This is a genomic window from Cellulomonas sp. NPDC057328 (assembly GCF_042667215.1).
Lineage (GTDB): Bacteria > Actinomycetota > Actinomycetes > Actinomycetales > Cellulomonadaceae > Cellulomonas.
Window position 1 is genome coordinate 1 of record NZ_JBHUZW010000011.1, and the last position, 57671, is coordinate 57671.

Genomic DNA, 57671 nt, shown 5'->3' on the forward strand with positions numbered 1-57671 from the left:
GACGGTGCGCGTCGGGCCGGGGCCGCTCGGGTCAGCCGACCCGGACGAGCTGCCACTGCTGGTTGGCGCCGCCCCAGCTCGTGTACTGGACGACGGCGCCGCCGTCCGCGGTGGAGGCGCCCTGGACCTCCAGCGCCTTGCCGGAGTTGCGGTTGACGATCGTCAGGTACCCGCCGGACGACGTCACGCGAAACTGCTGGTTCGTCTGGTTGCGGTCGGCCCACTGGACGACGGCACCGCCGTCGGCGGTCGAGAAGTTCGACACGTCGAGGACCTTGCCCGAGTGGCGCGCGCGGATCCGGTAGTAGCCGCCGCCCGAGTCGACGAACTGCCACTGCTGGTTCGCCCCGTCGTTGCGCGACCACTGCGTGATGCGGGCGCCGTCGGCGGTGGACCGGGCGTACACGTCGAGCGCCTTGCCGCTGCCGCGATTGACCAGCACGTACGTCGCGTTCACGTCGATCGTGCCGTTGCCCGGGTCGGGCGGCGCGACGGAGTTGAGCGCGGCGAGCGTCGAGGTGTACGCCGGCTTGCGGTTGCCGCTCGCGTCGAACAACAGCGGGTTCGCGCCCGTGCGCCACGAGTCGCTGTCCCGCACGCCCCAGACGGTGATGCCCGTGCAGCGGCTGACCGCGAGGCACGCGCGCGTCACGGCGGCGTAGGCGTTCGCCTGGTTCGGGCCCTGCTCGATGTCGAGCTCGGTGATCTGCACGTCGACGCCGAGGTCCGCGAAACGCTGGAGGTTCGCCTGGTAGTCGGACGGGACGCCGGTGCCGAGGTGGCTCTGGAACCCGACGCAGTCGATCGGGACGCCACGGGCCTTGAAGTCGCGGACCATGTTGTAGATGCCCGTGGACTTCGGGTTGATGCTGTCGGTGTTGTAGTCGTTGTAGCAGAGCTTGGCGCCCGGGTCGGCGGCGCGGGCGGCGCGGAACGCGGCCTCGATCCAGTCGTTGCCGGTGCGCTGCAGGTTCGAGTCGCGCCGGCCGCCGCTGCCGCCGTCGGCGAACGCCTCGTTGACGACGTCCCACGTGTGGATCTGGCCGCGGTAGTGCGTGGCGACCTGCGTGACGTGGTTGATCAGCGCGTTGCGGAGCTGGCTGCCGGACATGTTCTGCATCCAGCCCGGCTGCTGGGCGTGCCACGCGAGCGTGTGGCCGCGCACCTGCTTGCCGTTGGACCGCGCCCACGACACGATCCGGTCGCCGTTGGTGAAGGTGAACCGGCCCTGGCTGGGCTCGGTCGCGTCCATCTTCATCTCGTTCTCGGCGGTGATCATGGTGAACTCGCGGTTCGCGATGCCGAGGTAGGTCGAGTCGTTCATCCGGCCCGCGGCGATCGCGGTCCCGTAGTACCGGCCGCTCTGCGCGGCGGCGGCCCCGAGGGTGCTCTCCGCCGCCTGCGCGGGGGCGGTCACCACGAGTCCCGCGACCGCCGTGGCGGCCGCCAGTCCGGCGGCGACCAGCGCGCGTCCGACACGTCGTGAGGTCATGTGCGTTCCTTGCCTCTCACTCGGTGCCCGCGTCGTCGTCGACGGCGGGCACGGTCTGGAGGGGACCCCTCCACACCGGTGCGGAGAGGGCGTCTCGGATCGACCGAGGCGTGGATGTTAACGATCACAATCGTGCGGATCCGAGGGCCGGGATGTGCGATATCGATATCCGAATGGATTTGCCGACGTCGGGATCGCATGCAGCCTTCCCGGCGTCGAGCGCCCGCTCGTCGACCGACCGCACGTAGGACGACGGCCCGCCCCATAGAGAAGGGGTCGGGCCGTCGTCCGCCTCGGTGCGCCCGCCGCGGTCTCTCGTCGTGCGGGCTACGAGGGTCCGTGCTCGACGGCGCGACGCCGCGCCGTCCGAGGAGCTGCCCGACGCATGCACGCACCGCACTGCTCAGGGGCACTGACGTGCGTCACCGGGCCGCGCGTCACATCTGCATGTCGACGAAGCGCGAGTAGTGCCCCTGGAAGGCGACCGTGATGGTGTCCGTGGGGCCGTTACGGTGCTTGGCGACGATCAGGTCGGCCTCACCTGCGCGCGGAGATTCCTTCTCATAGGCATCTTCACGGTGCAGAAGAATGACCATGTCCGCGTCCTGCTCGATGGAGCCGGATTCACGTAGGTCGCTCATCGCCGGTCGCTTGTCGGTGCGCTGCTCGGGGCCACGGTTCAGCTGCGAGATCGCGATGACGGGGACCTCGAGCTCCTTGGCGAGCAGCTTCAGCGCACGCGAGAACTCCGAGACCTCCTGCTGGCGCGACTCGACGCGCTTGCCGGACGTCATCAGCTGGAGGTAGTCGATGACGACGAGCTTGAGGTCGTGCCTCTGCTTCAGGCGCCGGCACTTGGCGCGGATCTCCATCAGCGACATGTTCGGCGAGTCGTCGATGAACAGCGGGGCCTCGGAGACGCGGCCCATGGTCGCCGCGATCTTCGCCCAGTCCTCCTCGCCCATCGCGCCCGTGCGCAGCTTCTGCAGGTGCACGCGCGCCTCGGCCGAGAGCAGACGCATCGTGATCTCGTTGCGGCTCATCTCGAGCGAGAAGACGACGGCCGCCATGTTGTGCTTGATGGCCGCCGACCGGACGATGTCGATGCCGACCGTCGAGTTGTGCGTCGGGATCATCGCCTCGCCGGCCAGGTACAGGTGCGACGGGTGCGAGATCTGGACGCAGCGCACCGGCACGGACTCGATCGGCTCGACCGAGACGACGTACCGCTGGTGCAGCCGCGGCGTCGAGCGGCGGCGGCGCTCCTTGTGGACGAGCTTCTTGCGCTCCAGCGCGAACACGTCGTCGTCCGTCGTGAACGTGATCGTGAAGCACGTCGACGACGCCGCCGACCGGCCCCGGACCGGCTTCTCCGACCAGCCCGTGCGGTACCCCAGCGAGTGCACGAGCTCGCGGACGTCGCGCGCCAGCCGCTCGTCGGTGACGGCGAACTGCACCGAGCCGGTCGGGTTCACCGTCCCGTCGGTGTCGAGCAGACCCGCGAGCAGGTCGCGCCGCTGCGACTCGCTCGCCCGCAGGTACTCCGCGGGGATGTGCTTGCGCCCCAGCACCCCGATGGTCCGCAGCCGCGCCTGCACCGTGCCGAGCCGGTCGTGGCAGTCCTGGCACCGCACCAGGCCCGTGGTCTCGACCCCGCAGTCCGGGCAGGTAGGGACCGGCACCGGACCGGACAGCGTCTTGACCCTGCCACCGCACGACCGCCCGCACGTCCGCACCTGCGAGCGGGCGGGCACGAACTCGATGCCGCAGACCTCGCACGCGCGAGGCGCGATCTCCTGCTGCGGGAGCCTGACGGTGTAGAGGTCGGCCAGGCCCTCGCGGCCGTTGGCACGGACCTCGTACCCGCGCCCCTCGATCCGCATCGCGATCTCCGGGTCGGCGCTGGTGAACCGCGCCGCCGCGGAGTGCCCGTCGCCGAGCCACACGCCCAGCAGGTACGGGTCGACGAGCAGGTCCCGCTCGGGCAGGCGGAGCGCGTCGGCGGTCGGGACGGAGTGGTTGGCTCGCGCTTCCGCCGTCGCGCAGCGGACCGTCGCCGCCAGCTCCTCGGTGGTGCGCACCTGTCCGTCGGCGCCCACCCGCCGCTCCGCCCGCGTCCGCGTGAACCACTGGTGCTGCGCGTCGGCGACGATCGTCGATCCGTCGTCGAAGGTCAGGCGGTAGCAGGGCCGGTCGACCATGACCTCGGTGGCGGCGACGACGCGCGTGACGGTGCCGTCGGCAGCCACGAGCGCGTCGCCGACCTGGACCTCCCCCATTGTCGTCCACCCCGTGGGCGTCGGCAGGGGCGTGTCCAGCGCGAGGGCCTTGCCGATGGCCGGACGCGCCGCGATGACGATCATCTGCCCCGGGTGCAGGCCGTTCGTCAGCCGGTCGAGGTCCGCGAACCCCGTCGGCACGCCGATCATGCCCTCGCCGCGGTGGCCGGCCGCCTCGATCTCGTCGACCGTGCCGCCGATGATCTCCGACAGCGGGAGGTAGTCCTCCGACGCGCGCCGCTCGGTGACCGCGTAGACCTCGGCCTGCGCGTTGTTGACGAGCTCGTCGACGTCGCCGCCGTCGGTCGCGTAGCCGAGCTGGACGATGCGCGTGCCCGCCTCGACGAGCTTGCGCAGGATCGAGCGCTCGCGCACGATCCGCGCGTAGTAGCCGGCGTTCGCGGCCGTGGGGACGCCGGCGATGAGGGTGTGCAGGTACGGCGCGCCGCCGATGCGGGCGATCTCGCCGCGCTTGGTCAGCTCGTCGGAGACGGTGATGGCGTCGGCAGGCTCGCCGCGGCCGTACAGGTCGATGATCGCGTCGTAGATGACCTCGTGCGCCGGCCGGTAGAAGTCGGTGCCGCGGACCTGCTCGATGACGTCGGCGATCGCGTCCTTGCTGATCATCATGCCGCCGAGCACCGACCGCTCCGCGTCGAGGTCCTGCGGCGGGGTGCGGTCGAAGCCGCCGCCCCTGCTGCCGCTCTCCGCCGGCGGCGCGCCGAACTCGAGGTCCTCGATGGTCACCTGTCACCCACTCTTCGCTCGTCCCACCCGGTCGAACGCCTGTTCTACACGGAGCCGCTGACAGTGACCGCCGCCGGGGGCCGTACCCCGCGGGCGCGACGGTCCGCACCTGTCCTGCGGAGACTAGGCGCCGCCGTCGGCAGCCCCAAACGAGTGTGTGCACACACCGGTGGACAGCCTGTGGACGACGTGAGGACGCCTGTGTGCACAGGATGGGGACGAAGCTGTGGACAACGCAGAGCACAGTGTCCCGACCACCCGTTCACCGGCACTTACGCTGTGCACGTGCTGTGGAACCACATCCGTTCGCCTCAGGTCCACCTGGCGGACGCATGACCCGGCAGCCGGACGCCTCACGGCCTTCCTCGGCACCCGACGACCCGCCCGTGTCACCCGGTCGCGCGCCGCGCTCCCCCGGCGTCGACCGGCAGATCGTCGCCCTCGCCGTCCCCGCCCTCGGCGCGCTCGTCGCCGAGCCGCTGTTCGTCCTCGTCGACTCCGCGATCGTCGGCCACCTCGGCACGGACGCCCTCGCGGGCCTCGCCCTCGCGTCCACGGTCCTCGTCACGCTCGTCGGCCTGTGCGTCTTCCTCGCCTACGCCACGACGGCGGCCGTCGCCCGCCGGCTCGGCGCCGGCGACGCGCGCGGGGCCCTGCAGACGGGCGTCGACGGCCTGTGGCTCGGCGCGGGCATCGGCGTCGTCATGGCTGCCGCCGCGTGGCTCCTCGCGCCGTGGCTCGTCGCGGCGCTGGGCGCGGACGGCGGCGTCGCCGAGCAGGCGGTGGCGTACCTGCGGTGGTCCACCCCGGGCCTGCCGGGCATGCTGCTCGTGCTCGCCGCGACCGGCGCGCTGCGCGGCCTCCAGGACACCCGCACGCCGCTCGTCGTCGCCGCCTCGGGCGCCGTCGCCAACGCCGTCCTCAACGTCGTGCTCGTGTACGGCGCCGGCATGGGCATCGCCGGCTCGGGGCTCGGCACCGCCGTCGCGCAGCTGGGCATGGCCGTCGCGCTGGTGGTCGTCGTCGTCCGCGGCGCCCGGCGGGTCGGCGCGGAGCTGCGTCCTGCGGCCGGCGGCATCCTCGCCAACGCGCGCGCCGGCGTCCCGCTGCTCGTGCGCACCGCGACGCTGCGCCTCGCGATCCTGCTCAACGTCTGGGTCGCCACCGGCCTGGGCGCCACCGCCCTCGCGGGCCACCAGGTCGTCAACGCCGTCTGGGGGCTCACCGCGTTCGCCCTCGACGCCCTCGCGATCGCCGCGCAGGCGCTCGTCGGTCACGCGCTCGGCGCCGCCGACGTGGCCGGCACGCGCGCCCTGCTGCGCCGGACGCTGCAGTGGGGCGTCGCCGCGGGTGTGGTCCTCGGCATCCTCGTCGGCGCGCTCGCGCCCGCGTACGTCCGCCTGTTCACCGCCGACCCGGACGTGCGCCGGGCGGCCGTCGCCGGCCTCGTGGTCGCCGCCGTGGCGCTGCCGCTGGCCGGGTGGGTCTTCGTCCTCGACGGCGTCCTCATCGGCGCCGGTGACGGGCCCTTCCTGGCGTGGGCGGGCGTCGCCACCCTCGTCGCGTACGTGCCCGCCGCACTCGCCGTGCACGCGTGGGCGCCGCCCGGCGCCGCCGCGCTCGCCTGGCTGTGGGCGGCGTTCGCCGTCCTCTTCATGGCGGCTCGGGCGCTGACCACCGGGCTGCGCGCCCGCGGCACGGCCTGGATGGTCACGGGCGCCTGACACCTCGGCGACCACGGGCCGCGAGCCGGTCCGTCGTCGCTCAGGGACGGTCGACGAGGCGGTACGACGGCAGCCCGCGTCGCCGGACCATCGCCTCGGCGACCACGAGGTTCGGCACCCACGCCAGGATCGTCACCGCCGCGTAGGCGTTGGTGAACGCGGTCTCGCCGTCGAACGCGTCGCCCGCCGCCCATGCCTGCGCCGCGACCAGCAGCGGGACCCAGACGCGGAGCATGACGGCGCCGTAGGTGAGCGCGAAGTTCCGGATCATCCAGGCCTGGTGGGCGCGCACGTCACCGGCGCGGATCGCCCGGTACCCGCGCCACCCGGTCCAGAGCCACAGCACGGCGAGGGTGCCGAAGCCGAGGAAGCCCACCATGCCCGCGGTGTTGAACGGCGCCATGAGGAGCGACGCCATCCCGCCGAGCGCCACGCCTCCGAGGTACACGCGCCCGCCCCACCGGTGCGCGCGGGGTAACCGCCGCCGCGCGGCGGCCGAGAACTGGAACGGACCGACCAGCAGCGCGGTCGCCGCACCGGCGACGTGCACGACGAGCGCGACCCCGACCACCGTCGGCATGGCGGCGTACGCGGGCGCCAGCGGCGCTCGCTCCGGGTCGAGTGCCTCGAGCGCGCCCGTCAGGTACGGCACCCCGGAGTAGGCGACCACCGCGAGGGCCGTCAGCAGCACGGCCGTCCAGCCGACGCGGCGTGGTCCGTGGCGGGGACCGGTGCGAGGCGCCGTGCGGGCGTGGGGCCGCTCCAGGCGGTGCGACGCGAGGGCGGCAGGGCGCGAGGTCGTCATGCCCCCTCACGGTAGGCAGGTGCCCCGGCGGCGTCGGTGGGGCACACCCACGGGTCCGCGGCCGACGTCCCCGTTCACCGACCTCGCGCGGTCACGGCCTCAGTCGCCGCCACCACCGCCATCGCCCCCACCGGAGTCGGAGCCGCCGTGCCCGTGGTCGCCCGGGCCGTCTCCGCCGCCACGACCGTGTCCCCCGCTCCCGCCGTCGCCGGCGGACGTCCCGCCGCCGTCGCCCTGGTGGCCGCGGCGCTCGGGGGTGGCGGCGTCGCGTCGACCGCCGCCCGACTGCGCGCGCGCCATCCACCCGAAGCTCATGACGAGGAACGCGAGGCCGATGATGAGGAACGGCGAGCCCGACCCCTCGTCGACCCGCGTGAGCCCGATGACGAAGAACACCAGGCCGATGGGAAGGAACGCCGCACCCTGTGCCACGTGCTTCTGCTTGTCGTCGCCGTCCTCGGTCGGCCGGTCCTGCTCGGTCATCGCCGCACCCCTCTCGTCCGCGAGGAGGCTACCGGTGCACCGCCCCGCGACGGCAGGCGTCGAGCCCTCCCCGGCGCCCGGGGTCCGAGAACCCCGTCCCGTCCCGACCGCCGGAGCATCCCGGCCCGGACGCAGGACGGCCTCACCCCGGGTTGCCGGGGCGGGGCCGTCCGTGGACGAGCTGGCGTCAGGCGCCGACGACCTCCACGGTCACCGTGGCCGACACCTCGGGGTGCAGGCGGACCTGCACCTTGTACTCGCCGAGCGACGTGATCGCCTGCGAGACCTCGCTCTTGCGCTTGTCGACGGCCGGGCACCGGCGGCCTCGACCGCGCCCGCGATCTCGGCCGTGGTGACCGCACCGAACAGGCGACCCGCTCGCCGGACCTCGCCGTGACGGAGCCGGTCGCACCGAGGTCACGGCGACGTCGTCGCCACCACCAGTGCGCCCGCGACGAGCGTCGGTACGAGGGCCAACGACACCCGATGTGCGAGCTTCCGGCGTGCCGTCCGCTGGAGGACGGCCGGCGTCACGACAGCAGCCGCGCCGGGTGCACCGGTCGCCGCATACGGCAGCAGGGTCGCCAGGTCCGACGCGTCCCACGGGTGCACGATCGGCACGAGCCACGCCAGGAGGACGAACGTGCCCGCGATCGCGACCCAGCCGACCCCGGCGACGAACGGGACGGGAGGTACCGGCACGACGCCCTGATGGTGCGCCGACCGCACGCACGCCGCGACGACAGCGGCGGTCGTCGCCACCAGGACGAGGAACACCGTCCCCTCCCCCGGCCGCTGCGTGGCGGCGGGCAGCAGCCACGCGAGCCAGGTCTGGCCGACGACCCCGGTCGCCCACAGCACCACGAGTACCGGAGGCACGGTCCTCCTCGCGGACGCGGGCGGCGCGCCCCGCTCGGAGGTCATCCGGCGAGCTCGAGAAGCCGGTCCGCCAACGCTCGTGCGCGATCGTCCAGCTCGCTGGCGGGCTCCGCATCGCCGCGGATCCGGCCACCTCCGGCAGCACCGGCGTGGCGTTCCCCGTCCATCAGCGTCGCCCGGTCGCGGGAGGGGGCGGCGTGCTTGCGACCGACCCCGTCCCCCGCGTAGCCCATGCCGAGCGCGAGGTACGGCGTGCGCCGTTCCAGAGTCAGCCCGAGCACGATGAACATCAGCCCGACCGGGATGAACGCCGCACCGATCCCCAGCTGGTTGCGGCCCGGTCCGGCCTCGTCGACACCCGTCCGGTCCCTGTCGTCGTGCACGTGCGCCTCCTCGGTCGTCCTGTCCGCTCGACGCTAGCCGCGCCGGAGGTGCGCCGGCACCCGCCCGCAGACGGACCCCCACTCGTGCTTCGGACCGAGCAGCGCCTCCCCGACGCGACGACGCCCCGCCCCGGACGGACCGGGGCGGGGCGTCGTACGACCTCGAGGAGGTCAGGTGCAGCTGCTCAGGCGCCGACGACCCGGACGGTCACCGTGGCGGCGACCTCCGGGTGCAGGCGGACCTGCACCTTGTACTCGCCGAGCGACTTGATCGCCTGCGAGACCTCGATCTTGCGCTTGTCGACGGCGGGGGCGCCGGCGGCCTTGATGGCCTCGGCGATCTCCGCGGTCGTGACCGCACCGAACAGACGGCCGGACTCGCCGGACTTCGCCGTCACCGTGACGGGGTTCGCCTGGAGCGAGTCCCGGACGGCCTTGGCGTCGTCGAGCGACGCGATCTCGCGGGCCTTGCGGGCCTTGCGGATCGCGGCGACGTCCTTCTCGGCACCCTTGGTCCACGGCGTGGCCAGGTTGCGCGGGACGAGGTAGTTACGGGCGTACCCGTCCTTCACCTCGACGACGTCGCCGGGGGCACCGAGACCGGTGACCTCGTGGGTCAGGATGATCTTCGCCATGAGTCTCCCCTTCCTCAGCGCGCCGACGACGAGTACGGCAGCAGGGCCATCTCGCGGGCGTTCTTGACGGCACGCGCGATCGCGCGCTGCTCCTGGACCGACACGCCGGTGACGCGACGGGCGCGGATCTTGCCGCGGTCGGAGATGAACTTGCGGAGCAGAGCCGTGTCCTTGTAGTCGACCGTGTCGATCTTGGCGGCCTTCAGGGGGTTCTGCTTCTTCTTGGGCTTGCGGACGACGGGCTTGGCCATCGTGGTGCTCCTTGTCTGTGGAGCCCCGAGCGTTGCCGTGCTCGGGGATGTGAGTCTTCAGGGGGTGCGAGTGCCGATCAGAACGGGGGCTCGTCCGAGTAGCCGCCGCCGGACGACCCACCCGCGGGCGTCGCCCACGGGTCGTCGGCCTGGCCGGCGGAGGACGACTGGCCGCCCCCGTAACCGCCGCCGCCACCGCCGCCGCCGAACCCACCGCCGCCACCGCCACCGAAGCCGCCGCCACCACCGGACCGCTGGGTCCGGGTGACCTTGGCCGTGGCGTAGCGCAGCGACGGGCCGACCTCGTCGACCTGCAGCTCGTAGACGGTGCGCTTCTCGCCCTCGCGGGTCTCGTAGGACCGCTGGGTGAGGCGCCCCGTCACGATGACGCGGGTGCCCTTGGTGAGGGACTCGGCGACGGACTCGGCCGCCTCCCGCCAGATCGAGCAGCGGAGGAACAGCGTCTCGCCGTCCTTCCACTCGTTGCTCTGGCGATCGAACGTGCGGGGGGTGGACGCGACGGTGAAGTTCGCGACCGCGGCCCCGGACGGGGTGAAGCGCAGCTCCGGGTCCCCGGTCAGGTTCCCGATCACCGTGATGGTGGTCTCACCGGCCATGGCGGCCTCCTCGCTCGTTCCGACGGATCGACTGCGGCTGTGCCGCACGGGTGGGGTGCTGCCCGGACGTTAGCGCCGGGCACCCACACGCGGGGCTCAGACCTCGCGGCGCAGGACCTTGGTGCGCAGGACGACCTCGTTGAGGCCGAGCTGGCGGTCGAGCTCCTTGGCGGTCGCGGGCGACGCGGTGAAGTCGACGACGGCGTAGATGCCCTCGGCCTTCTTCTTGATGTCGTACGCGAGGCGACGACGGCCCCACACGTCCACCTTGTCGACGGTGCCACCCTCGGTCTTGACGACCGTCAGGTACTTGTCGAGCGACGGGGCGACGGTGCGCTCCTCGATCTCGGGGTCGAGGATGATCATGATCTCGTACTGACGCAGGCTCATACCCACCTCCTCTGGTCTTCGCGGTCACGGTCGGTCCGTGACAGGAGGGTCTCGTGCGTCTGCGCGTCCACGCCCCGATGGTCGGGGTGCGGGCACGCGGAACCGTCCGCGAGGGACGGCAGCGGCCCAGCCTACCGGGTCGTGGACGCAGGACCTACCACGTCTGCGTCACGCCCGGCGGGCCGGGATCAGCCGCCCTGGTTGCCCGGGCCCTGCTGCCCCGCGCCGGCGGTCTCCGTCGGCTGGGGCTGGGGCTGCTGCGGCTGCTGCGTCTGGGTCGGCTGGGGCGTCGGCTGCGGCGGCGGGCCGCTCGACACGACGATCGTCACGGTGGACCCCACCCCGACGGTCGCGCCCTCGCCCGGCTCCGCGCGGATGACACGCCCCGCCGGGACGCTCGTCGAGCGCTCGGAGGTGACGCTGGGCACCAGGTTCGCCGCGAGCACGGCGCCGCTGGCGTCCGCCTCGGTCCGCCCCACGAGCCCGCCGGGCACCTGCACCTCGGTCGGCGCCTCCTCGGTCGGCTCCGGCGCGGCGGTCTCCGTCGGCGTCGCCGTGGCCGTCGCCGTGGGCTTGCGGCCCACGTTCGCGCGCGCCGGGAACTCCTGGACCTCGGCGTACTCGGGCTGCGCGAACACCTTCTCCATGTAGGACGCCCACAGGGCCGACGGGTACGACCCGCCGGTGACCTCGCGGACGCCGCCCCACGGCGTGATGGTGACGAGCGACCTGTCGTCGTCGGCGAGCTGCGACAGCGACACCGCGGTCGCGAGCTGCGGCACGTAGCCGACGAACCACGCCGACTTGTTCTCGGACGACGTGCCGGTCTTGCCGGCGATCGGGCGCCCGAGCGGCTTCACGTTGCGCTCCGCCGACCCGCGCTCGACGACCTGCGTCATCGCGTAGGTCGCATCGGCCATGACCTCGGGCCGGAACGCCTGGTTGCCGGTGGTGTCGGGCGTGTAGGCCACCGAGCCGTCCGTGTTGAGGACCGTCTGCACGATGTGCGGCGCGCGGTGCACGCCCTGCGCGGCGAAGGTCGCGTAGGCGCCGGCCATATCGAGCGGGTGCACCGCGTCGGCGCCGAGCACGTTGGACGGCTCGAGCGTCGGCTCGGTCGTGATGCCCGCCTTCTTCGCGACCTCGGCCGTCGACTGCGGCCCGACCTCGAGGTTGAGCTGCGCGTACACCGTGTTGACGGAGTCGGCGGTCGCCGCGGCCAGGTCGATGCGCCCGAAGTCCTGGTTGCCGAAGTTGCGGACGTCGACCTCGCCGCCGCCCCACGCGTCGAAGCGCTGCGGCGACCGGCCGTCGTACGCCGTCCCGAGCCCGATGCCCTTCTCGAGCCCGGCGACGAGCGTGAAGGGCTTGAACGTCGAGCCGGCCTGGATGAGGTCGAACGTGGCGGTGTTGCGGGAGTCGGCGAGGTAGTCCGGCCCGCCGTAGAGGGACACGATGCCGCCCGTCGCGGGGTCCACCGAGACGACCGAGACGCGCATGCGCTCGTTCGGCGTCGCGCCGTCCGACAGCGCGCCGGCGCGCAGCTCCTCGACGGAGACCTTCGCGGCCTCCTGCACCTCGGGGTCGATCGTCGTGATGATCTCGAGCCCGCGCGTGCGCAGCTCGTCCTCGCGCCACAGCTTCGTCGCGAGCAGCTCGTCCTCGACCATCTTGAGGAGGTAGCCGTTGGGGCCGCGGTACGTCTCGCCGCGGGCGTACTCGATCGTCGTCGGGAACACCTGCGCCGCGCGGTCGGCGGCGGTCAGCCACCCGGAGTCGACCATCGAGTCGAGCACGATGCCCCAGCGCTGCTGCGCCTTCTCGGGGCTGTTCGCCGGGTCCCAGTTGTTCGGGGACGGGATCACCGCGGCGAGCAGGGCCGCCTCGGAGACGCTCAGCTCGGCGGCGGGCTTGCCGAAGTACGACTGCGACGCAGCCTGGATGCCGTACGAGTCACGACCGAAGTAGATCGTGTTCAGGTACCGGCCCATGATCTGTTCCTTGGACTCCTTCTGGGAGATCTTGATGGCGAGGATCGCCTCCTTCGCCTTGCCCAGGTAGTCCGTCGTCGTGTTCTGGTAGTACCGCTCGACGTACTGCTGGGTCAGCGTCGACCCGCCCTGCGTCGGCTTGCCCTGCACGTTGTTGATGAAGGCGCGCGCCATGCCCGTGATCGAGATGCCGCGGTTGGAGAAGAAGGTCTTGTCCTCGCCGGCGGCGACGGCCTTGCCGATGTGGTCGGGCAGCGTCGCGTAGTCGACGATCTCGCGCTTCTGCTCCGCGAACTGGCCCATGACGGGTCCGGGCGTGCCGGGCTCGGCGCCCGCGAAGTACACGGTCGTCGTCTCGAAGGACACCTCGTCGAGCTCGTCCGGCGGCTGCACCAGCGCGAACGCGGCGACGCCGGCGCCCAGCACGAGGAAGACGCCGCCGATGAACGTGCCCAGGAGCACGCGCCACGAGGGCAGCCACCGGTGCAGACCGGTGTACCCCGAGCGCGGGTAGTCCCAGAAGCGGCGCTTGCCGCCCTCCGACGTCGGGCGTCGCGTCGCGCGCCGGGCGCGGGGGGGCGCCGCACGGCGGTTCGAGGCTGCCAACTCCAGGCCTTCCGTCGACGACTGGTCCGGCGTCGTCGCCCGTCCCGGGGGTGGGGACGGGCACGGCGGCGCCGCGCCCAGTATGGACGAACGACCTGGGGCGTTCGCCCCAGGGCGCCCTCGGACGTCCGATCCTCAGCGACCTTTCACATGATCGGCACGCCGCCGTGACGCCGGACGCGGTCGCGGCACGCCCGCAGGGGTCGGCGTCGCCGCCTGCGGTTGTGCGGCGCGTTCGCGTCGATCTATTCTCCGGATGTATCGCGGTGATACATCGAGAACCGGACCAGGTGGTCCGGGACGGTCGCAGACGGAGGAGGGTGACGTGCGCGGACGCTCCGACGTGCTCGAGCCGGCCATCCTCGGGCTGCTCGCCGAGGCACCCATGCACGGGTACGAGCTGCGCAAGCGGCTCAACCTCGTCCTCGGCTCGTTCCGCGCGCTGTCCTACGGCTCCCTGTACCCCGCGCTGAAGTCGCTCGCGGCCCGCGGCTGGATCGTGGGCACCGAGGCGCCGGCCGACCGCGCCGTCGCCACGAAGCGCGCGCGCATCGTGTACCAGCTCACCGCGGACGGCAAGGAGCACCTCCAGCAGGTGCTGCGGACCGCCGGGCCGTCGGCGTGGGAGGACGAGAACTTCGACGTGCGGTTCGCGTTCTTCGGCCAGACGGACGCCGAGACGCGCCTGCGCATCCTCGAGGGCCGCCGCACCCGCCTGACCGAGCGGCTCGAGACCATCCGCCTGTCGTTCAACCGCACCCGCGAGCGCATGGACGAGTACACGCTCGAGCTCCAGCGCCACGGCCTCGAGCAGGTCGAGCGCGAGGTGCGCTGGCTCGACGGCCTCATCGACAACGAGCGCGGCGTCCGCCGCGCCCGCACCGAGAGCGGCGGCCGACCGGCTGCCGTCACAGACGACGCCGAGGGATCCACCGAGGCGCACACCGAGAAGGAGCGAGGATGACCTCCATCCGCGTCGCCATCGTCGGCGTCGGCAACTGCGCCGCATCGCTGGTCCAGGGCGTGCACTACTACCGTGACGCCGACCCGCAGGCGAAGGTCCCGGGCCTCATGCACGTGCAGTTCGGCGACTACCACGTGCGCGACATCGAGTTCGTCGCCGCGTTCGACGTCGACGCGAAGAAGGTCGGCTTCGACCTCTCCGAGGCGATCTTCAACTCCGAGAACAACACCATCAAGATCTCGGACGTCCCGCCGCTGGGCGTCCCGGTGCTGCGCGGCCACACGCTCGACGGCATCGGCAAGTACTACGCGCAGACCATCGAGGAGTCGGACGCCGAGCCGGTCGACGTCGTCGCCGCGCTGCGCGAGGCCCAGGTCGACGTGCTGATCTGCTACCTGCCCGTCGGGTCGGAGGACGCCGCGAAGTTCTACGCGCAGGCCGCGATCGACGCCGGCGTGGCGTTCGTCAACGCGCTGCCCGTCTTCATCGCGTCCGACCCCGAGTGGGCCGCGAAGTTCGAGGCCGCCGGCGTGCCGATCGTCGGCGACGACATCAAGTCGCAGGTCGGCGCGACCATCACGCACCGCGTGCTCGCCCGCCTGTTCGAGGACCGCGGCGTCATCCTGGACCGCACGTACCAGCTGAACGTCGGCGGCAACATGGACTTCAAGAACATGCTCGAGCGCGAGCGCCTGGAGTCCAAGAAGGTCTCGAAGACGCAGGCCGTCACCTCGAACCTCGACGACGGCCCGCTGGCCGGCAAGAAGGACGACCGCAACGTCCACATCGGCCCGTCGGACTACGTCGCGTGGCTCGACGACCGCAAGTGGGCGTACGTGCGCCTCGAGGGCCGCGCGTTCGGCGACGTCCCGCTGAACCTCGAGTACAAGCTCGAGGTCTGGGACTCCCCGAACTCGGCCGGCGTCATCATCGACGCGCTCCGCGCGGCGAAGATCGCGAAGGACCGCGGCGTCGGTGGCCCGATCCTGTCGGCGTCGACGTACTTCATGAAGTCCCCGCCGGTCCAGATGGAGGACCAGAAGGGCCGCGCCGAGCTCGAGGCCTTCATCCGCGGCGAGAACGAGCGCTGAGCCGGAGCGCCGCGGAGAGTCAGCGCGCACGGGAACGAGCGCCGAGCCCGACCTGACCGGCACGAGGGCCCGACGAGCACGTCTCGTCGGGCCCTCGGCCGTGCGGCGGGACGACGCCGTCGCGCTCGAGCCGGCGGGCCCCGCTCAGCCGGACGCCGGCACGAAGTCCGTCGAGCCGAACGGGCGCAGCGTCGGGTCGTCGGGCGGCTCCTGCGTGAGCTGAACCGCCTCGCCGGTGGCGACATCGACCGACCACAGCACGCCGTGCGCGTCGATGAGCGGGTCGTCCGTCCGGACCTCGACCACGACACGGCCGTCCCCGCCGGCGCGCGCCGCGAGCACACGACCGCCGAGGGCCTCCGTCGTGAGCGGTACCCATGCGCCGCGGCGCCACACCCACGCCTCGCTCGTCCCGAAGCCTGCACCGACGCGCGGACCGACCATGACGCGCTCGCCACCGACCTGCAGCACCGCCGTCGCGGGCTGGACGTCGCCCGCTCGCACGTCCGAGAGGACCACGGGCTCACCGGTGAGCCCGACGAGCACACGCCGCTGCGCGGTCGGCTCCGGTGCCTCCTCGTCCTCCGAGTACCAGCGGTCCATGCCCTCGTAGCACTCCTGGAGCAACGTCGTGGCGTCCCACCAGCCGACGTTCCCGCAGAGGTGGCCGGCCGGGCCGGCAGGGCGCGACGTGGTCGTGCCCGTGGTCAGGTCAGCCACGAGCACGTCCCTCCCGTCCTCGTGCTCGTCGACCACCACGCGGCGTCCGTCCGGGCTCACCGCCACCGTCGACCCGCTGCGCAGGTCGCTGAGCACGGTGCGGACCGTGCCGTCGTCGACGACACGCACCTCCGTCGTCGTCCCGCCCGGTCCGTACCCCTCCCACACCTCCGCGCCGTCGGCGGTCCGACCGACGAGCTGCGACAGCCTGCTCACCGTCGGTACGTCGGCCGTGACCGCACCGGACCGCAGGTCGAGCGTGCCCCGCACGCCGAGCTCCCCCTCGTCCGTCTGCGTCACGACCACGGCGGTCGGGCCGCCGTCCCACGCCGCCAGCGTCACGGAACCGACGACGTCGGCGACGAGGTAGGACGTCCCGTCCGGGGCGACGAGCGAGATCACGCCCTCGCTCACCTGCTCGTCGTCGCGCAGGTAGCCGTACCCGCGGACGAGGGTCCAGCCCGGACCGGTCCGGTCGAGGAGCCCCGGCGGCATGGCGTACAGCCGAGCGGCGCCCGGGCGCTCCACCACGTCGAGACCCGCCGTGTCCTCGCGGACCGGTCCGGCCGACGTCGGCGTGGGGGTCGGCGTCCCCGTCGGCGTGGGGGTCGCCGTGGACGTCGGGGACGGGGTCGGCGTCTCGACGGGCTCGACGGGCGTGCGGTGCAGCCCGAACCAGCCGGCGGTGCCGACGGCGAGAACCGTGACGGCGGCGACCGACGCGTACTGCGCCGAGCGCAGCGCACGGCGGCGGCGCACGTCGCGGTGCAGCGCGGCCAGCTCGGCCGCTTCAAGGCGGGTGTCCCGCTCACGGTCCTCGAGGGCGTCCAGCGCGCCGGTCAGGCGGGCGGTCAGGTCATCGGTCACGACGGGTCTCCTCCCGGCCGACGAGGTGCACCGGCGCCGCGTCGGCGGCCCGTGCGGCGGTGGTGCCCAGACGGGCGTTGAGCGTGGCGACACCGTCGCTGACGTACCGCTTGACGGCCCCCTCGCTCAGGCCCAGCAGCTGCGCGGTCTCCTTCACCGACAGGTCGTCCAGGTGCCGCAGCAGCACGCACGCACGCTCCCGCGGGCTCAGGTCACCCAGCGCCGCGACCACGTCGGCCCCCAGCACGTCCGGGTCCGGATCCGTCACCGCGTGCTCGCTCATGACCGCCAGCCGCGCCACCGTCTGCCGCTCCCGGCCCCGCCGGCGCGTCCCGTCGACGAACCGCGACACGATCGCCCGGCACACGTACTGCTCGGCCTGCTGCACCGACCCGAAGGTCGCCCGCGCCGCGAACGTCGAGACCAGCGCGTCGTGCACCAGGTCCACCGCCTCGGCACGCGACCCCGACACGAGCGTCGCCCGCGCCACCAGCGCCCCGTACCTCTCCTGCACCAACGCGTCGAGCGCCGGCTGCCACCGACCGCTCACGCCACCCACCGTCCCGGCACTGTGCCCTCCTCGTCGTGCGTGCGAGTACAACGCATGCACCCCGCGCGCGGTTGGGTCCCACGCGCGGGGGGCGGCAGACGGGGGACGGCGGGCGGACGTCCGCGGGCGGGCGGTGCTCGCCGCGCGGCTCAGCGCGCCGGCACGAACGCGTCCACGGAGGCCACCCGCCACCCGTCCACGACCACCTGCTGCGGCGCCCGCGCCTCGAGCCAGGCGAGCGTCGTGAGGGCGCCGGTGGTGGTGTCCACCCGGACGTCCCGCTGGAGGTCGGCGCGGCCGCTGCCGGGGTAGCAGCCGTTGAGGTGCGTCCACACGGCGTCGCCGGCGACCACCACGCCGGTGCCGTGGTCGTACGGCGACCAGTCGTCGGTGAGCGACCGGACGGCACCGTCGGCGAGCACCGCCGGGTCGCCCGTCACGTCGCAGGGCGCGGGGACCGTCACCCGGCCGAGCGCCACGCGCCCGTCCGCGAGCGGCCACGCCTGCCGCACCGGGACGTCGGACGTCCCCAGCGCCCGGGACGCCGAGCCCTGCGCGACGTCCACGGCGAGCAGCCGCCAGGACCCGTCGGGCTGCTCGCAGGCGACGAGGACGTCGTGGTCGCCCGCCCACCCGTCGGGCCGGCACGCGGTGCCGTCGGGCCACGCCGTGAGCGGGTGGATCGCGCCGTCGCGGACGTCGAGGGCGACGGGGTCGCCGGCCGCGTCCTGCAGCACGAGCCACGCGCGGTCCGGGCTCAGCGGCTGCAGGCGCTGGGGGATGGCGACGATGCCGAGCTCGCGCGCGGTGCCGTCGGGCGCCAACGCCTGCAGGTGCCCCTCGTACGCCGGTGCACCGGCGGTCGCGGCCGGCCGGCCGGGGTCCGTCCCGGTCGACTCCGGCTCCCACCCGACGAGCGTGCCGGGGAACGCCGGGGACACGGTGCCCGCCGCGACCTCGTCGGCCAGCTCCGCGGGCGCGTCGCGCCCCACCCACAGCGACTCACCCGTCACCGCGACCCCGAGGGGCTGCCGGTCCCACGGCAGCGGCAGCTCGACGAGCTCACCCGTGACCAGGTCGAGCCACCCGCTGCGCAGCACGTCGTCGGCACCCCGGGCCGAGGCCACGGCGTACGTCCCGCCCGCCGGCCAGGCGTGCAGGCCGAGCGTCGTGCGCGCGTCCACCTCGAGCACGGCCGTGCGCACCCCCGCGGGGTCGACGACGTCCACGGTCGTGCGCATGGCGTCGGGCGCGAGCACGCCGTCCTCGTCGATCCCGGCGCGGTACTGCCCGCTCTCCGCCAGCAGCCAGCCCTCCCCCGCGGACGCGAGCAGACCGTCCGGCACCGCGAGCGGCGTCGCCACCACGGTGCGCGGGCCGGCGGGCTCCGCCGCCGGCGCGGGTGCCGCGGCGGTGGGCGGAGCCGTCGGCGCCTGCGTCGGGGTCGCCGCCGGCGGCGGTGCCGGACGCCCCGCGTCGGGTGCGGCCCACCACGCGACGGCCACGACCACGACGGACGCGACGCCCGCGAGCGCGCCGTCCCGGGCGTGCCGCACGACCCGCTGCCGGCGCACCCGCCGGCGGAGCAGGGCGATGGTCACCGGCGCCGGCGCGGCACCGCGGTGCACCCGCTCGACGTGGTCCTCGACGGTCCCCAGCAGCTCTCCGAGATCAGTCACGTCGCGCCTCCTCACCCTGCACCAGCTCGACCCGCACGCCCGAACCCTCGCCGTCCGCGGCGGCGCCCAGGCGCGCCTGGAGCCGCGTCGCTCCCTCGGACGTGTACCTCTTCACCGCGCCGGCGCCGATGCCCAGCAGGTCGGCGGTCTCGGCGACGGACAGGTCCTCGAGGTGCCGCAGCACGACGCACGCGCGCTGCCGCGGCGACAGCGCGTGCAGCGCCGCGACGACGTCCCGCTCGAGCCCCTCGGGCACCAGCTCGACGTCCGGCACGGGCCGTGCCGCGCTGCGCTCGAGGGCGCGTCGCTCGGCGGCAGCCGTGCGGGCCCGGTCGACCGACCGCGTGACGATCGCCCGACGCACGTACTGCTCGGCCTCGGCAGCCGTGGTCAGCCGCGCGCGGCTCGCGAAGGTCGCGACGAGCGCGTCCTGGACCAGGTCCTCGGCGTCGGCCCGCGTCGGGACCAGCAGCGCCGCGCGCGCCAGCAGCCGCGGCCAGCGGTCGCGCGCCACCTCCTCGAGCACCGGCTCCCACCGTCGCGTCACACCGCCTCCTCGTCCGCTGCCCGTCCCCCTGCCGGCGCCTTCCCCCGGCCCTGCCGGCACGTGCGCCGGCACCAGGAGAACGGAGTCCGACGTCACGCGGTTGGGGGCCGTCGGCACGAGGGTGGTGACACCCCCGGGGCATAGCCTGTCCCGCGTGCAGGTGCTCTCCGACCTCCGGGCGCTCTGGCCGCTGAGCGGCTTCCGGCGCCTCTTCGCCGTGCGCCTGGTCAGCCAGTCGTCCGACGGCATGTTCCAGGTCGGGCTGGCGACGCTGTTCTTCTTCTCGCCGGAGAACGCGAGCACCGCCGCGGGGGTCGCGGCCGCGTTCGCGGTGCTGCTCCTGCCGTTCACGGTGGTCGGGCCGTGGGCCGGGGTGCTGCTGGACCGGTGGCGGCGCCGGCAGGTGCTGCTGTGGGGCAACCTCGTGCGGGTCGCGCTGACGCTGACGATCGCGGTCATCATGCTCACGAGCGGCGTGACGCCCGCGGTGTACGTGCTCGCGCTCGTGACCCTGTCGGTCAACCGGTTCCTGCTGTCGGCGCTGTCGGCGTCGCTGCCGAAGGTCGTCGACGGCCCCCTGCTGCTGACCGCCAACTCCCTCACGCCGACGCTCGGCGCGGCCGCGGCCGGCGTCGGCGGGGCGATCGGGTTCGTGCTGGGGCTCGTGCTGCCGGCGGGACGCGTGCGCGACGCGACCGCCCTCCTCGTCGCGGCCGCCGTCATGGCGTGCGCGTCGGCGCTGGCCACGCGGCTCGGCCCGGAGCAGCTCGGCCCCGACGAGCGCGCCGACCGCGCGGACGTGCGCGCCGCGCTGGGCGAGCTCGCGCGGGGCCTCGTCGCCGGCGCGCGGTGGCTCGTCGCCCGCCGGACGCCCGCGCAGGCGCTCGGCATCATGGCGCTGCACCGGTTCTGCTACGGCGCGGTGTTCATCGCGAGCATCCTCATCTCGCGCAACCTGCTGTCCGACCCGGCGGACGTCGACGCGGGCCTGCGGACCTTCGGGGCCGTGCTGGTCGCGAGCGGCGTCGGGTTCGCGCTCGCCGTCGTCCTGACGCCCGTGCTGAGCCCGCGCACCGGCCCGCACCGCTGGGTCGTGCTGTGCCTGGGGCTCGCGGTGGTGAGCCAGCTGCTGCTCGCCGTGACGGTCGAGCGGTGGGCCGTGCTCGCGGGCGGGCTCGCGCTGGGCCTGGCGGCGCAGGGGGCGAAGATCGCGGTCGACACGATCGTGCAGCGCGACACCGTCGACGCGTACCGCGGGCGGGCGTTCTCGCTGTACGACGTCCTGTACAACGCCGCGTTCGTCGGTGCGGCCGCGCTCGCCGCGGTGACGCTGCCCGACACCGGTTGGTCCCGGCCCGTGTTCGTGGCCCTCGCCGTCGTGTACGCGCTCGGTGCGGCGGTGTACGCGGCGGCGCCGCACGAGCCGGCGGACGTCCCCGGGCCGGCCCGCCAGGCGGCGGCCGCGTGACCGGGTCCGACGGCAGCCGCTCCGGCGCGCCCGCCGGCCCGCCGCCGGCCCTGCTCGAGGACGTCCTCACGGGCGACCTCGCGCGGCGCGTCCTCGTCGACCAGACCCTCGCCATGGTCGTCAGCGACCCGTCGCAGCCCGACGAGCCGGTCGTCTGGTCGAACGCCGCCTTCACCCGCCTCACGGGCTACGCGGCGCACGAGGTGCAGGGCCGCAACTGCCGCTTCCTGCAGACGCCGCGCACCGACCCCGCCGCCGTCGGGCGCCTGCGGGCGGCCCTCGACGCGGGCGAGGACCACGTCGAGCTCCTGCTCAACGCGCGCAAGGACGGCTCGGAGTTCTGGAACCAGCTCGTCGTGACCCACGTGCGCGACGACGCGGGGCGCGTCACGCACCGTGTCGGCGTGCAGGTGGACGTCACCGCGCGGGCGGCCGGCGAGGCGGCGCGCGACGTCGAGCTGTCCCTCGCGCGGCGGACCGGCGAGCGCCTCGCCCTGCTCGCCGAGGTCACCGACGAGCTCACCCGGCACCTCGAGTACGAGCACGCCGTCGACGCGCTCGCCGAGGTCGTCGTGCCGCGGATGGCGACGTGGGGGTTCGTCGTCGTCACGAACGAGCGCGGCCGGTTCGAGCGGCTGCACGTCGTGTCCACCGACCCCGGCACCGCCTGGGCGGCGAAGGAGCTCGCGCACGAGAGCCCCGAGTGGCTGCTGCAGTCGCCGCGCCTGCGGGCGGCTCTCGAGTCCGCGCCGGACGCCGTCGCGGACGCCCTGCCCGTCGACGTCGACTCGCTGCCGAGCCGCACGACGCCCCGCCAGCTCGAGCTCCTGCGCACGCTGCGGCTCGGGTCGGCGCTGCTCGTGCCGCTGCGGGCGCGCTCGCGCGTGATCGGCGTGCTGTGCCTGGTCAGCGACCGGCCGGACGGGTTCGACCGCGAGGCCGTCGTCACCGGCGCGCACCTGAGCAGCCGCGCGGGCGTCGTGCTCGAGAACGTGCGCCTGTACCTGGCCGAGCGGGACGCCGCGCTGACGCTGCAGCACAGCCTGCTGCCGGTGCTCGGCGACGTGGCGGGACTCGACGTCGCGGCGTCCTACCTGCCGTCGGGCCGGCGCGCCGAGGTCGGCGGCGACTGGTTCGACGCGTTCGCGCTGCCCGACGGCGCCGTGAGCCTGGCCGTCGGGGACGTCGTCGGGCACGACCTGCGCGCCGCCGCGTCGATGGGCCAGCTGCGGTCCCTGCTGCGCGCCGCCGTGTGGCGCGGCGACGCGCCGGGCACGGCCCTCGCCCGGCTCGACGAGCTGGTCCGCGGTCTCGAGCTGGCCGACCTCGCGACGTGCGTCCAGGTGCGCTGGGAGCGCACGGACGCCGGCGCGCGCCTGACCTGGGCCACCGCCGGCCACCCGCCGGGCCTCGTCCGGCTGCCGGACGGCGAGGTCGTCGAGCTGACCGGCGGCAGCACCACGCCCGTCGGGCTCGCCGGGCCGGGCCGCGGCTCGGAGGCGTCCGCGACGTTCCCGCGCGGCGCGACGCTCGTCCTCTACAGCGACGGGCTCGTCGAGCGCCGCGACCGCACGCTGCGCGACGGCATCGCCGAGCTCCGGGACGCGCTGGCGGCGACCCCGTCGGGCGCGTCGGCGGAGCAGGTGCGCGACGCGCTCGTCGCCGGGCTCGTCGGCCGGCACCAGGAGGACGACGTCTGCCTCCTCGTCGTCCGCGACGCCTGACGCGCCGTCGACCGCTCCTGCGTCGTCCGCGGCGCCCGGGCCCTCAGCCCGCGGACCCCTGCGGGACCGACCCCTGCGGACCCGAGCCCTGCCGGTCCGCCCACCACCGCAGCAGCTCCGCGCGCGCCGCGTCCTCGCCGAGCGGCCCGCGGTCCATGCGCAGCTCGAGCAGGAACCGGTACGCCTCGCCGACGTCGCGGCCGGGGCCGATCCCCAGCGCGGCCATGATCTGCGTGCCGTCGAGGTCGGGCCGGATCGCGGCGAGCTCCTCCTGCTCGCGCAGGCGGGCGATCCGGGTCTCCAGGTCGTCGTACGCGGCGGACAGGCGCGCGGCCTTGCGCGTGTTCCGCGTCGTGGAGTCGGAGCGCGTGAGGCGGTGCAGGCGCTCGAGCAGCGGGCCCGCGTCGGTGACGTAGCGGCGCACGGCCGAGTCGGTCCACTCCCCCTCGCCGTAGCCGTGGAACCGCAGGTGCAGCTCGGTGAGGCGGGCGACGTCCTGCACGGTCTGCTTGTCGAACCGCAGCGCCTTGAGCCGCTTGGCGACCATCTTGGCGCCGACGACCTCGTGGTGGTGGAAGCTGACGCCGCCGCCCGTCTCGAACCGGCGCGTGCGCGGCTTGCCGATGTCGTGCAGCAGCGCGGCGAGGCGCAGCACCAGGTCAGGGCCGGGGACGGCGCCGTCCGGGCCGGTCTCCAGCGCGATCGCCTTCTCGAGCACCATGAGCGAGTGCTCGTACACGTCCTTGTGGCGGTGGTGCTCGTCGATCTCCAGCCGCAGGGCGGGCAGCTCGGGCAGCACGTGCTCGGCGAGGCCGGTGTCGACGAGCAGCTCGAGCCCGGCGCGCGCGTGCGGCGCGAGCAGCAGCTTGACCAGCTCGTCGCGGACGCGCTCCGCCGAGACGATCGTGATGCGCTCGGCCATGTCGACGACGGCCGCACGGGCGGCGTCGTCGAGCGTGAACCCGAGCTGGGCGACGAACCGCGCCGCGCGCATCATGCGCAGCGGGTCGTCGTCGAACGACTGCCGCGGGTCGACGGGCGTGCGCAGGACGCGCCGCGCGAGGTCGCCGAGGCCGTCGAACGGGTCGACGAACACGAGGTCCGGCACGCGCACCGCCATCGCGTTGACCGTGAAGTCGCGGCGGGACAGGTCGCCCTCGAGCGTGTCCCCGAAGGCGACGACGGGCTTGCGGGACGACGCGTCGTACTCGTCGGTCCGGTACGTCGTCACCTCGACGACGACGTCGGCCGACCCGGTCCCGCGCCGGCCCGCGAACCGCCGCGCGCCGACCGTGCCGAACTCGCGCCCGACGTCCCAGTGCGCGTCGCCCCACGCCGCCAGCAGCGGCTCGGCGTCGTCCGGCGTCGCCGACGTGGCGAAGTCGAGGTCGTTGCTCACGCGGCCGAGGAACGCGTCGCGGACGGGCCCGCCGACCAGCGCGAGCTCGTGCCCGGCCGCGCGGAAGGCCTCCCCGAGCGGCCCGGCGTCCGGCGCCATGCGCGTCAGCACGTCGATCGCGCGCCGCTGGAGCTGGACGAGGGAGGGCTGCTGCTGGGAGGGGGAGGGTCGGTCGTCGGTCTCGCGCGGCACCGCACCAGGGTGCCAGAGGTCGCGTCCGGCGCCGCGCGCCGCCGGGCGCCGCCGGGCGACGACCGGGTGACGAGGAAGGACGACACGGGACAGGAGGGGAGGACTCGTTACAGTGTCGGCATGTCCGCCGCCGCCCATCCGCCCGTCCCCGGGCGTGTGCCGGCGCCGCCCGGCGGCCATCCCCTCCGCATCGACCCCGCCCGGCTCGCCCCCCGCCCCCACCCCGTGCCGGTGCCGGTGGTGGACGAGACGTCGGCCGGCGGCCTCGTCGTGGCGCGCCGGCACGGCGAGTACGAGGCGGCCGTCATCGCGCGGCGCAACCGGGCCGGTCGGCTCGAGTGGTGCCTGCCGAAGGGCCACCTCGAGGGCGACGAGACGCCCGAGGAGGCCGCGGTCCGCGAGATCGCCGAGGAGACGGGCATCACCGGCCGGGTCCTGCGGCGCCTCGGCGTCATCGACTACTGGTTCTCCGGCGACGACCGGCGCGTGCACAAGGTCGTGCACCACTTCCTGCTCGGCGCCGTGCACGGCGACCTCACGGTCGAGAACGACCCCGACGGCGAGGCCGAGGACGTCGAGTGGGTGCGTGTCGCCGACCTGTCCGCGCGTCTCGCGTACCCGAACGAGCGCCGGCTCGCCGGCACGGCCCTCGTGGTCCTCACCGACGACGCATGAGCGCACCCGCCCGCCGTCGCACCCCGCCCGCGCTGCTCGCGCTGCTGGTGCTGGCCGGGCTGCTCGCGGGCGTCGTCGGGCTGCTCGTGCCGACCGCCCCGGACGCCCGCGCCGCCACCACGCCCGAGCCGACGTCGTCGCCCGCACCCGCCGACCCCTCCCCCGCGCCCGCCCCCGCCGCGCCGGTCGACCCGTCGCCCACGACGGAGCCCCCCGGTGAGCCCGCCGCGCCCGGGGCGGGCCCGGCCGCCACCGCGCCGTCGGCGCGCACCGGCCCGTCGGCGTCCGCCACGCGCACGCCGACGGACGACGAGGACGAGGACGAGGACGACGCGGCGGCCCTGCCCGTCCGGGTGCAGGTGCTCGACGTCGCACCGCCCGTGCTGCGCCCCGGCGAGGACCTCACCGTGCGCGTGCTGCTGACGAACACCGGCGAGGACGAGGTCGCGGCGCCCCGCGCGTACGTGCGCATCGAGCGGATCCGCCCCGGCACGCGCGCCGACCTCGCCACGTGGCTCGACCAGCCGGCGGCCGCAGGCGGCGGCGGGCGCGTCGGCAGCCGCGCGGCGAGCGCGACCGCGCCTGACCCGCTCGCGCCCGGCGCCGGCGTCGAGCTGACCGTGACCGTGCCCGCGGGCGACGTCGGCCTGCTCGACCGGCCGGACGTGTGGGGGCCCCGCGGCCTGGCGGTCGAGGCCGTGGACGGCTCGCGGCGGGTCGGCCTCGAGCGCACGTTCGTGCTGTGGGCGCCCGAGGGCGCCATCCCCCAGGCGCGCGTCTCCGTGCTCGCGCCCGTGGTCGGCCCGCCGGCCGTCCCGGCGGGCGTCGACGGCGACGTGCCGGTGCCCGGCGACGGCCTCCAGACGCTCGTCGGGCCCGACGGCCGCCTCGCCGACGTGCTCGCCGTCGCGCGGGCCCACCCCGACGTGTCGCTCGCCGTCGACCCCGCGCTGGTCGCCGCGGCGCGCGCCGCCGACGGCGAGGCCGGCACCTGGGCGCAGGAGCTCCTCGCCGTCGCCGCGGGACGCGACGTCATGGTGCTGCCGTGGGGCGACCCCGACCTCACCGCGCTCGCGCACGCCGGCACGCCGGACCTGCTGCGCGCCGCCGTCGACCGGTCCCGCGCCGCCGTCGCCGGCGGCGACCGCCAGGACGCCCCGCTCGCCGGGCGCACCGACGTGCTGTGGGCGCCGGGCCCCTCCACCGACCAGCCCACCGCGGCGCTCGCCGCGGACGCCGGCGCCGAGGTCCTCGTCCTGCGCCCCGGCGACCTGCCGCCCCGCGACGGCGAGGCCGGCAGCGCGCGCACCGACGCCGGCGGCGGGCTCGTGGGGCTCGTCCCCGACGAGGTGCTCACGCAGCTGCTCATCGACCCGACGTCCCTCGACCCCGACGCCACCCGCGCGACGGTCGTGCAGCGCGTGCTGGCCGAGCTGTCGGTCGTCGCGCGATCCTCGGACGACGGGCCGCAGCACCTGCTCGTCGCGCCGCCGCGCGGCTGGACGCCCGACACCGAGGTGGTCGCCGCGGTCCTCGCCGCGGTGCAGGACGCGCCGTGGTCGCGGCTGTCGTCCCTCTCGTCGCTGCTCGGTGCGTCGTCGGACACCACCGCACGCACGCCGCTGCCCGCGCAGACGTCCGTCGAGGCGGCGCTCGGACCGGAGGACGTGCGTCGGCTCGCCGGGTCGCGCGCCGCGACCCAGGCGTTCGCCGCCGTGACGACCGACGCCGACGCGATCGTCGAGGGCGTGGACGAGGCCGTGCTCGCGCCGCTCGCGACGGCGTGGCGCGCCGACCCGGCCGCCCGCGCCGGGCTCGTCGACTCCGTCACCGCCGCCGTCGACGCGCGCCGCACCGGGCTCGAGCTCGCGCAGCCCAGCACCCAGAACATCATCAGCGCGAGCGGCGAGGTGCGGTACACCGTGCGCAACGCGCTGCCCGCGGACGCGACCGTGCGCGTGCGGACCACGCCGCGCAAGGCGTGCCTGCAGGCCGGGGGCAGCGAGGCCGTCGTCGTGCCGGCCGGGGGCGAGGCGGCCGTGCCGGTACCGGTGCGCGCCACCGCGAACTGCGACGTCGAGGTCGAGGCGGTGCTGACCAGCGCCGACGGCGTGGAGCTGTCCGCGCCCGTCGCGTTCCTCGCCCGCGTCACGCCGACCATCGAGTCGGTCGGCACGGGCGTCGTCGGCGTGCTGCTGGCCGTCGGGCTCGTGCTCGGCATCGTCCGGACCGTCCGGCGCGGCCAGAGCGCGCGGCGCGGTGCGCGGCGGGTCCGCGAGGAGGAGGGCACGCGGCCGCTGCCGGTGCTCGGCGGGACGCCGGAGGGAGACGCGTGAGCGGGACGGGGTCGGCGGGCGGCGCGGGGACCACGGGGGCGGACCCCGACGGGTCCGTGGGGTCGGCCGTGCCGGCGGGGTCCCCCGACGGGACGTCGCGGGGGGCGGTGCGCCGCGGGGCGGCGGTCATGGCGTCCGGCACGGCCGTGTCCCGGCTGCTCGGCTTCCTGCGCGCGATGGCGCTCGCCGCGGCGATCGGCGCGACCGGGCAGGCCGCCGACGCGTTCTCGGTCGCCAACAAGCTGCCGAACGTGCTGTTCATGCTCCTCGCGGGCGGCGTGCTGAATGCGGTCCTCGTGCCGCAGGTCGTGCGCGCGTACAAGCGGCAGGCGGGGCAGGAGTACGTCGACCGGCTGCTGTCGTTCGGGTTCGCGCTGCTCGCGGTGCTGACCGTCGCGCTGACCCTCGCGGCTCCGCCGCTCGTCCGCCTGTACGCCGACTTCGCCAGCGAGACGCAGGAGGAGCTCGCGATCACGTTCGCGTACTGGTGCATCCCCCAGCTGTTCTTCTACGGCGCCTACGCGCTGCTCGGCCAGGTGCTCAACGCGCGGCAGTCGTTCGGTCCGTACATGTGGGCGCCGGTCGTCAACAACGTGGTGTCGATCGCGGGCTTCGGCGTGTTCATCGCGGTGTTCGGGCGCGACGTCACCGCGGCCGCGACCTGGGACCCGGGACGCATCGCCGTGCTCGCGGGGACGGCCACCCTCGGCGTGGTCGCGCAGGCGCTCGTCCTCGTCCCGTTCCTGCGCCGCGCCGGCGTCTCGTACCGGTGGCGCTGGGGCCTGCGCGGGTCGGGGCTGGGCCGGGCGGGCACCGTCGCGACGTGGACGTTCGTCGGGCTGGCGATCGGCCTGCTGGGGAACCTCCTCGTCAGCCGGGTCGCGTCCGCGGCGCCCGGTGCCTCGGACGACGCGTACGTCGCCGGCAACGCGGCCTACGACTACGCGTTCACGCTGTTCATGCTGCCCCACTCGCTGGTCACGGTCTCGCTGCTGACCGCGCTGTTCACCCGGCTGTCCACGCAGGCCCACGACGACGACACCGCCGCCGTGCGGGGGACCCTGTCCTCCGGGCTCCGCGTCGTCGGCCTGTTCACCGTGCTGGCGGCCGCCGGCCTCGTCGTGCTCGCGGAGCCGGTCACGCGGCTCGTGCTGTTCAGCCAGCCGCAGGGGTCGGTCGACGCGGTCGCGGGCGTGGTCGCCGCGATGGCCGTCGGGCTGCCCGCCTTCGGCGCGTGGTCGATGTGCCAGCGCGTGTACTACGCCTACGAGGACGCGAAGGGCATGGTGCCGATCCAGGTCGCCATGGTCGTCGTCGTCGCGGGCGGCACGCTGCTCGGCCGGGCGCTGCTGCCGAGCACCGCCTGGGTCGCCGGCGCGGGCCTGTCGATGAGCGTGTCGTACGTGGTCGGCGCGGTCGCGGCCCTGGTCCTGCTGCGGCGGCGGCTGCGGGACGTCGACGCCCGTGCCGTCGTCCGCACGCACGCACGCGCCCTGCTCGCGGGGCTCGTCGCCGCCGGGGTGGGCGTGCTCGGGCTGCTCGCGCTCGAGCGCTGGGGACCCGCGGGCGTCGCCGGCGCCGTCGTGCAGTGCGTCGTGGTCGGCGGCGCGATGGGCCTCGTGTATCTCGGCGCGCTGCGGCTGATGCGGGTACGGGAGCTCGACCTGCTGCTCGGACCGGTGCTGCGCAGGCTCCGCAAGGGGCGGGGGTCGGACCGACCCGTCTAGCATGGCCCCGGGGTGGGCGGCCGGCGTGCGCGGTCGGACGTGATCGGACGGGTGGTCGGACGAGCGGAGGTGCGGACGTGGCGGAGGTCGGCCGGGGCACGGTGCTGGCGGGGCGCTACCGCGTGCTCGAACCCCTCCCCTCGGACCTCGACGGCGTGTCCGTCTGGCGGGCGACCGACCAGATCCTCGACCGCCCCGTGCGCGTCCGCGTGCTCCAGTCCGGCGACGTCGCCCCCGCGCTCGACGCGGCCCGTCGTGCCGCCCTCGTCACCGACGCCCGGCTCGTGCGCGTGCTCGACGTCGGCACGCACGAGGGCGTCGGCTACGTCGTCTCCGAGCAGATCGTGGGCGCGTCGCTAGCGCAGCTCGTCGAGCACGGCCCGCTGACGGCCGACCAGGCCCGTGCCGTCGTCGGCGAGGCGGCCGCGGCCCTCGAGGTCGCCCGGCGGCGCGGCGTGCACCACCTCGCCCTGCGCCCGTCCGTCGTGCACGTGTCCGCCGACGGCCGCGTGCTCATCGCCGGGCTCGCGCTCGACGCCGCCCTGCTCGGTGTCCCGCACGGCGACGCCGCCGCCACCAGCCGCCGCGACGCCGTCGACCTCGTCCGGCTGCTCTACACGGGCCTCACCGGGCGCTGGCCCGCCGACCGCGACGGCGTCCTCCAGGTCGCCGGCATGGAGCTCGCGCCCGTGCTCGACGGCGCTCCGGTGCCGCCCGCCGAGCTGGCCGCCGGTGTCCCCAACGACCTGGACACGCTCTGCACCGTGACCCTCGGCGGGTACGAGGACGGTCCGCACAGCCCCGGCGACCTCGTGCACGAGCTCGAACCGTGGGGCGAGATCCGCGTGGGCCGGTCCGCCGACGACGTCGCCGCACGCCCGGGCGCCGCCGCTGCGGCGGGTTCGGCACCGGCCGAGGTCGAGGCCGCCACCGCGCCCGTCCGCGTGCCCCGGCAGTCCGTCCGGACGGTGTTCGACGAGGCGCCTCCCGGCGTCGTGCGTCCCGGCACGCCGCCGCCCGCCGCGCCCGCGCGTGCGAGCGGCCTGCCGACGTCGACGTCGCGGGTCGAGCGGACGAGCGCGCTGCCGGCGGCGGGTGCCGTCGGTGCTGCCGGGGCCGGCGCCGCCGGCGTCGGCGCCACGCACGGCGCGCCCGCCGCCGCGGCGCCCACGCTGCCCGCCAGTCTCCCGCCCGTCTCCGCAGGTCACGGCGGTGGCGGCGCGCCCTCGTCCGTCCCGCCGGCCGCGGACGACGACGCCTGGGGCACCGCCGCCTGGGGAGGCGACGACGGCGGCGACGACCCGTTCCCGTTCGAGCAGGACGAGCCCGAGGGCCGCCGCCGCTTCGACCCGACGGCCGTCGTGCTCGTCGTCGTGGGCATCGTGGTGCTCGTCGGGCTCGTGTTCGCCGCGCGGGCGCTGTTCACGCTGCCCGACGGCGGCGACCCGGGCGGCGGCACGCAGGCCGAGGAGCCCGCGGCCCCGCCGTCGTCCGCGCCGCCCGCCGAGGGCGAGGAGCCCGCGCCCGAGGAGCCGGCCGCCGGCGGCCCGCCCGTCGTGCTCGGCATCCGCACCGTCAACCCCACCGACCCGGCGGGTGAGCGCGAGGAGGAGGTCAGCCGCGCGATCGACGGCGACCCGGCCAGCTTCTGGTTCTCCCAGACGTACTCGCGGCCCGACTTCGGCGGCCTCAAGGACGGCGTCGGCCTCGAGGTGCGGCTCGCCCAGCCCACCGCCGTCAGCGGCGTGACGCTGCTGGTCAACGGCACGGGCGGCAACGTCGAGGTGCGTGCCACCGGCGGCGACGCGCCCACCACCGGCGACGTGCTGGCGTCCGGCCCGATGGGCCCGGAGACGGCACTCACGTTCGCCGCGCCGGTCGAGACGGACGTGCTCACGGTGTGGTTCACCGAGCTGCCCACCATGGCCGACGGGCGCTTCCGCATCGAGCTCACCGAGCTGACGGTCGGCTGACCCGGCGGCCGGACGGGGCCGCCGGCCGGGCCTCCCGTGACGCCGCGGACGGGTCCCGCACCGGGAACAGATCGGCCCTACGATCGGTTTGACGGGGCAGATCAGGCCACCACCCGAGGGCTGTCGCCCGCGCGACGCACCGAACGACAAGCGAGGCACCTGTGAGCGCTCAGAACCCCGGCACGACCGAGCAGGGCGACGTCCACGACGTCGTCATCGTCGGTTCCGGACCCGCGGGGTACACCGCCGCCGTCTACGCCGCCCGCGCGGGCCTCGCGCCGGTCGTCGTGGCCGGCTCGGTGACCGCCGGCGGTGCGCTGATGAACACCACCGAGGTGGAGAACTTCCCCGGCTTCCCCGACGGCGTCCAGGGCCCCGAGCTCATGGACAACATGCAGAAGCAGGCCGAGAAGTTCGGCGCGACCGTCCTGTGGGACGACGCGACGGAGCTCGACCTCGCCGGCGACGTCAAGACCGTCACGACCGGCGGCGGTGAGATCTACCGCGCCCGCACGGTCATCCTCTCCACCGGCTCCGCGTACCGCGAGCTCGGCCTCCCCGACGAGAAGCGGCTCTCCGGCCGCGGCGTGTCCTGGTGCGCGACGTGCGACGGCTTCTTCTTCCGCGACCAGCCGATCGTCGTCGTCGGCGGCGGCGACTCCGCCGTCGAGGAGGCCACGTTCCTCACCCGCTTCGGCTCGAAGGTCACGATGGTGCACCGCCGCGACGAGCTGCGTGCCTCGAAGATCATGGCCGACCGCGCGCTGTCGAACCCGAAGATCGAGTTCGCGTGGAACTCCGAGGTCGTCGGCATCCTCGGTGAGGAGAAGGTGACGGGCGTCGTGCTGCGGGACACGCAGACCGGTGAGACGCGCGAGCTCGAGGCGGGCGGCCTCTTCGTCGCGATCGGGCACGTCCCGCGCTCCGAGCTCCTCGTCGGCCAGGTCGACCTCGACGAGAACGGGTACGCACAGGTCACCGGTCGGACCACGGCGACCAACCTGCCCGGCGTCTTCGCATGCGGCGACCTCGTCGACCACACCTACCGCCAGGCGATCACCGCGGCGGGCTCGGGCTGCTCCGCCGCCCTCGACGCGCAGCACTACCTCGCCGGCCTCGCGTACACGGCCGACGTCGAGGACCCCGTCATCCCCGCCGACGCGACGGCGGACGTCCCGGAGGTGCAGGAGTGAGCACGATCGACGTCACCGACGACACCTTCGAGGCGGAGGTCCTGCGCAGCGACGTCCCCGTCGTCGTCGACTTCTGGGCGCCGTGGTGCGGCCCGTGCCGCATGGTGTCGCCCGTCCTCGAGGAGCTGTCCGAGGACTACGCCGGCCGCGTCAAGGTCGTCAAGGTGAACGCGGACGAGAACCCGCGGCTCAGCCAGGACTACCAGGTGCAGTCCATCCCGCTCATCGCGTTCTTCGCCGGCGGCGAGCTCGAGAAGACCGTCGTCGGCGCGAAGCCGAAGTCGATGCTGAAGGAGGCGGTCGAGGAGGTCCTGCACCTGCAGGGCTGACCCTCCGACTGCCACCCCGCCGTCGTACCGACGCCCCGCTCGTGCCCCTCGTGGACGCGGCCGGGGCGTCGTCGTGCCGGGAGTGCGCCGCGGCGAGGGTCACGCACGACCCCTCGGGCGTCTCGCGGCGCTCGTCGGGCGTCGCGGGACGTCTCGGCTGAACGCTCCTGGATGAAGTCGGGCGTTCCGAGTGCCCTCTGTACGGATACAGAAGTTCTCCCAGAAGCCCTGAGAGCGCCGATGGGCGCCGTCCGGGGCGGTTGGAGACGGTCGCGTGAGCGTTCCACGACGCTCAGGGAAGGCGCCGGAGCCCCCGTCCGGCATCTTGCGGCGCTCCCGGCGAGCCGATCCGGCGGCCCGGGCGTCGTCGCCCGGGCCCGCCGGCCGTCGCGGAGGTTCAGCCGCGCAGCAGGCCCGGGTCGTCCGGGGCCAGCGACGAGAGGATCCGGTTGAGGTCCTGCACCGAGGCGAACTCCACCGTGAGCTTGCCGCGCGTCTTGCCGAGGTCGACCTTCACGCGCGTCTCGAACCGGTCGGACAGGCGCGACGCCAGGTCGTCCAGCGCCTCGTTGCGCACGCCCGCGCGAGGTCGGGGGCGACGCGTCGGCGCGGTCTCGTCGCCGCCGAGCGCCACGATCTCCTCGACGGCGCGGACCGACAGCCCCTCGGACACGATCCGCTGCGCGAGCCGCTCGATGGCGGCGCCGTCCGCGAGCCCCAGGAGCGCGCGGGCGTGCCCGGCGCTGATGACGCCGGCCGCGACGCGGCGCTGCACGAGCGGAGGGAGTCGCAGGAGGCGCAGCGTGTTGGAGATCTGCGGTCGCGAGCGGTGGATCCGCGTCGCCAGCTCCTCGTGCGTGCAGCCGAAGTCGTCGAGCAGCTGCTGGTAGGCGGCCGCCTCCTCGAGCGGGTTGAGCTGCGCGCGGTGCAGGTTCTCGAGCAGCGCGTCACGCAGCAGGTCGCTGTCCTCGGTGTCGCGCACGATGGCGGGGACGGTCGCGAGGCCCGCCTCCTGCGTGGCGCGCCAGCGCCGCTCGCCCATGATGAGCTCGTAGCCGTCGTCGACCGCGCGGACGACGACCGGCTGGAGCACGCCGATCTCCCGGATCGACCCGACGAGCTCGGCGAGGGCGTCCTCGTCGAACACCGACCGCGGCTGGCGGGGGTTCGGCCTGATGGACTCGACGGGCAGCTCGGCGAAGCGGGCGCCGGGGACCGGCAGCAGCCCGTCGCCCGCGTCGGACGGCGCGTCCGCGGCGGGGGCCTCCCCCACGACCGACGACGCGGTGCCGTCCTGCGCGGCCGCGGCGCCGTCACCGCTCGTGCCGGCCGCGGGGCGCTCGGGCTCCGCACCGTGCGAGCCGTCCACCGCCGGCGCGGACGACGTGCCGGCCGGGGAGCCGTCGTGCGGCGCGACGTCCGTGGCGGCGTCGGCCTGCGTCGACACGTCGACGTCCACAGGGTCGCTGACCTGCGTCGATGTCGTCGCGACGTCCTCAGCGGACGCCGCCGCCTTGCGCGAGTCGGGGAAGAAGACGTCGACGGGACGCTCCGCCGTCGACCGCGGCTGGTCCAGGCCGGTCGGGATGAGGGCGCCGAGTCCGCGCCCCAGGCCGCGCCGCTTCTCGCTCACTGGTCCTCCTGTACGGGAGCCTGCGCCGCGGGCGTGCCGCTCGCCGGCGTCGTGCTGGACGTGGCGGGCGCCGTGCCGGTGACGGCACGTTCCGCCAGCTCGCGGGCGGCCTCGAGGTACGCGAGCGCACCCGAGGAGCCGCCGTCGTAGGTCATGACCGTCTGCCCGTAGCTGGGTGCCTCGGAGATGCGGACCGATCGCGGCACCGTCGTGCGCAGCGTGCGGTCCGGGAAGTGCGTGCGCACCTCCTCCGCGACCTGCTGCGCGAGGTTCGTGCGCGCGTCGTACATGGTCAGCAGGATCGTCGAGACGCGCAGCGTCGGGTTGAGGTGCGCCTGGATGAGGTCGATCGTCTTGAGGAGCTGCGACAGACCCTCGAGCGCGTAGTACTCGCACTGGATCGGGATGAGCACCTCGCGTGCGACCACGAAGGCGTTGACGGTGAGGAGCCCGAGGCTCGGCGGGCAGTCGACGAAGACGTAGTCGATGCGGTCCATGCCCTGGTCGAGGCGCCACTGCAGGTACTGGTCGAGCGCCGTCCGCAGCCGCGTCTCGCGGGCGACCATCGACACGAGCTCGATCTCCGCACCGGACAGGTCGATGGTCGCGGGCAGGCACCACAGTCCGGGAACCTCGGGGCTCTCCTGCACCGCCTCGTGCATGGGCGCACCCTCGACGAGCACCTCGTAGATCGACGGCGTGCCCGCGCGGTGGTCGATACCGAGCGCCGTCGACGCGTTCCCCTGCGGGTCGTTGTCGAGGACGAGCACCTTCAGGCCCGCCTGGGCGAGCGCGGCGGCGAGGTTCACCGTGGTGGTCGTCTTGCCGACACCACCCTTCTGGTTCGCGACGGTGATGACGCGGGTCTGCGGCGGCGCGGGGAACTTGCGGCCGCGCAGCTCGATGCGGCGGCGGGCGTCCACCTGCAGCTCCGCCATGAGGGGCGTGTCGGCGGACGGTCGCGGCAGGCTCTCGACGAGCGCGGCACGGCGCACCTCGTCCGGGTCGCTCGCCGTCGCGTCGACCGACGCGCCCGCGGGTGCGGTCGCCTGCTCTCCTACCGTGCCGGTCACGGCACTCCCCTCCCCGTCGTCGTGGCTGTCGCCATCCCGGGGCGGCTGGGGCGCGTCGCGCAGGCCGTCGATGGACGTCGTGGACGTCGCCGCCGCGCTCGCCTCCGCGGCGTCCGGAGCCTCCGCGGCGCTGTCACCGACAGCCGTGGGGCCCGTGCTGACGTCCGGGGTGGCTGACGGCTCAGTCTCCCACGAGTACGCGGCTCCGATGTCGGCGACGGACACGGGCTGGGGACGACCACTGGCTCGCCGCGGGCGGCTGTCCGCCTCGCCTCCCGGCATACCGGCGGTCGACTCGCCGCCGCGCCGCGCCGCCTCGTCCGTTCCACATGAAACGCCGTCGCTCTCCGGGTTGCCCAACGGAGGGGTTGTTCCACGTGAAACGGCCTGCGGGCGGTCGTCTGCGTTCTCCCGGCGCGCGTCGTCCGGCGTCAGCGCCACGTCCCCCGTTCCACGTGAAACCTCGACGCCGCGTGCGCCGTCATCGACCTCGGGCCGGCCCGCGGCCCCGTCAGCGTCCGCCGGGCCTTCCGCGATCGATGCGCGCATGGACGGGGCCGACGTCTCTTGCACGGCGGTGATCTCTGCGCCCGCGGCGGCGACCAACGGCGCGCGAGCGCCAGCTCGAGCAGCAACGGGCGGAAAGGCTGCACTCTTCGCGTCTCGCAGCGGAGCGGAGGGCTCCGTCTGCGCGTGGGAGATCGGCGCGACATCGGAGGGTGTTGCCGCGGGCCGGCGCTCGTCGACCGTGTGCGTCCCGGCACCGCCGTGGCTTCCGGTTTCACGTGGAACCGAGCCGCCGATGCTCACCGTGCGAGCGCCATCCGGCGTTTCACGTGAAACGGCGTCCTCGGTCTCGTTCAGAGCGACGTCACTGCGACCGGCCGCCTCCGGTGTGCCACCGGTGGCGGCCAGGCGGGACGAGCCACCCTCCGACGCTCCCCCGGCCGTCCGACGGTCATCCTGACTGTCGGCTGCCGGCCTTCCACCGTCGCCGGGATCCGCGCCGGCCACGCTTCCAGCACCGTCCGCGACGACCGCGAGCTCGCCCGGGTCGGTCGCGCGAGCTGCCGTCTCCTCGGTGGCGGCAGACGCGACGGCGGTCGGTGCATCGGTCGGCACGTCGGCGCTCGGCACGTCGGCGCTCGGCGCGGCGACGCTCGGCGCGGGGACGGTCCCCTCGGTGGCTGCCGACGAGACGGCGGCTTCCGCGTGACGATCCGGCGGCACGTCCGCCCGCGGGAGGCCCGTAGCAGCACCGGCGCCTGTCGCGGCGGTCCTCGAGTCGTGGCCGCGGGCCGGCTCGCCGTCTCCACCGGGGGCGGACGGCAACCAGGTCGGAGCCTCGCTCGCTGCGGACGGTGCCGGACCCGCGGGCGGGACGGCCGGCAGGGCCGGACGCGCCTCGAGCGCGGCCTGGGCGCGCGCCTTCTCCTCGCGCCGCTTCTTCCTACCGAACATCACCACTCCCTCCGCGTACGGCTGTGACGACGTAGGTCGGGTCGAGGCCCGGGAGCGTCCGGGCCTCGTGCACGGCCGTCTCGACGAGCCGCAGCTTGCGCACGACGCTTCCTGCCGCCGCGAGCTCGTCCCGGGCGCGTGAGCCCTTGAGCGCGACGACGGTCCCGCCCGCGCGCACGAGCGGCACGGTCCAGCGGAAGAGCTTGTCGAGCGCCGCCACGGCGCGCGCGGTGACGGCGTCCGCCTCGAGCGCGCCGTCAAGCTCTTGGGCGCGCGCCCGTCGGACGGTCACGTTGCCCAGACCGGTCGCCGCGACGACGTCCTCGAGCCAGGTCGTGCGGCGCTCCATCGGCTCGACGAGTACCACCTCGGCCTCGGGTCGCATCGCGGCGACCACGACGCCGGGAAGTCCCGCACCCGAGCCGACGTCGACGATGACGCCGGTCGACGGCAGGTACGGCACGACCGCCGCGGAGTTGAGCAGGTGCCGCTCCCAGAGCCGACCGACCTCACGCGGCCCGATGAGTCCGCGGAGCTCGCCCTCATCGACGAGCATGCGGTGGAACCGCTCGACCTGAGGCCATGCCGTCCCGAAGTGCTCCGGGAGCCGCTCGTCGCCGTCGAGCGGGTCGGTGGCGTCCTCCCCGGCGGCCGCGGGTGCACGGCCGGTCTCGTCCACCACGCACGACCCCCGGTTCTCGTCGGGCCGCGGCGGCGCGGCGCTCATCGGCTGTCCGGCCCTGGTCGACCGGGCCGCGCGCCTACGCTACTAGGCCGGCGGCGCCCGCAGCCGGTGCACGCGCCGCGCACCTGGTTCGGACATACTCCCCGGAACGGTCGTGCGTGGCACCGGTGTCCGGCGTCGCTTCGACCCGGTCCTGACGCCGTTCGCGCGGCGGATCGAGACATCCGGTCGGGTGCGGTGACGCCGGTCCCCGTCACGACGAGCATCGCGCCACCTCGCCACCCCGGTACGGGGTCGACGCAGGACGCGCGCGCTGCGCGAGGACGATCCGCCGACGCAGCACGTGCCCACCCGGGAGACCGTCCGCCGCAAAGGTCGCCGTTCTCCCACTGGATCACGGGCCGAGCTGCCACGCGGGACGACCACCCCTCGATCGGCCGCACTGGTCCACCCTCCCCGCGTCGGCGCACCGGACGGCTTCCAGCCGCTCCCTCCGTCCGGCACGGCTCACCGCCCCGGCGCTCCATCACCGGGGCCGTGGCACCGTAAGCCCCCGTCTCGAGTTCCCGACTCCCGCGCCGGGCACGCCACCCGACCGTGCCGCCTCTTGAACAGCGATACAGGCCGCCACGGTGCCCCTCGCCCTACCGTGTTCCGCCAGCGCATCGCCGCCGACCGGCGCATGCGGTCGGGCGTCACCCGCTCCGGCCACGCCGCTGACGATGCCCGGCCCCACGTCCCGACCACATCCGCCGGCCGGCCGGCCGCCACCACCCGCCGCTCGATGCTTGCCGCCCAGCAGCCCAGCAGCCCAGCTGAACAACGCCGGCCGCTCGTCCCCGGCTCCGAGCCACCACACGCCCGCCGTCCGATCACCGCGGCACACCGCCCTCCCACCACGCGGCACCGCCGCCTGCCGTCTCGCCGTGTGCCGCACCGCGCTGCAGCGCCCGCCCACGATCGCGGCAGCGGTGCGATCGCCGCGGTGCGACCACTCTGAGCACGCCGTATCGCCGCGCCGCCCTGCCGTCGCCGTGCCACCACCGCAGCGGCGGTGCGACGGCCACTCGACCGGCGCGGCTGCGCTCGTCCATCACCGCCCATCACTGTCTCAGCGCTGCGCCGACGCTGCTTCGCCGCTCCCACGGCCGTTGCGCAGCTGCGCGACGGCTCGGCAGCCCATCGCCCGCCGCCGCCAGCCGTGTCACCGCGCGAGCCGTGCCACCGCTCAGTGTCACCACCTACTGCGTCAGCGAGACGCCGCGTCCGTGCGCCACCTCGCCATTGCGCCACGGGATGCCGCTCCGATCCGCCGCGGACCGCTCATGGGCGCCCACCTACAACACATGCCTCGGTCGTCGGGACTCTGTTTCACGTGAAACGCGATCTCGCGATGCGCCGCGCGCCATAGGGCCGTCGCGGACATCCGTACTCGATCTCCTGCGCTGTCGCGGCCGCGATCCACGCAGGACGTGGGTGCCCGGGACGCCGTCCGGTCGATCCTGGACCAACGGCCGGCCCAATGATGGGGTTGCCCGCGGCGCTAGACCGGGCCGACGCACGCCGGCCCACGAGCCAGACGCCGCTATCACCCGTCGAAGGTCTGGCTGAGCCGTCGGTGACCGCATGGAGAGGTCCTCCGTGAGGGGTGCCTTCAGACGAACCGCCACGGCGCCGTCTGTCCGACCGGCACCCCTGAACGCTGGCCCACCGCGCCGCGCCACGCTGGTCGCCGCGTCCCACGCCCCGGCGGTCCGATGCCGCTCCCTGTCGACGCGGGCTCAGGTGTCGAGGGAACGCCGTCCGACCGGTGCCCTGAGCAGTGGCGCCGACACGAGAACGACGGATCCAGGGCGCCCTCTCCCACGCGGTGGCCGGGCCACCTCCTGGATGTACTCGCCCATCAGGTTCTGACAGGCGGCTGATCGGTGCGAGCACTCGAGGGCGCTGCGGCGGCGCCGAGTGTTCCTGCGCTCGAGCCGGGGGCGAGAACGGCCGCTCCTCGATCATCGGTGGCGAAGACCTGCCGGTGGGCCCACATGTTGTCGGTCATGGTCCGCTCGACCCGGCTGATGCCGTGGTCGGTGAAGCGCGCCGCGGCGCGGGTCGCGAGCCTCGCACAGGTAGCGCCCTTCTCGCGGGGCAGGACCTCGGTGTCGGCCGGCCGCGCGTCGTCGTCGACCATCGCATGCACGTGGTCGAACCTGATCGGGTGGTCGTCTGTCCTCCGCGAAGTCGCGACCCAGCCCAACCCGGGGTTCTCCGGTCCTCGACGTCACGACGTCCTGGTCGAGTACGGCTAGCGGAGCGCTTCCAGCCCTTCCTCGGCGTCAGCAGTCTCGCCCGAGCTGAAGCATGCCGCGTTCGCGAGAACGAGCTCGTACGCCGCGGTCCGTTCCTTCGCGTCGAGGGCGCTTGCCTCGTCGCGCTTGGCGCGATCGTCGGCACCGCCCTCCAGGACCCTGGTTGCCGCTAGGCCCGCCTCCTGACTGGCCGCCATGTGATCGTCCACGTCGGCTCGGACCGCGGCGCACGCCGCCGTCGTCGTGGCGGCGCGCTGACTCGTGACGACCACCACCGGCACCGCGACCGCGACCGCGGCGGCCACACCCACCATCGCGAAGGCCACACCCTTGGGCATGCGCATGGCGTTCCCATCTCCGTACCTCGGAAGGGCGCTCATGCGGACCCCGGGTGGGAATCGACTGAACGGCAGACGACCTTGAGGACCAGGGATCAAGCGTTTCGACGGGCTGACATCGACGTGATGGCCGCGTAGAACCGGCCGGCACGCCACCGCCACGTCCGCCGACGAAACGGCGAGCTGCCGATGCCGGCCGGCCGGCACGCCACCGCGGGCATGTCCGACCGCCGGCCATCCACGACGTGCAGCGGTGATGCTGCCGCGCCACGCCACGCCGGACGGGCCCTCGCTGCGCAGTCGCGACGTCGACGGATGGCCGCACCCCGTCCCGAGTGCGCCCGTGGAACGTGCGTCTCATGGTGCCGGCGATCGTCCCGCTACCTGCAGACGACCCGCCAGGCGTTCGCCACGCGCCGCACCTATGCCGACGATCGGACCATCGGCGTGCTCCCGCTGACGGTCCGCTGACTCCTCTGCATGCGAGCGACCTTGCGGCATCAGTCGCGAGCCCCGCCACGTTTCACGTGGAACACGGGCTTGCCATCGGTCGGCCGCCAGCGCCCGCGTCTCCCGTGGAACGTGGCACCCCGGCCCCGGTCGGCGCCTGACGGCTTCCGTGCGGGCGAACCCCACGAGTTGCACTCACGCGACGGCACCTCTCCCCTTCCTCTGTCCCTTCTTCGAGGTCGTCGGCTCGTCGGGGGACCACCGATGACATGACGACGTCACCTCGACGACCGGACCGTCGCACACACCGCCCCACGCAGGTCTGCGCGAACCGGTGGCCGCCACGGTCGGGACATGCGCGCCATGTCGAGTCGACTAGGTGGACGTGCACGAGCGACGGAGCCGACGGGCGGCGGAGTCGATGGGCGGCGAACGTCACTACACCTGCCAGGCCATCCCAACGCCCCCAGTGGCTGGCCGGCGGCGCCGAGGATCCCGCCCAGACGCAGCGTGCGGCTCCGGCCCTGCGCGCCCTACCTCTCCATCGTGACCACAGCATCCTGGCGCCACCGTGGCCGACGCCGGGATCCAGGGCGACCACACCGTGCGGCCACACCTGCCAGCAGCGGCTTCAGGAACCCTCGTCGAGTGCCTTCCCCGGCTCGAGCGGTCGTCTCGCGGCTGGACGGCGGCGCGTAGTTGCAGGCGCCGAAGGGCCCGCTCTCGGTCAGCAAGCGCCATACCCGTAGCCACGCGCGCGCCGCGCGGAGTGACGACACCTCGTCTTCGGCGACAGCACGCGGTGGTCGGCGCGTCCGGACCTCATCCTCGGTCGCGGCGCGTACCGCAGGCCCTCAGCGGTTGGCGTGCGTCGTCTCCTAGCCCCGTCCCCACGTGAGTTGCGCTCGGGGCCTCGGCGCCCTTCGGTGATCCCGTCCTCACAACGGGGTGGCGGGGCGCTTCCGGCGCCGCCGTGCACCGGGGATCCCCGACCGTGTGAGCGGTGAAGGCCACGCGTGCGCCGACCGCTACGGGGCGGACCCGTGCCGACACGCATTCGACCGGGAGCCCACGCGCGTCACCGTTCCACGTGAAACGGCCGCACAGGACCTGCGACGTCGCTCAGTGAACGGCACCGCCACGACACGACGCCACGACGTTCCACGTGGAACCGCACCACACGCACCGATGCCAGTCGGCGCATCACCGGCCGGTACGGAGCCCGCGTCCAGCCGGAACGACGAAGGGCGTTGACCGCACTGGTCACCGCCCTCCGTACCTCTCGCGCTCAGGCGGGACGTACCACCACACGACGCTGCGGCTCGACGCCCTCCGAGTCGCTCACGAGGCCGGCCTCGGCGACGGCGTCGTGCACGACCTTGCGCTCGAACGGGTTCATCGGCTCCAGACGGACCGCCTCCCCCGAGGACCGCACCTGGTCGATGGCCACCTGGGCGACAGCCACGAGCTCGGCGCGACGGGCGGCACGGTGCCCCGCGACGTCGAGCATGAGCCGGCTGCGCTCCCCCGTGCGCGTCTGCACGGCGAGCCGCGTGAGCTCCTGCAGCGCGTCGAGGACCTCGCCGTCGGCGCCGATCAGGCGACGCAGGGAGGCGTCCTCGCCGTCCTCCGCCACGATCTCGACGGCCGCACGGCCGTGGTCCACGTCGATCTCGATGTCCCCGTCGAGGTCGGTGATGTCCAGCAGCTCCTCGAGGTAGTCGGCGGCGATCTCGCCCTCCTCCTCCAGGCGTCGCACGACGTCCCCGTCGACGGCCGTCTCCGGCTGGGTGCTCATGTCTCCTCCGATCACACGCCGCGTGCTCGCGGCCACGTCCGTGGTGCTGCCGTCAGGAGGCGTCGGGGCCCTCGGTGGCCCCGCCGCCCGAGCTCGTGCCGGGTGCACGCGTCGCCCCACCGGGCCGCGTGCCCCCGCCCTTGGCGTTCTTGGGTCGCGGCTTCCCCGCCGCTGCTCCCGCAGCCCCGCCCGCGGGGCTCTTGCCACCGGCCGGGCTCTTGCCACCTGCGGGGCTCTTTCCACCGGCCGGCCGCGTGCTGCCGGCGGGGCCGGCGTCCGAGACGTCGCGCGCCGGGGCGTCGGGAGCCGGATCCGTCGTGGACGCGGCAGTGCTCGCGCCCGGCGTCGACGTCGGCTTCACCTTGGCGCGGTCCTTGCGCTTCGGCTGCTGCCGCTGCCCGCGGGGCTTCTCCTCGATCACGGCAACCGGGCCGCCGTCGTTCTCCTCGATGGTGGCGCCGCGACGCGCGGCCTTGCGCGCCTTGCGCTCCTTCATCGCGGCCTCGGCCTGCGAGCCGGGAGCCGGCATGCGGCGGATCGTGTAGAACTGCTGGCCCATCGACCACAGGTTGGTGGTGGTCCAGTAGATGAGCACACCGATCGGGAAGTTGACGCCCGAGAACGCGAAGACCAGCGGCAGGACGTAGAGCAGGATCTTCTGCTGCTGCGCCATGGGGCCCTGCAGCGCGGCCGGCGGCATGTTCTTCATCGTCAGCTGCCGCTGCGTCGTGAACGTGGTCACGGACATCGCGATGATCAGCAGCACCGTGACGATCATGATGTTCACGTTGCCGTCCGCCTGCATGAACGTGCCGGACAACGGCGCCCCGAAGATGGTGGCGGCCTCGGCCTGCCCGGCGAGGTCACGCGTCATCGGGCCGATCGAGTCGGCCCGGTCGTACGTGCCGGCCGCGAGCCGCGGCAGCTCGTACAGCACGCGGAACAGCGCGAAGAAGATCGGCGACTGCAGCAGCAGCGGAAGGCACGAGGCGAACGGGTTCGTCCCGTGCTTGCGGTACAGCTCCATCATCTCGCGGCTCATGGCCTCGCGGGACGCCGGGTCGGTCCGGCCCTTGTACTTCTTCTGCAGCGCCTGCATCTCGGGCTGCACCATCTGCAGCCCGCGGGACGCCTTGATCTGCTTGAAGAACAGCGGGATCAGCAGGATCCGGATGACGACGACGAGCCCGACGATCGACAGACCCCAGGCGGCACCCCCTGCGGGGTCGAGCCCGATCGCGGTCAGCAGGTCGTGGAACCGGACCATGATCCAGGCCACGGCGACCATGATCGGGAAGAGCAGGCCGTCCATCCAGTCCATCGGTCAGGGCTCCTCGAGAGCTCAGTGCGCGGCCGGGGCCGCGTCGAGAGGGTGGTGCGCAGCGCGCACGGGGGGAACGTCGTCGACGCCGCCCGGGTTCCAGGGGTGGCACCGCAGCAGCCGCCGCACGGCGAGCCACGTGCCGCGCAGCGCACCGTGCCGCCGCACGGCGACGACGGCGTACTGCGAGCACGACGGGTAGAAGCGGCACGACGCCGGCGTGAGGGGCGAGACCACGTGCTGGTAGACCCAGAGCAGGGCGAGCAGCACGCGAGCGGGCACACGGAGCACCGCTCGCCCCAGGGCGGCGGGGGTCATGGGACGACCGGCGTGCGCGGCGTCACGCGGCCGAGCGCCCGGCGCAGGGCCGCGTCGAGGTCCGACCCGAGCGTCGCGAAGGACGCCGTGGCCGCGGGGGGCTGGGCGCGCACGACGAGCCTCGCGCCCACGGGCAGCCGGTCGAGCCGCGCCCGCACCAGCTCCCGGAGGCGCCGCCGGACGAGGTTGCGGACCACCGCGTTGCCGACGGCCCGAGACACGACGAGACCGACCTCCGGCGGGCCGGGGTCGGTCGTGGTCGTGACGTGCACGACGAGCGTCGGACGCCCCCCGCGCGCACCCCGACGCACCGTCTGCTGGAAGTCGGCAGAGCGGCGCATCCGGTGCGCTGCGGGGAGCACCGGCGTGCGGGTCAGGCCGAGAGCTCGGCGCGCCCCTTGCGACGGCGCGCGGCCAGGATGGCGCGGCCGGCACGGGTGCGCATGCGCAGGCGGAAGCCGTGCGTCTTGGCCCGGCGCCGGTTGTTCGGCTGGAAGGTGCGCTTGGTCACGACGATCTCCACGTTCTCGGGGCGGACGCGCACGGGTGCGCATCCAGGTCCATGTGCCGGTGATCGACCGCTCCTCAGGAGCACACGGGGAGCCGTGTGAGTGGCGTCTGGGCGCGCCGGATGGAGCCGTCAAAAGGCTGGATCACGTTACGCTCTGCGACCCGACCCGGTCAAATGCGGCCCCTCGTCACGCTCCCCTCCCGCGCGCACCACCCGCGCGCGCGAGGCGCCCGACACCCCTTCTGCCGTCCGCCCGGCACCGTTAGCATCGTGCGACGTCGCTCCCCCCGCGGGCACCCCGCCCGCCCGGACGGAGCCGCCGGTCGGGCAGCCGGTGGGCACGGGCGACGGACCGACGGCCAGGCGTCATGGGGCGCCCCGCACGCCGGTCCCGTACGACCGCACCTCCCGCACACAGGTGTGGACAACTATGTGGACGACGGGCCCGCGTGCCAGACTCGCCGGACCGCGAGACCGAACACCGAGGTAGGACGTGTCACAGGACGAAGAACCGGCCCGCGTCTGGGGGCACGTCGTCGCGACCCTCGAGGCGAGCCCGGACATCACCCCGCGCCAGCTGGCGTTCGTCCGTCTCGCGCACCCGCTCGGGCTGCTCGACGGGACGATGATCCTCGCGGTCGGCAACGACCTGACGAAGGAGTACCTCGAGACGCGCGTGCGCGGCGAGGTCACCGAGGCGCTGTCGGAGGCGCTGGGCCGCGAGGGCCGGTTCGCGATCACCGTGGACCCCGACGTCGCCGGCGACGTGCCGCCTGCCCTCCGCGTGGTCCCGCCCGCACCGGCCCCGTCCGGTCAGGACGACCGCTTCGGCCAGGACGACCGCTTCGGCCAGGACGACCGCTTCGGGCGCGAGAGCCGCGACGGACGTGACGCGCGCGACGGCCGTGACGGCCGCGACGACGACCTGCGCCCGGACCTCTCCCTCGTCTCCTCCCCCGGCTACGGCGGCTTCGGCCGTGACGACCGGGCGGGCGACCCCGGCGGTCGCGACGACGCCGACCGCGACGCGCGCCCGTCGCTGCGCGCGATCGACGGCAGCCTCGCCGAGGACGTGCGCCCCGCCCGCCGCGGGCTGTCCGAGCCGGCGCGGCTGAACCCGAAGTACCTCTTCGAGACGTTCGTCATCGGCTCGTCCAACCGCTTCGCGCACGCCGCGGCGGTGGCCGTCGCGGAGGCGCCGGCCAAGGCGTACAACCCGTTGTTCATCTACGGCGACTCGGGGCTGGGCAAGACGCACCTGCTGCACGCCATCGGGCACTACGCGCAGAACCTGTACCCGACGGTGCGCGTGCGGTACGTGAACTCCGAGGAGTTCACGAACGACTTCATCAACTCCATCGGCGAGGGCAAGGCCGGCGCGTTCCAGCGCCGCTACCGCGAGGTCGACGTCCTGCTCATCGACGACATCCAGTTCCTGCAGGGCAAGGAACAGACGATGGAGGAGTTCTTCCACACGTTCAACACCCTGCACAACGCGAACAAGCAGGTCGTCATCACGTCCGACGTCCCGCCGAAGCAGCTGAACGGCTTCGAGGACCGGATGCGCTCGCGCTTCGAGTGGGGCCTCATCACCGACGTGCAGCCGCCGGACCTCGAGACGCGTATCGCCATCCTGCGCAAGAAGGCGGCGAGCGAGCGCCTGCAGGCCCCGGACGACGTCCTCGAGTACATCGCCTCGAAGATCTCGACCAACATCCGCGAGCTCGAGGGCGCGCTCATCCGCGTGACGGCGTTCGCGAACCTCAACCGCCAGCTGGTCGACGTGTCCCTCGCGGAGATCGTCCTCAAGGACCTCATCACCGACGACCAGACGCAGGAGATCACCGCCACGACGGTGATCGGGCAGACGGCCGCCTACTTCGGTCTGTCGATCGAGGACCTGTGCGGGTCCAGCCGGTCGCGCGTGCTCGTGACGGCGCGCCAGATCGCCATGTACCTGTGCCGCGAGCTGACCGACCTGTCGCTGCCGAAGATCGGCCAGGCCTTCGGCGGCCGCGACCACACGACGGTGATGCACGCGAACCGCAAGATCCGCGAGCTCATGGCCGAGCGGCGCTCGATCTACAACCAGGTCACCGAGCTGACCAACCGCATCAAGCAGCAGCACCGCGGCTGACGAGCGGAGGCTGCGCGTGCCGGCACCGCTCCGCCGCGCGCACCCCTCGGTCCCTGCACCCCCTCGACGGCGTCCACGCACCGCGTGGGCGCCGTCGTGGCGTCGTGAGGCCTGCGGAGGCCTGCGCCGGGCCGGGGAGCCGTACGTCGGCACGCGTGCGTGGCCGGGGCGGTGCCCCGGAGACGCTCACCAGGCCGTCCCGGCACCGCCAGGCCGGCCGCCGACACCCCGTCGCGCGCGTGGTCGCCGTCACGTCACCGCTCGACGAAGGAATTCGCCCGGGAGCCCTCGTCCACGGGTCCCTCCACCGTGCGACAGCAGTTGTCCACAGGTTTGCACACGGATGGGGACAACCTTCGACCACGTCGAACGTCCTCCAGGACGGCTCCTGCGGCGACCACCCGCCGACGTCCACGCGGGCGCGCCACCTGGACGGATGCCCTGATGCCGCTCCCCGAGCGGCCACCCCGGCGGTCGGCGCGACGCACTCACCCATGAGAGGACTCTCAGCGACAAACCGGGACGAACCCCTTGACGGCGCTGTCCACCTCAGGGTGAGACATGCATGGGACGATTGTTCACACCTGTGCACACACCTGTGGACGACGGTGGACGACCCCCTGCGTTGCTGTGGAGCGATCGTGGGCCGTCGGTGGACGCAGGTGCACGGTCCCGCGGCGGTCCACCGGCGTCCACACCGCGACCGGGGTCGCACCACACCCGGCCACACAGCCGGAAACGCGCCGTGAGCAGCCACGACGCCGTCCGTCCACACGATGCACACCCCCGATGACGACGACGAGACTTCTCTGGTGGGGGGATCCACACACCGCCGTACGGCTGTGGCGAGGTGGCGGCGGGCCGACGGCCTCGCGGCCTGCCACCGACCGGTTCCGGGCGTCGGACCGGTCGCGTAGTGTTCGGCAGTGCTCCGCCGGCAGCCGCCGGCCGCTCGCCGCGCCGCTCCCGGCGGCCACGCGCGCCGAGCACGACGGGTCGACGACGAGAAGGTGACGCATGAGGTTCCGGGTCGAGCGCGACGTGCTGGCCGACGCCGTCACGTGGACCGCGCGCAGCCTGCCGACGCGCCCGCCGGTCCCCGTGCTGGCCGGCGTCCGCATCGAGGCGGACACGACGGGCACCATCCAGCTCTCGAGCTTCGACTACGAGGTCTCCGCGCGCGCCCAGCTGCCGGCGGACGTGTCGGAGCCCGGCACGGTGCTCGTCTCGGGACGTCTGCTCGCGGAGATCTCGCGCGCGCTGCCCGCCAAGCCCGTCGACGTCGTGCTCGAGGGCACGAAGGTGCAGGTCACGTGCGGAGCGAGCCGGTTCACGCTCCTCACCATGCCGGTCGAGGACTACCCCGCGCTGCCCGCGATGCCGCCGGTCACGGGCACGGTGGACGGCGACGAGCTGACGCACGCGGTCGCCCAGGTGTCGGTCGCGGCCAGCCGTGACGACACGCTGCCCCTGCTCACGGGCGTGCGCGTCGAGATCGAGGGCGAGAAGGTCACGCTCCTCGCGACCGACCGCTACCGCCTCGCGCTGCGCGAGATGACCTGGAAGCCGTCGACGCCGGACCTGTCCGCGGTCGCGCTGGTGCGTGCCCGCACCCTCAACGACGCGGCGAAGTCCCTCGGCAGCGCCGGCTCCGTGTCCGTCGCGCTCGCCACGGGCAGCGGCGTCGACCTCATCGGCTTCGAGGCCGGCGGCCGGCACACGACGAGCCTGCTCGTCGACGGCGACTACCCGGCCGTGCGCCGGCTCTTCCCCGACGAGACGCCGATCCACGCGATCGTCCAGAAGCAGGCGCTCGCCGACGCCGCCAAGCGCGTCGCGCTCGTCGCCGAGCGCAACACGCCCATCCGGCTCGGCTTCAGCGAGGGCCAGGTCGTCCTCGACGCCGGCCAGGGCGACGACGCGCAGGCGTCCGAGGCGCTCGAGGCCGTCCTCGTGGGCGACGACATCTCCGTCGCGTTCAACCCGCAGTTCCTCCTGGACGGCCTCGGCGCGCTCGACACGACGTTCGTCCGGATGTCGTTCACGCACCCGAACAAGCCCGTCGAGTTCACCGGCCAGGAGTCGCTGGACGGCGAGGACTCGAAGGACTACCGCTACCTGCTGGTGCCCATCCGGTTCGCCAGCTGACGCCGCCGCCCGGCGCCGGGCGGCGACCTGGGGCACAGTGACCGGGGAGCACCACCACCGGGCGGTGCACCGCCGCGTTCGCGCGGACCACGGCACGAGGGCACGGCGGGAACCGCCGCGGAAGGGACGAGGCATGCACATCGGGCTGGTCGGCCTGGGCAAGATGGGCGCGAACATGCGCGAGCGGATGCGTGGGGCGGGGATCGAGGTCACCGGCTACGACCGCAACCCCGACGTCTCCGACGTCGCCTCGCTCGAGGAGCTCGCGCAGGCGCTCCCCGCGGGCGAGCGGATCGTGTGGGTCATGGTGCCGGCGGGGCAGATCACGGACGCCGTGATCTGCGACCTCGCGGAGATCCTCGGCGAGGGCGACCTCGTCGTCGACGGCGGCAATTCGTACTACCAGGACGACGCCAAGCACGCCGAGCTCCTCCACGCCCGGGGCATCCGGTTCGTCGACGCCGGCGTCTCCGGCGGCGTGTGGGGCCTGGAGAACGGCTACGGCCTCATGGTCGGCGGCGCGCCCGAGGACGTCGAGCGCGCGATGCCCGTCTTCGACGCGCTCCGCCCCGAGGGCGAGCGCGCCGACGGCTTCGTGCACGTCGGCCCCGTGGGCGCCGGCCACTTCGCGAAGATGGTGCACAACGGCGTCGAGTACGGCCTCATGCAGGCGTACGCCGAGGGCTACGAGCTGCTCGCCGCCAAGGACCTGGTCACGAACGTCGGCGGGACGATGCGCGCGTGGCGCAAGGGCACCGTCGTGCGGTCCTGGCTGCTGGACCTGCTCGTGCAGGCGCTCGACCAGGACCCCGGCTTCGCCGCGATCGACGACTGGGTCGAGGACTCGGGCGAGGGTCGCTGGACCGTCGACGAGGCGATCGACCTCGCCGTGCCGGCGCCGGTCATCGCCGCGTCGCTGTTCGCGCGCTTCGCGTCCCGCCAGGGCGAGTCGCCCGCGATGAAGGCGGTCGCCGCGCTGCGTCAGCAGTTCGGCGGCCACGCCGTGAAGGCCGCGGGCGGCGACACGGTCACGCCGACGGCGCCACCGACCGCGGAGGGCTGAGGCGCTCCGTGTACGTCGCGCACCTGTCGCTCACCGACTTCCGGTCGTACCCGCAGGTCGAGCTGCCGCTCGAGCCGGGCATCACCGCGCTCGTCGGGCCGAACGGGCAGGGCAAGACGAACCTCGTCGAGGCCGTCGGGTACGTCGCGACGCTGGGCAGCCACCGGGTGCCCAGCGACGCGGCGCTCGTCCGTGCCGGCGCCGCGCGGGCGGTGGTGCGGGCCAAGGTCGTGCGCGAGGAGCGGTCGACGCTCGTCGAGATCGAGGTGACGCCGGGCCGCGCGAACCGTGCGCGCGTCAACGGCGGCTCCCCCGGCCGCGCGCGCGACGTGCTCGGCATCCTGCGCACCGTGCTGTTCGCGCCGGAGGACCTCGCGCTCGTCAAGGGCGACCCGGACGGTCGCCGGCGGTTCCTCGACGACCTGCTCGTGCAGCTCACGCCGCGCATCGCGGGCACGCTGACGGACTACGAGCGGGTGCTGCGCCAGCGGTCCGCGCTGCTGAAGTCGGCCGGCGCGGCGATGCGCTCGCGCGCGGGCGCCGACCTGCGCACGCTCGACGTCTGGGACGCGAAGCTCGCGCAGGCGGGGGCGCAGATCGTCGTCGCGCGCGAGGCGCTGGTGGCGGCGCTGCGCCCGCAGGCCGCGGACGCGTACCGGCAGGTCAGCTCGGGGCAGGGCGAGCTCGAGCTGGCGTACCGGTCGTCCCTCGACTCGGCGCTCGGGCGTGGGCAGGACGACGACGCCCCGGCGGCCGCGCCCGCCGACGCCCCGGCCGCGACGGCGGAGCTCGTCGAGGCGCGCCTGCTCGAGGCGATGGGCCGGCTGCGCGCCAAGGAGGTCGAGCGGGGCGTCAGCCTGGTCGGCCCGCACCGCGACGACCTCGTCCTGACGCTCGGCGGGCTGCCGGCCAAGGGGTACGCGAGCCACGGCGAGTCGTGGTCGGTGGCGCTCGCGCTGCGCCTGGCGTCGTGGACGCTGCTCACCCACGGGTTCGACGACGCCGGCGGCTGGGCGGCGGACTGGGGCCCCGACGGCGAGCCGGTCCTCATCCTCGACGACGTGTTCGCGGAGCTGGACACCCGGCGGCGCGACCGCCTGGCCGAGCTGGTGGCGCCCGCGCGGCAGGTGCTCGTGACGGCCGCGGTGCCGCAGGACGTGCCGGAGCCGCTGGCGGGTGCGCGCGTCGACGTCATGGGCGGTGAGGTGTCGCGTGTCCTCTGACGGGTCGCGGCCGGGACGCCCGTCCTCCGGACGGACGTCGCCCGCACACCCGTCGCCCGCGCACGCGTCCCCGGGCCGCACACCCTCGGACGACGCCGCGGAGCCCGAGGACGCCGACGCGACGCTCCTCCCCCCGCCGACGGTCGTGCCCGACGGCGTCCCGGTGTCGGAGCTCGTGCAGCTGACGCCGCCCGAGCAGGTGGCGCGCACGGCGCTGGCGCGCGCGAAGGCGGCCGCCCGCGCCCGCGGCCTGCGTCCGGGCCAGCCGGCGCGCGGCACGGTCGCGTCGAGCGGCGCCGCACCCGGCCCGCGCGACCCGCAGCCGCTGTCGGTCTCGGCGGGCCGGCTCGCGCGCGACCTCGGCTGGGAGCCGGGACTCGTCGTCGGCGACCTGGTGCACCGGTGGGCGCACATCGTGGGGCCGCAGGTCGCGGAGCACTGCACGTACGAGTCGTTCGAGGCGGGGCTGCTGACGGTGCGGGCGTCGTCGAGCGCGTGGGCGGCGAACCTGCGCCTGCTGGCGCCGGCGATGCTGGCCCGGTTCGACGAGGCGCTCGGTCCGGGCGTCGTGGTGCAGGTGGACGTGCTGGGGCCGGCGGGCGGGCCCGGGTTCGGGCGCGGGCCCAAGCGCGTGCAGGGCCGCGGGCCGCGGGACACCTGGGGCTGACCGGGCCGGGCGTCGTCGCGGCGAGCCGACCCCAGCCGTGCCGCGCGGGACCGCGTCCACGGCATCGCGCGCAGGTGCCCCGTTCCGGGGCGTCCAGCAGGTAGACTGGAACGGTCAATGCAGGCGTCTGCGTGCCCTCCTGCGCGGCGATCTCCGCCCGCGCGGGGTGATCCGGTCTCCCGGCCGCTCGCAGACGCTCTCGACGCGCATCGCGCGCGCAGACCTCTCGAGGAGACCCGCCGCCCGTGGCCGACCAGAGCACCCCTCGCGACACCGACTCGGACCACGGCGACGACGCCACCCCCGCGACGCCCGCCCCGAGCGGTCGCCCCGCACCCAACGGCGGGTCGTACGACGCCAGCGCCATCACCGTGCTCGAGGGCCTCGAGGCGGTGCGCAAGCGCCCCGGCATGTACATCGGGTCGACGGGCGCGCGCGGCCTGCACCACCTCGTGTACGAGGTGGTCGACAACTCCGTCGACGAGGCGCTGGCCGGCTACTGCGACACGATCGAGGTGACCCTGCTCGCCGACGGCGGCGTGCGCGTCACCGACAACGGCCGCGGCATCCCCGTCGCGATCCACCCGACCGAGGGCCGTCCCACGCTCGAGGTCGTCATGACGATCCTGCACGCCGGCGGCAAGTTCGGCGGCAGCGGCTACGCCGTCTCCGGCGGTCTGCACGGCGTCGGCATCTCCGTCGTCAACGCGCTCTCGCGGCGCGTGGAGTCGCGCGTCAAGCGGGACGGCTACGCGTGGGAGCTCGACTTCGCGGACGGCGGCCGCCCGGTCGGCGAGCTGCGCCGCGGCGAGGCGACCGAGGAGACGGGCACCAGCCAGACGTTCTGGGCCGACCCGACCATCTTCGAGACGGTCGACTTCGACTTCGAGACCCTCCGCTCGCGCTTCCAGCAGACGGCGTTCCTCAACAAGGGCCTGCGCATCACGCTCACGGACGAGCGACCGCAGCACACCGGCACGGAGGACGAGGTCACGGACCCCGGCACGGCCGACGCCGGCGCGACGACGGACGGCACGACCGAGGCGCCGCAGGGCCGCAGCGTCACGTACAAGTACGACGGCGGCCTCGTGGACTACGTGACGCACCTGAACTCGGCGAAGAAGGTCGAGCTCGTGCACCAGGACGTCATCGAGATCACCGCGGAGGACACGGAGCGGCGCATCTCGGTCGACATCGCGCTGCAGTGGACGAGCGCGTACAGCGAGTCGGTGCACACCTTCGCGAACACGATCTCGACGACCGAGGGCGGCACGCACGAGGAGGGCTTCCGGGCGGCGATGACGTCGCTGATCAACCGGTACGCCCGCGACAAGAACATCATCAAGGAGAAGGACGAGAACCTCACGGGTGACGACATCCGCGAGGGCCTGACCGCCGTCATCTCCGTCAAGCTCGGCGAGCCGCAGTTCGAGGGCCAGACCAAGACGAAGCTCGGCAACACCGAGGCGAAGACCTTCGTGCAGCGCGCGGTCAACGAGCGCCTCGGCGACTGGCTGGACTCGCACCCCACCGAGGCGCGCGACGTCATCCGCAAGGCGATCCAGGCGGCGACGGCCCGCATGGCCGCCCGCAAGGCGCGCGAGGCCACGCGCCGCAAGGGCCTGCTCGAGTCGAACTCGATGCCCGGCAAGCTGCGCGACTGCCAGTCGAACAACCCCGCCGAGTGCGAGGTGTTCATCGTCGAGGGCGACTCCGCCGGCGGCTCGGCGGTCCGCGGCCGCAACCCGCGCACGCAGGCGATCATGCCGATCCGCGGCAAGATCCTGAACGTCGAGCGTGCGCGCCTCGACCGCGCCCTGGGCAACCAGGAGGTGCAGGCACTCATCACGGCGTTCGGCACCGGCATCGGCGAGGACTTCGACGTCTCGAAGCTCCGGTACCACAAGATCGTGCTGATGGCCGACGCCGACGTCGACGGCCAGCACATCCGCACGCTGCTGCTGACGCTGCTGTTCCGCTACATGCCGGAGCTCATCACGCAGGGCTACGTCTACATGGCCCAGCCGCCGCTGTACCGCATCAAGTGGTCCAACGCGCCGCACGACTACGTCTACTCGGACCGCGAGCGGGACGCCGTCATCGCGGACGGGCGCGCGAACAACAAGCGCCTGCCCAAGGAGAACGGCGTGCAGCGCTACAAGGGTCTCGGCGAGATGGACTACTCGGAGCTGTGGGAGACCACGATGTCGCCCGAGCACCGCACGCTCCTGCAGGTGACGCTCGACGAGGCCGCCGCCGCGGACGAGATCTTCTCGGTGCTCATGGGTGAGGACGTCGAGGCCCGCCGCGCGTTCATCCAGCGCAACGCCAAGGACGTGCGCTTCCTCGACATCTAGGCGCGACCCGCACCACCGCGCCCCCTGACCCCCGCGACACTGGAGTGACCCGCACGTGAGCGAGATTCCCGGCGAGATCGAGCACGGCCGCATCGACCAGGTCGACCTGCAGCTCGAGATGCAGCGCTCGTACCTCGACTACGCGATGGCCGTGATCGTCGGCCGCGCCCTGCCCGACGTCCGCGACGGCCTGAAGCCCGTGCACCGCCGCGTCCTGTACGCGATGTACGACGGCGGCTACCGGCCGGACCGGCAGTTCTCCAAGTGCAGCCGCGTCGTCGGCGACGTCATGGGCAAGTACCACCCGCACGGCGACACGGCGATCTACGACGCCCTCGTCCGCCTCGTGCAGGACTGGTCCATGCGGTACCCGCTCGTGGCGGGGCAGGGCAACTTCGGCTCCCCCGGCGACGACCCGGCCGCCGCACCGCGGTACACCGAGTGCAAGATGGCGCCGCTGGCCATGGAGATGGTCCGCGACATCGACGAGGACGCCGTCGACTTCCAGGACAACTACGACGGCCACACGCAGGAGCCGGTCGTCCTGCCGTCCCGGTTCCCGAACCTGCTGGTCAACGGCTCGGCCGGCATCGCCGTCGGCATGGCGACCAACATCCCGCCGCACAACCTGCGCGAGGTCGCGGCGGGCGTGCAGTGGTACCTGGAGCACCCGGAGGCGACGCGCGAGGAGCTCCTCGAGGCGCTGCTCCAGCGCATCAAGGGTCCGGACTTCCCGACGGGCGCGACGATCCTCGGCCGGCGGGGCATCGAGGAGGCGTACCGCACGGGCCGCGGCTCCATCACGATGCGCGCGGTCGTCGAGGTCGAGGAGATCCAGAACCGGCAGTGCCTCGTGGTCACCGAGCTGCCGTACCAGGTGAACCCCGACACGCTCGCGAAGAAGATCGCCGACCTGGTCCGCGACAACAAGGTGCAGGGCATCGCGGACATCCGCGACGAGACGTCGGGCCGCGCCGGCCAGCGCCTGGTGATCGTGCTCAAGCGCGACGCGGTCGCGAAGGTCGTGCTCAACAACCTGTACAAGCACACGCAGCTGCAGGACACGTTCGGCGCGAACATGCTCGCCCTCGTCGACGGCGTCCCGCGCACGCTCAGCCTCGACGCGTTCGTGCGGCACTGGACCGCGCACCAGATCGACGTCATCCAGCGCCGCACGCGCTTCCGCCTGCGCCGCGCCGAGGAAGAGATCCACATCTACCGCGGCTACCTCAAGGCGCTGGACGCGCTCGACGAGGTCATCGCGCTCATCCGCCGCTCCCCCGACGCCGACACCGCGCGCAACGGCCTCATGGAGCTGCTCGAGATCGACGAGCAGCAGGCGCAGGCGATCCTCAACCTGCAGCTGCGCCGCCTGGCCGCGCTGCAGCGCCAGGAGATCCTGCAGCGGCACGCCGAGCTCGAGGCCCGCATCGTCGAGCTCACCGCGATCCTCGAGTCGCCGGTCCGCCAGCGGGAGATCATCAGCGAGGAGCTGACCACGGTCGTCGACCGCTACGGCGACGAGCGCCGCACGCACATCCTGCCGTTCGACGGCGAGGTCAGCGTCGAGGACCTCATCGCCGAGGAGGACGTGGTCGTCACGATCACGCGCGGCGGCTACGCCAAGCGCACCCGCGTCGACGCGTACCGGGCGCAGCGCCGCGGCGGCAAGGGCGTGCGCGGCGCGCAGCTGCGCGAGGACGACATCGTCGACCACTTCTTCGTCACGACGACGCACCACTGGCTGCTGTTCTTCACGAACCTCGGCCGGGTGTACCGCGCCAAGGGCTACGAGCTGCCCGAGGGCGGCCGCGACGCCAAGGGCCAGCACGTCGCGAACCTGCTGGCGTTCCAGCCCGGCGAGCAGATCGCCCAGGTGCTGGACCTGCGCGACTACGAGCAGGCGGAGCACCTGGTGCTCGCGACCAAGCGCGGCCTGGTGAAGAAGACGCGCCTGACGGAGTACGACTCCAACCGCTCCGGCGGGGTCATCGCGATCAACCTGCGCGAGGACGAGGAGGGCCGGCCCGACGAGCTCGTGTCCGCGCGCCTCGTCGACCCGCACCAGGACGTCATCCTCGTGTCGCGGCAGGGCCAGTCGGTGCGCTTCACGGCGTCCGACGAGGCGCTGCGGCCCATGGGCCGCGCCACGAGCGGTGTCACGGGCATGAAGTTCCGCGGCGACGACGACCTGCTCGCGATGGACGTCGTCCGCGAGGACGCCTACCTGTTCACCGTCACGCAGGGCGGCATCGCCAAGCGCACGGCCCTCACGGTGGAGAACTACCGCCAGCAGGGCCGCGGCGGCCTGGGCATCAAGGTCGCGAACCTGCCCGAGGCGAACGGCGAGCTCGTCGGCGCCCTCGTCACGGACGCGGACGACGAGGTGCTCGTCATCATGGAGCGCGGCAAGATCGTGCGCTCCTCCACGGCCGAGGTGAACGCGACCGGGCGCACCACGCAGGGCGTCATCTTCGCCAAGCCCGACACGGGCGACCGGATCATCGCCGTCGCCCGGAACAGCGAGCGACACCTCGCGGACGATGCGGGTACCGTGGACGGGAACGGCCAGGGCACCGACGGAGCCGACGGCAGCGGCACGGCGACCGGCACCGCGCCGGACGCGACCGCCTCCGACACCTCCGGGGCGGAGCCGGACAGCGGTGACCGACCCGCGGAGGACGCATGACCGACACGCCCCCCTCGATCCCGCCGCGCAAGCGGCCGACGCCCCCCGCCACGGGCGCGAACGGCCGTGCGACGGGTGGTGCGACGACCACCGAGCGCACGTCGACGACCGAGCGCACGCCGACGACGGAGCGCACGTCGACCAAGCCCGGCACCGGGGCGCGCAGCACCGGTCCGACCGGTCCGCGCACCGGTGCGGCGGGCGGGGCGTCCGGCGGGTCGTCGGCTGGTTCGTCCGCCGGTTCGTCCGCGGAGGGCACGGCCCGTGAGGCTGCGCCCATGGGCGAGCGCGCCGCCGGCGCCGGACCCGCGGACGGTGCACGTGCCGCCGACCCGACGCGCGCGACGAGCACCGGGCGTCCCGCCGACGCCGCCGGCACCCCCGCGGACGACGACGGCGCGCAGGAGCCGTCGCCTCTCGTCACGGCCGTCGACACGACGACCGTCTGGCTCAAGAAGGCGGCGGGTGCGACGAGCACGAAGCTGTCGCAGGCGTACTCCCAGCTGACCCGCCCGAGGACCGAGGACCCGCAGATGACGACCACGCCGGACGCCCCCGCGACCGCCGCCGCCGCGAGCACCGCGACGGCCCCTGCCGCGGGCGCCGCACCGCGGACCACCGGTCCCGCCACGGGCGCCACCGCGCGTCCCGCCACGGGCCGTATCCCGTCCGTCGGCGGGCCGCGCCGCGTGCGCCTGTCGGTGTCGCGCGTCGACCCGTGGTCGGTGATGAAGCTCGCGTTTCTGCTGTCGGTCGCGGTCGGCATCATGATCGTCGTGG

46 protein-coding genes (1 of these 46 running past the window's edge) are annotated in these 57671 nt (G+C 74.2%); 19 read left to right on the forward strand and 27 right to left on the reverse strand.

Going from position 1 to position 57671, the window contains the following annotated elements:
* Positions 1–31 precede the first annotated feature (31 nt).
* The gene (locus tag ACFUMH_RS03655) at positions 32–1492 is read right to left on the reverse strand and encodes an endo-1,4-beta-xylanase (protein WP_378200561.1); all 1461 of its coding nucleotides are present in this window, start codon (positions 1490–1492) and stop codon (positions 32–34) included.
* A 437-nt stretch (positions 1493–1929) separates the two neighbouring features.
* Positions 1930–4518: a replicative DNA helicase gene (dnaB, locus tag ACFUMH_RS03660; RefSeq protein ID WP_378200564.1), complete on the reverse strand. Its 2589-nt coding sequence runs from the start codon at positions 4516–4518 to the stop codon at positions 1930–1932.
* A 386-nt stretch (positions 4519–4904) separates the two neighbouring features.
* On the opposite strand from dnaB, the gene ACFUMH_RS03665 reads away from it, so the two are divergent.
* On the forward strand, positions 4905–6242 hold the full coding sequence (locus tag ACFUMH_RS03665) for an MATE family efflux transporter (protein WP_378200567.1): 1338 nt from the start codon (positions 4905–4907) through the stop codon (positions 6240–6242).
* Between the two features lie 40 nt (positions 6243–6282).
* On the opposite strand, the gene ACFUMH_RS03670 is transcribed toward ACFUMH_RS03665, so the two are convergent.
* From ACFUMH_RS03670 to ACFUMH_RS03715, 10 genes are all read right to left on the reverse strand, one after another.
* Positions 6283–7047 carry a DUF2306 domain-containing protein gene (locus ACFUMH_RS03670; protein WP_378200570.1) on the reverse strand — a complete coding sequence of 255 codons (765 nt, stop codon included), beginning with the start codon at positions 7045–7047 and terminating at the stop codon, positions 6283–6285.
* Between the two features lie 99 nt (positions 7048–7146).
* Positions 7147–7530 carry a hypothetical protein gene (locus ACFUMH_RS03675; protein ID WP_378200573.1) on the reverse strand — a complete coding sequence of 128 codons (384 nt, stop codon included), beginning with the start codon at positions 7528–7530 and terminating at the stop codon, positions 7147–7149.
* A 187-nt stretch (positions 7531–7717) separates the two neighbouring features.
* Positions 7718–7951 (reverse strand): 50S ribosomal L9 C-terminal domain-containing protein, encoded by a 234-nt coding sequence (locus ACFUMH_RS03680; protein ID WP_378200576.1) that lies wholly within the window; start codon positions 7949–7951, stop codon positions 7718–7720.
* Complete coding sequence (locus tag ACFUMH_RS03685; RefSeq protein ID WP_378200579.1) at positions 7948–8409, reverse strand: hypothetical protein; 462 nt, start codon at positions 8407–8409, stop codon at positions 7948–7950. Before ACFUMH_RS03685 ends, ACFUMH_RS03680 begins: the two co-directional genes overlap by 4 nt.
* A 41-nt stretch (positions 8410–8450) precedes the next feature.
* Entirely contained in the window at positions 8451–8792 is a 342-nt protein-coding gene (locus ACFUMH_RS03690) for a hypothetical protein (protein ID WP_378200581.1), read from the reverse strand.
* Positions 8793–8977: 185 nt separating this feature from the next.
* Complete coding sequence (gene rplI / locus ACFUMH_RS03695) at positions 8978–9427, reverse strand: 50S ribosomal protein L9 (protein WP_378200584.1); 450 nt, start codon at positions 9425–9427, stop codon at positions 8978–8980.
* 14 nt (positions 9428–9441) lie between these two features.
* A complete protein-coding gene (gene rpsR, locus ACFUMH_RS03700) occupies positions 9442–9678 on the reverse strand; it encodes a 30S ribosomal protein S18 (protein ID WP_378200587.1) in 237 nt (78 codons plus the stop codon).
* A 77-nt stretch (positions 9679–9755) separates the two neighbouring features.
* Positions 9756–10295, reverse strand: coding sequence for a single-stranded DNA-binding protein (locus ACFUMH_RS03705; protein ID WP_378200590.1), 540 nt, complete (start codon positions 10293–10295; stop codon positions 9756–9758).
* Positions 10296–10391: 96 nt separating this feature from the next.
* Positions 10392–10685: a 30S ribosomal protein S6 gene (gene rpsF, locus ACFUMH_RS03710; protein WP_378200593.1), complete on the reverse strand. Its 294-nt coding sequence runs from the start codon at positions 10683–10685 to the stop codon at positions 10392–10394.
* Positions 10686–10873: 188 nt separating this feature from the next.
* Positions 10874–13282: a transglycosylase domain-containing protein gene (locus tag ACFUMH_RS03715; protein WP_378200596.1), complete on the reverse strand. Its 2409-nt coding sequence runs from the start codon at positions 13280–13282 to the stop codon at positions 10874–10876.
* A 325-nt stretch (positions 13283–13607) separates the two neighbouring features.
* Between ACFUMH_RS03715 and ACFUMH_RS03720 the strand changes: the two genes are divergently transcribed.
* Both ACFUMH_RS03720 and ACFUMH_RS03725 read left to right on the forward strand, forming a co-directional pair.
* Positions 13608–14246 carry a PadR family transcriptional regulator gene (locus ACFUMH_RS03720; RefSeq protein ID WP_378200599.1) on the forward strand — a complete coding sequence of 213 codons (639 nt, stop codon included), beginning with the start codon at positions 13608–13610 and terminating at the stop codon, positions 14244–14246.
* A complete protein-coding gene (locus tag ACFUMH_RS03725) occupies positions 14243–15337 on the forward strand; it encodes an inositol-3-phosphate synthase (protein ID WP_378200602.1) in 1095 nt (364 codons plus the stop codon). Before ACFUMH_RS03720 ends, ACFUMH_RS03725 begins: the two co-directional genes overlap by 4 nt.
* Positions 15338–15481: 144 nt before the next feature.
* Here the strand turns inward: ACFUMH_RS03725 and ACFUMH_RS03730 are convergent, their stop codons facing one another.
* The 4 genes from ACFUMH_RS03730 to ACFUMH_RS03745 all read right to left on the reverse strand — a co-directional run bounded on the left by ACFUMH_RS03730 (position 15482) and on the right by ACFUMH_RS03745 (position 19700).
* Positions 15482–16924 carry a hypothetical protein gene (locus ACFUMH_RS03730; RefSeq protein WP_378200605.1) on the reverse strand — a complete coding sequence of 481 codons (1443 nt, stop codon included), beginning with the start codon at positions 16922–16924 and terminating at the stop codon, positions 15482–15484.
* Positions 16914–17474 (reverse strand): RNA polymerase sigma factor, encoded by a 561-nt coding sequence (locus ACFUMH_RS03735; protein ID WP_378200608.1) that lies wholly within the window; start codon positions 17472–17474, stop codon positions 16914–16916. The genes ACFUMH_RS03730 and ACFUMH_RS03735 overlap by 11 nt, the downstream gene beginning before the upstream one ends.
* A gap of 149 nt (positions 17475–17623) precedes the next feature.
* Complete coding sequence (locus ACFUMH_RS03740; RefSeq protein ID WP_378200611.1) at positions 17624–19153, reverse strand: hypothetical protein; 1530 nt, start codon at positions 19151–19153, stop codon at positions 17624–17626.
* A complete protein-coding gene (locus tag ACFUMH_RS03745) occupies positions 19146–19700 on the reverse strand; it encodes a sigma-70 family RNA polymerase sigma factor (RefSeq protein ID WP_378200614.1) in 555 nt (184 codons plus the stop codon). Before ACFUMH_RS03745 ends, ACFUMH_RS03740 begins: the two co-directional genes overlap by 8 nt.
* Positions 19701–19854: 154 nt before the next feature.
* Between ACFUMH_RS03745 and ACFUMH_RS03750 the strand changes: the two genes are divergently transcribed.
* A complete protein-coding gene (locus tag ACFUMH_RS03750; protein ID WP_378200617.1) occupies positions 19855–21168 on the forward strand; it encodes an MFS transporter in 1314 nt (437 codons plus the stop codon).
* The gene (locus ACFUMH_RS03755; RefSeq protein ID WP_378200620.1) at positions 21165–22892 is read left to right on the forward strand and encodes a SpoIIE family protein phosphatase; all 1728 of its coding nucleotides are present in this window, start codon (positions 21165–21167) and stop codon (positions 22890–22892) included. Before ACFUMH_RS03750 ends, ACFUMH_RS03755 begins: the two co-directional genes overlap by 4 nt.
* 43 nt (positions 22893–22935) lie before the next feature.
* Here the strand turns inward: ACFUMH_RS03755 and ACFUMH_RS03760 are convergent, their stop codons facing one another.
* Complete coding sequence (locus tag ACFUMH_RS03760) at positions 22936–24483, reverse strand: CCA tRNA nucleotidyltransferase (RefSeq protein ID WP_378200623.1); 1548 nt, start codon at positions 24481–24483, stop codon at positions 22936–22938.
* A 120-nt stretch (positions 24484–24603) separates the two neighbouring features.
* Here ACFUMH_RS03760 and ACFUMH_RS03765 point away from each other — a divergent pair, with 120 nt between their 5' ends.
* The 6 genes from ACFUMH_RS03765 to trxA all read left to right on the forward strand — a co-directional run bounded on the left by ACFUMH_RS03765 (position 24604) and on the right by trxA (position 32716).
* Entirely contained in the window at positions 24604–25158 is a 555-nt protein-coding gene (locus tag ACFUMH_RS03765; protein WP_378200626.1) for an NUDIX hydrolase, read from the forward strand.
* The gene (locus ACFUMH_RS03770; protein WP_378200629.1) at positions 25155–27494 is read left to right on the forward strand and encodes a DUF6049 family protein; all 2340 of its coding nucleotides are present in this window, start codon (positions 25155–25157) and stop codon (positions 27492–27494) included. The genes ACFUMH_RS03765 and ACFUMH_RS03770 overlap by 4 nt, the downstream gene beginning before the upstream one ends.
* A complete protein-coding gene (gene murJ, locus ACFUMH_RS03775) occupies positions 27491–29221 on the forward strand; it encodes a murein biosynthesis integral membrane protein MurJ (protein WP_378200632.1) in 1731 nt (576 codons plus the stop codon). Before ACFUMH_RS03770 ends, murJ begins: the two co-directional genes overlap by 4 nt.
* Positions 29222–29298: 77 nt before the next feature.
* On the forward strand, positions 29299–31194 hold the full coding sequence (locus ACFUMH_RS03780) for a protein kinase family protein (protein WP_378200635.1): 1896 nt from the start codon (positions 29299–29301) through the stop codon (positions 31192–31194).
* A gap of 161 nt (positions 31195–31355) precedes the next feature.
* Positions 31356–32387, forward strand: a complete 1032-nt coding sequence (gene trxB, locus ACFUMH_RS03785; protein ID WP_378200638.1) for a thioredoxin-disulfide reductase — start codon at positions 31356–31358, stop codon at positions 32385–32387.
* On the forward strand, positions 32384–32716 hold the full coding sequence (gene trxA, locus ACFUMH_RS03790) for a thioredoxin (protein ID WP_378200641.1): 333 nt from the start codon (positions 32384–32386) through the stop codon (positions 32714–32716). Before trxB ends, trxA begins: the two co-directional genes overlap by 4 nt.
* Positions 32717–33113: 397 nt before the next feature.
* Here trxA and ACFUMH_RS03795 read toward each other — a convergent pair whose 3' ends face one another.
* The 10 genes from ACFUMH_RS03795 to rpmH form a co-directional block, all read right to left on the reverse strand.
* A complete protein-coding gene (locus tag ACFUMH_RS03795; RefSeq protein ID WP_378200644.1) occupies positions 33114–34349 on the reverse strand; it encodes a ParB/RepB/Spo0J family partition protein in 1236 nt (411 codons plus the stop codon).
* Positions 34346–35422, reverse strand: coding sequence for a ParA family protein (locus ACFUMH_RS03800; RefSeq protein WP_378200647.1), 1077 nt, complete (start codon positions 35420–35422; stop codon positions 34346–34348). Before ACFUMH_RS03800 ends, ACFUMH_RS03795 begins: the two co-directional genes overlap by 4 nt.
* 1450 nt (positions 35423–36872) lie before the next feature.
* Entirely contained in the window at positions 36873–37610 is a 738-nt protein-coding gene (gene rsmG / locus ACFUMH_RS03805; protein ID WP_378200650.1) for a 16S rRNA (guanine(527)-N(7))-methyltransferase RsmG, read from the reverse strand.
* A 1861-nt stretch (positions 37611–39471) separates the two neighbouring features.
* The gene (locus tag ACFUMH_RS03810; RefSeq protein WP_378200653.1) at positions 39472–39753 is read right to left on the reverse strand and encodes a hypothetical protein; all 282 of its coding nucleotides are present in this window, start codon (positions 39751–39753) and stop codon (positions 39472–39474) included.
* Positions 39754–39867: 114 nt separating this feature from the next.
* Positions 39868–40215 carry a hypothetical protein gene (locus ACFUMH_RS03815; protein ID WP_378200656.1) on the reverse strand — a complete coding sequence of 116 codons (348 nt, stop codon included), beginning with the start codon at positions 40213–40215 and terminating at the stop codon, positions 39868–39870.
* A gap of 1732 nt (positions 40216–41947) precedes the next feature.
* On the reverse strand, positions 41948–42457 hold the full coding sequence (locus ACFUMH_RS03820) for a protein jag (protein ID WP_378200659.1): 510 nt from the start codon (positions 42455–42457) through the stop codon (positions 41948–41950).
* 52 nt (positions 42458–42509) lie between these two features.
* A complete protein-coding gene (gene yidC, locus ACFUMH_RS03825) occupies positions 42510–43778 on the reverse strand; it encodes a membrane protein insertase YidC (RefSeq protein ID WP_378200662.1) in 1269 nt (422 codons plus the stop codon).
* A 21-nt stretch (positions 43779–43799) separates the two neighbouring features.
* The gene (gene yidD, locus ACFUMH_RS03830) at positions 43800–44096 is read right to left on the reverse strand and encodes a membrane protein insertion efficiency factor YidD (protein ID WP_378200665.1); all 297 of its coding nucleotides are present in this window, start codon (positions 44094–44096) and stop codon (positions 43800–43802) included.
* Positions 44093–44458 (reverse strand): ribonuclease P protein component, encoded by a 366-nt coding sequence (rnpA, locus tag ACFUMH_RS03835; protein WP_378200668.1) that lies wholly within the window; start codon positions 44456–44458, stop codon positions 44093–44095. The genes yidD and rnpA overlap by 4 nt, the downstream gene beginning before the upstream one ends.
* A gap of 11 nt (positions 44459–44469) precedes the next feature.
* On the reverse strand, positions 44470–44607 hold the full coding sequence (rpmH, locus tag ACFUMH_RS03840) for a 50S ribosomal protein L34 (RefSeq protein ID WP_043601468.1): 138 nt from the start codon (positions 44605–44607) through the stop codon (positions 44470–44472).
* A 493-nt stretch (positions 44608–45100) separates the two neighbouring features.
* Between rpmH and dnaA the strand changes: the two genes are divergently transcribed.
* The 8 genes from dnaA to ACFUMH_RS03880 form a co-directional block, all read left to right on the forward strand.
* Positions 45101–46744, forward strand: coding sequence for a chromosomal replication initiator protein DnaA (dnaA, locus tag ACFUMH_RS03845; protein ID WP_378200671.1), 1644 nt, complete (start codon positions 45101–45103; stop codon positions 46742–46744).
* Between the two features lie 1017 nt (positions 46745–47761).
* On the forward strand, positions 47762–48892 hold the full coding sequence (gene dnaN / locus ACFUMH_RS03850; RefSeq protein ID WP_378200674.1) for a DNA polymerase III subunit beta: 1131 nt from the start codon (positions 47762–47764) through the stop codon (positions 48890–48892).
* Between the two features lie 64 nt (positions 48893–48956).
* Positions 48957–49955, forward strand: a complete 999-nt coding sequence (gnd, locus tag ACFUMH_RS03855; RefSeq protein WP_378200677.1) for a phosphogluconate dehydrogenase (NAD(+)-dependent, decarboxylating) — start codon at positions 48957–48959, stop codon at positions 49953–49955.
* Between the two features lie 8 nt (positions 49956–49963).
* Positions 49964–51178 (forward strand): DNA replication/repair protein RecF, encoded by a 1215-nt coding sequence (gene recF, locus ACFUMH_RS03860; protein WP_378200681.1) that lies wholly within the window; start codon positions 49964–49966, stop codon positions 51176–51178.
* Entirely contained in the window at positions 51168–51845 is a 678-nt protein-coding gene (locus ACFUMH_RS03865) for a DciA family protein (RefSeq protein ID WP_378200684.1), read from the forward strand. The genes recF and ACFUMH_RS03865 overlap by 11 nt, the downstream gene beginning before the upstream one ends.
* A gap of 371 nt (positions 51846–52216) precedes the next feature.
* Entirely contained in the window at positions 52217–54202 is a 1986-nt protein-coding gene (gyrB, locus tag ACFUMH_RS03870; protein ID WP_378200708.1) for a DNA topoisomerase (ATP-hydrolyzing) subunit B, read from the forward strand.
* Between the two features lie 55 nt (positions 54203–54257).
* The gene (gene gyrA, locus ACFUMH_RS03875) at positions 54258–56891 is read left to right on the forward strand and encodes a DNA gyrase subunit A (RefSeq protein ID WP_378200687.1); all 2634 of its coding nucleotides are present in this window, start codon (positions 54258–54260) and stop codon (positions 56889–56891) included.
* Positions 56888–57671, forward strand: partial view of a DUF3566 domain-containing protein gene (locus ACFUMH_RS03880; RefSeq protein ID WP_378200690.1) — the 5' portion only. 260 nt of this gene lie beyond the right edge of the window; the window shows 784 of its 1044 coding nt (coding positions 1–784); it begins with the start codon at positions 56888–56890; its stop codon lies beyond the right edge, outside the window. The genes gyrA and ACFUMH_RS03880 overlap by 4 nt, the downstream gene beginning before the upstream one ends.

Bases quoted from the DNA above. Each gene is read 5' to 3' on its own strand.
- ACFUMH_RS03655 (WP_378200561.1), bottom strand. From the start codon at position 1,492: ATGACCTCACGACGTGTCGGACGCGCGCTGGTCGCCGCCGGACTGGCG.
- ACFUMH_RS03670 (WP_378200570.1), bottom strand. From the start codon at position 7,047: ATGACGACCTCGCGCCCTGCCGCCCTCGCGTCGCACCGCCTGGAGCGG.
- ACFUMH_RS03675 (WP_378200573.1), bottom strand. From the start codon at position 7,530: ATGACCGAGCAGGACCGGCCGACCGAGGACGGCGACGACAAGCAGAAG.
- rplI (WP_378200584.1), bottom strand. From the start codon at position 9,427: ATGGCGAAGATCATCCTGACCCACGAGGTCACCGGTCTCGGTGCCCCC.
- rpsR (WP_378200587.1), bottom strand. From the start codon at position 9,678: ATGGCCAAGCCCGTCGTCCGCAAGCCCAAGAAGAAGCAGAACCCCCTG.
- ACFUMH_RS03705 (WP_378200590.1), bottom strand. From the start codon at position 10,295: ATGGCCGGTGAGACCACCATCACGGTGATCGGGAACCTGACCGGGGAC.
- rpsF (WP_378200593.1), bottom strand. From the start codon at position 10,685: ATGAGCCTGCGTCAGTACGAGATCATGATCATCCTCGACCCCGAGATC.
- ACFUMH_RS03725 (WP_378200602.1), top strand. From the start codon at position 14,243: ATGACCTCCATCCGCGTCGCCATCGTCGGCGTCGGCAACTGCGCCGCA.
- ACFUMH_RS03765 (WP_378200626.1), top strand. From the start codon at position 24,604: ATGTCCGCCGCCGCCCATCCGCCCGTCCCCGGGCGTGTGCCGGCGCCG.
- ACFUMH_RS03770 (WP_378200629.1), top strand. From the start codon at position 25,155: ATGAGCGCACCCGCCCGCCGTCGCACCCCGCCCGCGCTGCTCGCGCTG.
- rsmG (WP_378200650.1), bottom strand. From the start codon at position 37,610: ATGAGCGCCGCGCCGCCGCGGCCCGACGAGAACCGGGGGTCGTGCGTG.
- ACFUMH_RS03810 (WP_378200653.1), bottom strand. From the start codon at position 39,753: ATGGTCGACGACGACGCGCGGCCGGCCGACACCGAGGTCCTGCCCCGC.
- ACFUMH_RS03815 (WP_378200656.1), bottom strand. From the start codon at position 40,215: ATGCGCATGCCCAAGGGTGTGGCCTTCGCGATGGTGGGTGTGGCCGCC.
- ACFUMH_RS03820 (WP_378200659.1), bottom strand. From the start codon at position 42,457: ATGAGCACCCAGCCGGAGACGGCCGTCGACGGGGACGTCGTGCGACGC.
- yidC (WP_378200662.1), bottom strand. From the start codon at position 43,778: ATGGACTGGATGGACGGCCTGCTCTTCCCGATCATGGTCGCCGTGGCC.
- yidD (WP_378200665.1), bottom strand. From the start codon at position 44,096: ATGACCCCCGCCGCCCTGGGGCGAGCGGTGCTCCGTGTGCCCGCTCGC.
- dnaN (WP_378200674.1), top strand. From the start codon at position 47,762: ATGAGGTTCCGGGTCGAGCGCGACGTGCTGGCCGACGCCGTCACGTGG.